Below are 57,477 nucleotides of genomic sequence, written 5' to 3' on the forward strand. Positions count from 1 at the left end.
GGCGCCAGGGCTCTTCGTCCTGGCACTCATCGCGCTGCTGGTCGTACCCGTCGGAAGCGCAGCGCGGCTGACCCAGCACCAGACGTCCGCAGGCCCGACCCAGTCGAAGGTTGCGGTCCCGGCCACACGCTCGCACCAGGCAGCGTCACACATCGACGTCTCGGACCGGTTCCAGCTCGATCCGGCGACGCTGACCGATCAGGTCGACGTGCCCCACATCGGTGCGGCCAGCACGATCGCCAGTCCGGCCCAGCCATTCGGCGACGCTCATCGAGGTGACGCGTTGGCTCGTGGACCTCCTGCTCTCTGAGCACGTTCCGCGACCTGCCACCCCGCCGTCCGGCGGCTCCTCGAAAGATCACCCATGCCCAGCCGCGCCCCTCTCTGGAGGGCGTTGGCCGCACTTGCGGTCCTCGCCATCACCCTGTTCCTCGCCCTGACCATGCCCGCCAAGCTCGGCCTCGACCTCAAGGGCGGCACGCAGATCGTCCTCGAGACCCAGGACACCGGTCGCGTGACGGCCGACGCCGAGGCGACCGACCGCGCACTCAGCGTCCTCCGCGGACGGGTCGACGCCCTCGGCGTCGCCGAACCGACCCTCGCCCGCTCCGGCGAGAAGCGCATCATCATCGAGCTGCCCGGCCTTCAGGACCCGCGGGAAGCGGCTCGCCAGATCGGCCAGACGGCGCAGCTCACCTTCCACGAGGTCATCTCCGTACCCGTCACGGAGACGACACCCGGCGAGGACGAAAAGCTCCTCGACGACGAGGACGGCAACCCGATCCTCGTGGGACCGACCCTGCTCGACGGCAACGGCGTCAGCGACGCCGAAGCCGTCACCGAGCAGCAGAACCTCGGGCAGTGGCTGGTCAACGTCTCGTTCAACGGTGAAGGTCGCAGCGGCTGGAAGCAGCTCGTCGCAGATGCCTGCGCCAACCCCAACGCCGGCAACCGGGTGGCGATCGTCCTCGACACCAAGGTGATCTCCTCGCCCGGCGTCGTCCCCGAGCTGTGCCGGTCCGGCGGCGGCACCTCGACCAGCATCAGCGGCGACTTCACGCAGCGCACCGCCAAGGACCTCGCCGTGCTGATCAAGGGCGGCGCCCTTCCCGTCGACGTCGAGATCATCGAGCAGCGCACGGTCGGACCGACGCTGGGCAAGGTCGCGATCGACGCATCCGTCGAGGCCGCCATCATCGGCGTGGTCCTCACCGGACTGTTCATCATGTTCGTCTACCGCCTGGTCGGCCTGCTGGCGACGGTCGCGCTCGGCACGTACGCGCTGATCTCCTACGGACTGCTCGTCTGGCTGGGCGCGACGCTGACGCTTCCGGGCCTGGCCGGATTCGTCCTCGCGATCGGCCTGGCGATTGACGCGAACGTCCTGGTGTTCGAACGGGCACGCGAGGAGTATGCGGCCCGCCAAGCCGCCGGCCTGTCGCCCGCGCTCAACACCGGCTTCAACAAGGCGTGGTCGGCGATCATCGACTCCAACGTCACGACCCTGCTGGCCGCCGCCCTGCTGTTCTTCTTCGCGTCCGGTCCGGTCAAGGGGTTCGGGGTCACGCTGTCGATCGGTGTGATCGCCTCCATGGTGTCCGCGTTGGTGATCGCCCGGGTGCTCACCGAGTGGGCGATGCGACGGTCGTTCGTCCGCGGCCGTCCGGCCCTCAGCGGGTTGTCGGGGGTCGGGCGCGTACGTACCTGGCTCAGCGAGAGCGGACCCAACCTCATGAGGCGCAGCGGCACCTGGATCGCCATCACGGCTGCCGTCGCCGTGGTGTCGATCGGCGGCATCGCCATGCGCGGCCTCAACCTCGGGGTCGAGTTCACGGGTGGCCGCCTGCTGGAGTACTCGACCTCCAGCTCGCTCGACGTCGAGGACGCACGAGTCGCCGTGAGCGACGCGGGATTCCCCACGGCCGTCGTCCAGGCCTCGTCCGGTGATGCCGGTGCCGAGAACATCAGCGTCCGTGTCGACGACATCAGCAACGACGAGGCCGTGCAGATCGAGGACGCGCTCGCATCCATCGCGGGCGACGTCGAGAAGGAACGCGACGAGCTGATCGGCCCGAGTCTCGGCAAGGAGCTGCGCGACAAGGCGCTGATCGCCTTCGCGATCGCGATCGCCGCCCAGATGATCTATCTCGCCTGGCGGTTCCGCTGGACGTACGCGGCCTCCGCCGTGCTGTCGATGGCGTCGGTCGTGCTCACCGTGGTCGGCGTGTTCGCGTGGTGGGGCAAGCCGATCGACGGCGTGTTCCTCGCCGCCGTGCTGTCGATCATCGGGCTCGCGGTCAACGACACGATCGTGGTGTTCGACCGCATCCGCGAGCACAATGCCGCCGAAGCTCGCGGCGACAACCGCAAGCGGCCACTGCGAGACGTCGTCAACGAGGCGATCCTGCAGACGATCCCGCGAACCATCAACACCGGCCTCGGGGCAATGTTCATCCTGGCGGCGCTCGCCGTGCTGGGCGGCGACTCACTCACGGACTTCGCTATCGCCCTCCTGATCGGGCTCTCGGTCGGCATCCTGTCGACCATCTTCACCGCCTCGGCGCTGGCGGTGGTCCTCGAGGAACGGTGGCCGTACGATTCCACGGCGCCGACCCGCAGGGTGATCGACCCGTACGCCAACGTCGACGACGGGAAGTCGACCGGAGGCGCTGTCCTGTGAAGCGGCGACCACGCATCGGTGCGAGGCTGGGCCCATGAGAGCGATCACCGACCGGTGGACCCAGGCCATCCCCCTGCTCGGCCTCGTCGTGTTCGCCGCCGCGTGGCAGCGGGACCTGTCCTGGTTCGGGGTCATCGCAGTCGCGGCGTTCCTCGCCGGAGCCGTCCTGGCGGCGGTGCACCACGCCGAGGTGATCGCCCACCGCGTCGGTGAACCGTACGGCTCGCTGGTCCTGGCCGTCGCGGTCACCGTCATCGAGGTCGCCCTCATCGTCACGCTGGTCACCAGCGGTGCGAAGGGCAGCGAGAGCCTCGCCCGCGACACCGTGTTCGCCGCGATCATGATCACCTGCAACGGGATCGTCGGGTTGTCCCTGCTCGCCGCCACACGCAACCGGCAGGTCGCGCACTTCAATGCCGAGGGCACCGGCAGCGCGCTGGCCGCCGTGGGCACCGTCGCCACCCTCTGCCTCGTCCTGCCGTCCTTCACCACGGGCGCATCGGGACCGGAGTTCACCCCGGGCCAGCTGGCGTTCGCGGCAGTCGCGGCGCTCGGCCTGTACTCACTGTTCGTCGCGATGCAGACCGTACGACACCGCGACTACTTCCTGCCGGCACCCACGACCGGCGGCACTGCGTCGGACGACGACCACGCCGCACCACCGACTGACGCTGCGGCGCTCGTCAGTCTCGGATTCCTCCTCATCGCACTCATCGCCGTCGTGGGCAACGCCAAGAACGTGTCCAAGCCGGTCGAAGAGGGTGTCTCCGCGGCCGGAATGCCACACGCCGTCGTCGGCGTCATCATCGCGCTGCTGATCCTGGCTCCCGAGTCGATCGCCGCAGTACGTGCCGCCCGTCGCCGACAGGTGCAGATCAGCCTCAACCTCGCGTACGGCTCGGCCATGGCGAGCATCGGACTGACGATCCCGGTCATCGCGATCGCGCAGATCTGGCTGGACGGTCCACTGGTGCTCGGCCTCGGCGAGACCGAGATCGTCCTGCTCGTGCTGACGCTGATCACCAGCGTGCTGACCGTGGTGCCCGGCCGCGCGACTCTCCTGCAGGGCGGCATCCACCTGTCGATCCTCGGCGCCTTCCTGTTCCTCGCGGCAAGCCCCTGATCCCCAGGGCTAGTCGGCGAAGCGACCCGACAGCACCCGCTTGGCGTTCTCGAGGATCTCTGGCGGCGCGGTTGACGTCGAGCCTGAGTTGTAGGGCGGCTCGGGCGCGTACTCAATGATGAGCTGGACGGTCTGGGCCACGTCGTCGCCCATCATCGTGCCGGCCAAGGTGAGCGCCAGGTCGATCCCGGCAGAGACGCCGGCCGCCGTCGCGTACTTGCCATCGATCACGACGCGGTCGTGCGATGGCGTGACCCCGAGCGCCGGCAGCTGCGAGAGAGCGCCCCAGTGAGTTGTCGCCGGCCTGCCCTTCAGCAGTCCCGTCGCCGCAAGGATCAGGGTGCCGGTGCACACCGATGTCGTCCACGTGCTCGTCTGATCGACCGCGCGCAGCCACTCGTGGAGCCTGCCGTCTTCCATGTTGTCCGACTGCCCCGGGCCGCCGCCGATGAGCACGACGTCCGGGCTGGTCACGTCGTCCAGGCTGGCCACGACGTTGATCGAGACGCTCTTCAGGTCATTGGTGACGAGACCGGGATTCTCGGCGACGAAGACCACTTCGGTGTCGGGAAGGCGTGCGAAGACCTCGTACGGGCCCATGACGTCGAGCGCCGTGAAGTTGGGATAGAGCACGATGGCAACCTGCATGGTGAAGCTCCGTTCGATGGAAGATGTACGTGGGTGGACGCGTTCAGCGCTTGCGGAAGATCCGCTCGCGACGCACGTGGTCGACGGCTACTGCGCTGACCAGGATCGCGCCGATGACGATGCTGTTGTACTGCGGCGGGATCTCGGTCAGGACGAGTGCGTTGTCGATCAGCGACAACAGCACTGCCCCGATCGCGACGCCCTGGATCGATCCCATGCCGCCCATGAGGCTGACGCCGCCGATGAGTACCGCCGTGATGACGATCAGCGTCGTGCCCGTGCCTCCTGCCGTCACCTGGCCGGCTCCGACACGCGCCGAGTAGATGATCCCCGCCAGGCCGGCAGTGACGGCAGCCAACATATACAGCGCGAGGTCGATCCGGGTGACTCTCAGGCCGTTGGCGACTGCCGCCTCACGATTGCCGCCAAGCGCTCGCACGTTGATGCCGAACCTGGTCCATTCGAGGAGGAACCAGAAGATGACTCCCACCGCGATCGCGATCAGCACGACATTCGGGATGCCGAGAATGCTCCCCTGGCCGATGTCCTGGACCACCTGCGGGAGGGGAAGGACGTCGTTGCCGTCGGTCACGAGATTGTCCACGCCGGTCAACATGTAGAACACGCCGAGCGTCGCGATGATGGGAGGTACGTGCCAGTACGTGATGACGAGATGGTTCAGCACCCCGATCGCACCCGCCAGGGCAAGTCCACCCAGCACCGCGGCAGGCCAGGGCACCGAGGACACCAGCATCTTGCTGGTCATCAGCGCCGACAACGTGAACACGGCTCCGGCTGAGAAGTCCAGGCCACCGCCGATGATCAGCAGCGCCGCACCGCAGCCCATCACGAAGTAGATGACCGAGCTGCGGAAGATCTCGGCGATGTTGTCCTCACTGAGGAACAGGCTCGATCGCATGGCAGCCGCTGTCCCGATCGCGAGGATGACGAGAATCAGCGTGGTCTCCTGCCGGGCGATCACCCCGCGGAACCAGTCCCCACGAGTTCTCTGGTCATCGGGGTCCGGCGCCTGCTTGGGTTCGTTGCCCGGTTTCGTCGTACGTCGAGATGCCACCGTGCTCATCACGCCACCTCCGTCGTCGGGGTGTCCCCCGGATTGGCTCCCGTGATCATGCCGACGATCTCGTCTCGCGACACGTCCGCGATTCGACGAGTGCCGACGGTGTTGCCAAGCCTCAGCACGGTGACCCGATCGGCGTGCTTGAACACGAAGTCGAGGTCGTGACTCACGCAGATCACGGCCTTGCCTGCCGTCCTGAGCTCGTCGATGATCCCGCCCACGTGAGCAGTCTCCTGGACTCCCAGCGCAGCAGTGGGCTCGTCGAGCAGGATGATCGGCTTGTCCATGCGTACGGCTCGGGCAATCGCCACGACCTGGCGCTGCCCGCCGGAGAGCAGTCCGACCGGGGTGCGGACGTTGCCCACGCGGACCTTGAGCTCGCGCAGGACCTGCGCGGCGTCCCGTTCCATCCGCTTGCGATCAAGCACCACGCCCAGCTTGCGGGGGAGGTTGCCGAGCGCCATGTTCTGCGCGATGTCGAGGCACTCCACGAGTGCGAGGTCCTGATAGACCACTGACACACCGTGCTGCTGGATGTCGGCTGCCGACCTGCGTTGAGACATCCTCTCGCCCTGCACGAGGACATCTCCACCGTCGGCCTCATGAATTCCGGTGATGATCTTGATTGCCGTCGACTTCCCGGCACCGTTGTCGCCGACCACTGCGTGGACCTCCCCCGCGTACGCCTCGAGCGAGACGTTCTCGAGGGCTGCGACCGACCCGAAGAACTTGCGGACGCCGCGAAGGCGAAGCGCGGGAACCTCGTCGGAAGACATCAGTGCCACCTCACAGCGATCGGGTTGTCGGAACAGACGCGAGCCCGCGTGCGATGCCGGATGACGATGGTGGGTGACATGGCTTCCTCCTGTGTGGACCTCGGCCGGCGAGCCGAGCATCGTGAATTCTCTTGAGTCCGGAGATCTCCGTGCTGGGGCAGCGTCACAGCTGCCCCAGCACGGCATTCAGCTCCAGCCCTTGTCCAGGTAGTCCTGCAGCTCGTCCTTTTTCGCCACGGCGACGTTGATCGGGATCGTCTTGGGCTCCTTGCCCTCAGCCTTGTCGACGACCGCGTTGGCGACGTCCTTGCCGAGGGTGCAGATGTCCTGCAGGAAGATCTGGCTGACGGTTCCTTCGTTGAGACCTTGGGAGCCGCCGTTGTCGACGCCAACCGCAGTGAGGAACGTCTTGCCCTTGAGCTTCTTGGCCTTGATCGCCGCGACCGCACCCGGCGTGGTGGTGCCCATGTGCGTCGCGATGTCGGTGATCTCCGGATGAGCGGTCAGCAGCGCATTGACCTGGGGCAAGGCCTTGGCTGCGTCGTCGCCGGTGTAGACCTCGCCGACGATCGTCACGTTGTCGGTCTTCTTGGCGGCGGCCTTGACGCCGTCGAGCCACGACTTTCCCAGACCGGTGTCGGCAGCTGCAACCAGGCCCACGACGTGCTTGCCGGGCCGCTTCGAGATCCCGTTGATCGAGGTCGCTCCGATCACTCCCCAGTCAGGACCGGCATTGACGTCCGCTCCGCTGTCCGCACCGCCAGGACCGTAGATCGTGCCTGTCACGATCCCCTTCTGCTGCGCCTGCTGGAGGACGGGCGCGAAGCCCTCACTTGCGGGGAACGTCACGATCGCACCGACCTTGGCCGAGATGGCCTGCTGGACCAGCTGCACCATCGCGGTCGCGTCGAGAGCTGACCCGCTCGGGCCGCTCGTCTTGAAGTCGACACCACGGTCCTCTGTCGCGTCCTTCATGCAGTCGCCCAACGTCTTCCACGTCGGATAGTTCGGCAGCGGGTTGACGAACTGGAGCGAGCTCAGCTTGCCGTCCTTGGGGGCCGACGAGTCACCGTCACTCGAGTTGGAACAGGCCGAGGTCACCGCTGCGATCATCGCGAGTGCGGGGACAACGACGGCCATGCGTGACCGGGTCTGACGCCGGGTTGATGGGTGGGTCATGATTTCTCCTAGTGTGAACCTCGGCGTCAAGCCGTGGTGATTCCCCGATGGATGAGGTCGTTGACGCTGTCTGTCAAGCGGGTGAACGCCCGGTCGGCTGCCGGAACGCGTGGAGCGAAGTCGAACCACGCGTGCACGAGCTCGGGATCGAGCTGGATCGTCACGGGGACACCCGCTTCCTGCAACCGTCTGGCGAAGTTCTCCTCCGAGGACCGCAGCCGGTCGTGCCCGGCGATCGCGATCACCACGGGCGGCAGTCCCTCCAGGGACGAGGCCCATCCCGGCAACGCATACGGCGAGCCCTGGGCTGGTTCGTGGCCGACGTACTGCGCCAGCAGGAACCGCAGGTCCTCGCGCGAGATCGGGACCTCGTCGCCCATCTCAACCATGCTGGGTGCGTCGATGTCATCGTCGATGCCGGGGTAGATGAGCACCTGGCCGTCGATGCGCGGGCCGTTCTCGTCGCGGGCCCGCAGGGCGGCGCACGCCGAGAGCGTGCCGCCCGCACTGTCGCCGGCAACCAGGAGTGGCAGCTCGGAGTACACGTTGCGAGCCCAGCTGATCGCGTCGTACGTGTCGTCGATCCCTGCCGGGAAGGGGTGCTCCGGAATCAGGCGGTAGTCGACCGACACGACCACACTGGTGGTGTCATGGCTGAGCCGACGCATGGCGAAGTCGGACATGTCGAGGTCACCCGTCATCCACGCGCCGCCGTGCATGAAGACGATGACCGCGGTGGGACTCTCGGGACTGTAGATCCGTACGGGAATGTCACCACCGCGGCCAGGCACCGTCTCGTCCGACACGTGATGGACTGCGACCGGGATCGCATCCTGGGTGAAGTACGCCATCGCATCACGTCCACCTTGACGGTGCTGCTCAGCGGTGAGGTCGGCGGCGACCACCTGCTCGGGTGGGCCAACCCACGCCAGCAGGTCGACGACATCGGGGTCGATGGGTGTCTCGTTCATGCCAGTCCTCCGGGTCGAATTGCGATCTTCAGTCCTGCGCCATCACGGAAGGTGCGGATCGCCTCCGCGTAGTCGTCGAGTGCGTAACCATGGGTGACGAGTGGGGCCAGCTTCTCGTCCCCCCACACCTGAGCCAGCCGATGTGCACGGTCGAAGCTGTTGTGAACCGCCATGCTGCCGATGACCGTGATCTCGTTGCGATAGATGTCGAACGGACGCAGCTTGACCATCGCGTCGGTCTCAGTGACACCGAAGCACTGGAAGACGCCGCCTCGGCGAACACGCCCGAGACCGTCCTCGATGGCCTCGACCACACCGGTGCAGTCGATGACCGACTCCCAGCGCTCGTCCGGGTCGACCTCCTCCGGCGATGACACGGCACGCATGCCGAAGCTCTCGGCGAGAGCGCGGCGAGAGGGGTTGGGCTCGATCACCGTGACGGGCTCGCTCGTCATGTCAGCCGCGAGGAGGCCCATCATCAGACCCATCGTCCCAGCTCCGTACACGAGGTAGCGGTCCTGCGGACGCCTCGGCAGTCCGTCGAACCCGTGGATCGCGCAGGCCAGGGGTTCCGTCAGCACGGCGCCGACATCGGAGACGTCTGCCGGCAGGTCATAGGCAAGGCCGGCGGGGACGCGTACGAGCTCGGCTGCGGCGCCGTCCGTCGTGACTCCCAGGGCCTCATAGCGCTCGCACAGGTTCGCCCTCCCGCGGCGGCACTCGGCGCAGGCGCCGCAGGGCATGTTGGGGTCAACCGTCACCAGGCGACCGATGCGAGCCCGGTCGATGTCGCCAGCGACGTCGACGACCTCGCCGTAGAACTCGTGGCCCGGCACGATCGGGTAGCGATCGTATGGCAGCTCGCCGTCGAGCAGATGGATGTCAGTGCCGCAGATTCCCGCACCGCGCACGGCCACCACCAGATCGCCTGGTCCGGGAATCGGGTCGGGCACGTCCTGCACCGATACGGTGCCGGGCTGCTCGATCACCACTGCGCGCATGAGGGCTCCTGTCCTGCCTGGCGTCTGCCGGGTGACATCATCGTGAGCCAGGCCACACTGACGGGCAATACACAGACGGGCCCTTTTGGTGCCTGATTGGTGACCGTTCTGGGCACCTTTCCTTGCTGGCAATCCCGAATCGACGCCCGGATCATGCCCGTATGGGGCCACGCGGGCGCCCGTACGCATGACCGGTCAGTGCGTCAAACTCGAACGACGGTCGGCCCGAGAGCGGCATAGCGGTCCGCCTCCGACTGTGACAGCTTGCGGTCGCTGACCACGACGTCGAGGTCGGCCACATCGGCGAAGTGGCAGAAGCTCGAGACGGCGAACTTGGCGCTGACACCCGTGAAGACCCGTCGCCGCGAGACCCTGACGGCTGTCTTCTTCACCTCGGCCACGGCTGGGTCGGGCGTGGTCAGCCCTCGCTCGCGAGAGATCGCGTTCGCGCCGATGAACGCGACGTCGATGACGAAGTTGCTCAGCATCTCGACGGCCCAGTGGTCGACGGTTCCCAGGGTGTTGCCTCGTACGCGCCCGCCCAGCAGGTAGACGGAGAACGCCTCACGGTCGGCCAGCATCGAGGCGATCGGCAGCGACGCCGTCACGACACGCATCCGTCGGTCCGGAAGGCCGCGCGCGATCATCTGCGGCGTGAACCCCTCGTCGATGAACAACGTCTCCGCATCGTCGAGATGGCGCACGGCCTCGGCGGCGATGCGACGCTTCTCGTCGACGTGCGAGACCTCCCGCGTCTCCAGGTTGGACTCGTACGCAGCGGTCTCGACCGGGAACGCCTGCCCGTACGCGCGTCGGATCAAGCCGTGCGTCTCCAGCACCGTGAGGTCTCGCCGAATCGTCTCGACCGACACGTCGAGCGCCTCGACGAGGTCCGCGACGGCGACCGACCCACGAGCACGCGCGATCTCCAGGACCTGTCGCTGTCGCTCTTTGGGGATCACAGGACGACCGTAGCCGCCAGATCTCATCAACTGTGACACTTTGCGTCCTTCTCGTCCGCTCAGCGATCTGCGACGAGCTCCGCCGGCGCGTCAGCCACCGCAACGCCGCGGACGTCCAGCGCGGCGTACAACGTCGCGTCGACCACGTCCACGAGTCCTTCCAGCGTCCTCAGGACCGTCTCCGCCTGACGGGCCGTGGACCGGAAGGTCGCACTGAAGACCCGACGATCATGACCCGGCCGCGAGAGCTCGGCCTCGACGACATCGACACCACGCCGATGCAGCACTGAGGCCATCGAGAGCAGGTTTGCCCGTGCGCCGCCCGGCACCATGGCAACTGTCACGACGAACAGTGATTCACACGGGCTGTTCATGCCGCACCTGCCTTCGCATTGGCGCCAAGCAAGTCCTGGAGGACGGCCGCCAACGCCGCCGCACCCAGCTCCGCATCCGACTCCTCGATCTGCTCCTCAGGAGAGTGGGAGATCCCCGTCGGGTTCCTCGTGAAGAGCATCGCGGTGGGAACGACCTCAGCCAGCACGCCAGCGTCATGCCCGGCGCCGCTGCTGAGCGTCGGCGCATCGGGCAGGACGCCGGCGATCCGCTCTCTCAGCCGGTGATCGAAGTCAACCGATGGACCGTACGACTCCTCGACGATCGCGACCGTGCACCCTTCGGCTGCCGCAGCCACCTGTGCCCGCTCGACGATCGTCGCGACCAGCTCGGCAGCCACCCCGTCGACCGGATGACGCAGGTCGAGCCACATGTCGACGCGCGATGCGATGACGTTGGTCCCGCCCGGCACCGCCTTGATCCGGCCCACGGTGGCACGAGCGCCGTCGACGGTACGTGCGACATCGCGTACTGCCGCGACGATGGCGCCAGCCGCGACGATGGGATCCCGGCGATCCGACATCGACGTGGCGCCGGCATGGTTTCCCTGCCCCGCCACGGTGAGCCGCCACAGCCCATGCCCGATGATCGAGGATCCGATCGCGACCGGCTGGCCGAGATCGATGAGGCCCCTCCCCTGCTCGACGTGAAGCTCGACGAACGCACCGATTCGACCAAGCGTCTCCTCGTCTCGGCCGAGGTGGGCGGGATCGATCCCGACGGCGGTCAACGCCTCACCGAAGGTCATCCCATCTGCGTCCCGCAGGCCGAGTGCGCGATCGGGCGAGATGGCGCCCGTCATCAGCTGGGATCCCAGGCATGCCTGGCCGAAGCGCCCGCCTTCCTCCTCCGGAATCGCCACAACTGCCAGGGCGCGGTCGAAGGTCAGACCGGCGGCCTCGAGCAGATCGACTGCCACAAAGGCCGACGCGATGCCCAACGGCCCATCGAACTCACCGCCACCGGGAACCGAGTCGAGATGACTCCCCGTGACGACGGCCCGCTCGAGTGACGCTCCCGGATCGGAGCGCCACGCCCAGAGGGCGCCATTTCGGTCGGTCTCCACGTCCATCGACCTTCGCGAAGCCTCCCCGACAAACCACTCCCGCAGCTCCAGATCGGCCGCCGAGTAGGTGAATCGTGAGTATCCGCCACGGCGGGCGTCACGCCCGACGTCGCGAACGTCGTCGAGGAGCTGGCTGACCGTCGCAGGTGCTCGGGTCACAGGTCAGCCCCACTCATCTGCCCGAATCGTGACGGCGAGACACGATCGGGTTGCAGTCCGAGCGTCAGCACGTCCTTGGGCTGTTCGTCGCCCACGATCGCGGCCGCCGCGAACCTGGCCAGTGCCGGCGAGGTCTGGACGCCATAGCCCGCTTGACCGGCCAGCCAGAAGAAGCCGGCCACGTCGGGGTCGGCGCCCACCACAAGGTTCTCGTCGGGACTGAAGGTTCGCAGTCCCGCCCAGGACGTTCGGACCGAGCGCGCGGGGATCGTCGTCACCTCGCGGATCTCGTCGAGGGAACGCGCGATCTCGAGGGTGTCCGGCCGCGCATCGACAGGCTTGCTGATCGTCTTGTCCGCGGGCGAGCACAGCATCTGATCGCCTTCGGGTTTGACGTAGAAGGATTCGTCGACGTCGTACAGCATCGGTAGGCGCTCGAGCGCGACGTCCTCCGGTGCAGCCGTGGTGAACGCGGTGCGCCTTCTCGGCACGAAACCGAGAGGTCGTACACCTGCCACTGCGGCGACGTGGTCGGCCCACGCGCCAGCCGCATTGACGACCGTGGTTGCGCTCACCCAGCTGCCGTCACCCAGGCTGACGGTCCACCGGTCGCCGACCCGTTCGATCTGCTCGACCCGGCAGCCCCGCCGCACACTGCCTCCGCGGCCACGGAAACCGCGCACGAAGCCCTGGTGGAGCGCGTCAACGTCCATCTCCATCGCGGACGGCTCGTACAGCCCGGCCTCGATCACGCCAGACCTGACGATGGGGCAGAGGTCCCGCGCTCTGGCCTCGTCGACGAGCTCGACATCGCCGACGATTCCGCTGACGTCGGCGAAGACCTCCTTGACGACGTGTCCACGCCCCATCCGGGCGACCTGCATCAGCGGACGGCTTCTCAGCAGCTGGGACTCGAACTCAGCCGGTGGAGACTCAAGGAACTCCCGACTTGCCATGGTGAACGCCCGGACATCAGCTCCTCCGTACGTCTCGAGGAACATCGCCGCCGACCTGCCGGTCGCGTGGTGGCCGAGCGTCGACTCCATGTCCACGAGGAGCACGTCAGCCACGCCGGCCAGCTCATAGGCAACCGAGGCGCCGGCAATCCCCCCGCCGATCACGAGGACGTCCCACTGCTTGTCCGTGGTCATGGTTCCGCCCACACAGGTCGTCCCGGGAACGCCTCGTGGTCCAGCTGCCCTTCGCGAACCACCGACTCTCCGTTCACGATGACGTGCACGATCCCTTCAGACGGGCGTACCGAGTCGTGGTACGTGGCTGCGTCCGTGACTCGGTCCAGGTCGAAGATCACCAGGTCCGCGTCGCACCCCGGCTGGATCCTGCCCTTGCGCCGCATCGCCGGGACCATGCCCTCGACGACGCGCGCCGGGGCAAGGCTGCACTTCGCAATCGCCTCCGCGAGCGTGAGCATTCCGGTCTCGCGAACGGCGACCCGCAGGGTGCGGGCGAAGGTACCCGCGCTGCGCGGATGGGTGCGGACGAATGCGGGTGGTGGCCACTGCATCGGGTCGTAGGCATGGCCTGGCTCGATGACGAACGGCACGGCATCAGAGGCAATCACGGCGCCGGGGAGGCCGACGAGCTGAGCGAGTCGTTCCGGCTGGCTCTCCTCGTCGAAGGACTTGATGAAGGCCAAGCCGGACGGGTCGGTCGCCCGGAGGTCGAGCAACCGGGCAACCGATGCCACCGTCTCCCCGGTGGCTGCATAGATCACATCCTGCGGCGTGCCCGTCGCGCCGAGGACGTGCAACCGGTCGGGGTGGAAGTAGTCGGCGCCGATCGCGGTCATGCCCGAGCCGTACGGATAGACCTCGCTGGTCACCCTCGCGCCCTCGGTGCGGACGGCCTCGACCAGACGGTGGACGCGGTCGAGGTGCCGGGTCGACGTGGAGTTGACGTGGCAGAAATGCATGTGGACGCCAGTCTCCGCCGCAACCCCGGTCAGCTCCTCAGCGCCATCGACGACGACCTCCGCGTCCTGCTCGACCAGCGGCCGCGCATGGGTGAAGGTCGGGACTCCAGCCGTTGCCGCGAGCCCGGCAACGGCGAGGAACTCAGCGGGGTCGGTCTCGGGCGCGTACCCGAGCAGCACGCCGATCCCGAGCGCGCCGTCAGCCAGCTCCTTCTCCAGCAGGTCCAGCATCGTGCCGACCTGACGGGGAGTGGCAGCAGAGCGCCAGGCGGCAGAGCCGAGCCCGTGCTGGAATCCGTGGGCTCCGCCGCTGAGCGCTTCGCCCGCGACGACGTGTCCGCGAATCGACGCCCATGAGGCTGAGTATCCGTAGTTGATGGGACGACCTTCCTGGGCCGCCCGCTTGTACGCGACTGACACCGGAGCGACCCCGGCTTCGAGCTCGAGCGCCGTCGTGACACCGTCGAGCGCCTGCAGCCGGCACTCGCCAATGGCCTGACCGTGGCTGTGCAGGTCGACGAACCCGGGAGCGACGACCAGCCCGTGCGCGTCGATCCGTTGGCGACCGATCAGCGGCTCGACCGACACGGCAACGACGCGGTCCCCGGTGATACCGACATGGCGAACGCCATCGAGCCCGCTCTCAGGATCGACGACACGTCCGCCCTCGATCACGAGGTCGTACTCGGCACCGTCCTGTGCTTGCTCGGCCATGACATGTGGGGCTTCCGACGAGGTATGAGATGGGCTTGCGCCTGATCATCATCTGGATCAGCTGCGGCGACAATGCCACGCGACCGCGTTTTCGTGACCGGTTCATGGAGACCGAGTGTCGCGTTCCAGTCACGAACCGGTCACGCACGGGCGCCACACCGACCGCACCCACGGCCACGGTCGCCCGTTTCGATGGCCGGTTGGAGCCACCATGCCCGTTCATGGACCTACTGGAGCGCTGCCGCCAAGTCACTTCCGGGTGCAGTCGGGAACATCAGCCTTGTGCCGGACGAGCCGCCGATGCTCACGGTGTTGAGCGACGGGAGCGTCGGCAGGGAGAGTGCCGACTGGCCGACGATCGAGAGCTGGATCCGGTGGCCGGCCTCGAACCTGTTGCCGATCGGCCAGAACTCGACGTGGTAGTCCCTGGCGACGAGCGGCAGCGCGGGCTTGAGCGTGGAGTAGTCGCCGTACGGCTGGACCAGCTCTCCACCGGAGTGGAGCGACTTCGAGGCGATGACGTCAGGGAACGCGGTGTTCAGGCGTCCGACCGCCATCGGGTGCGCCTTCCCGTCCGGAGACACGTCGGAGATCACCGCCCAGATACTCGTCGTTGGCGTCAACGAGCTGAGCCGTACGTCCAACGTTGCCGGGCCAGCCGCCGTGACCGGTTGGCTCAACGGCTTGGACGTGTAGGTCAGTCCGGTCAGGTTGGAGACGTCCATCTCGGTCAAAGCCGGAACGAAACCGAAGAAGTTGTTGAGCGGTCCGCCGAATCCGCCACCTGTCGTGGCGATCGTGTTGGGGTCCGTGTTCGTCGGCACGGAGGTGACTGCCGGATAGATCTGACGGGACACGGCAGCATCAGGCCCGCTGATCGAGAGGCTGCCGTCATTCAGTGATTTCGCGACCCCGGCCTTCGTCCTCGACAGGCTCAGCTCCGACCACGTCGTGCCGGGGAGGGGCCAGTCGTCCCCATCGACCGTGACGTACTTCCCTGCGAGCATGTCCTCGCGGTCACCGTTGGCCAGCAGCAGCTGCACGGCAGGGTGCGACTCGACACCGTTGTCGACCCCGCGTACGTAATGGTCGAACCATTTCTCGATCTCGGCGACGCCGTTGTCGGTGCCCTTCGGCGCCCCGTCGTGTCCACCGACCACCAGCAGGTGGGTGTCGACACCGTCCGCCCGGAGCTGCTGGAACGCTTGGTAGTCGCCGCGGGGCTCGACGTCGAAGACACCGTCGACCAGCAGGGTCGGGATGTTGTTGGCGTTGCCGCGGAACCCACGCTCGCGCCAGAACGTGTCGAGCGTGGGGTGAAGCAGCCCGGCGCCGAGGCCGGAGCTGAGCAGACCTGTGACGACATCGAGCGCCGACGACGGATTGCGAGCCAGGCGCTGCGGACCCTGGGCAAGGGCGAGCCCACCGATCCCAGCGAGCACTGCCAGGCCCGGCACCGAGTTCGGCACACCTCCAGGCATCAGCAGGTCGCGGTACAGCTCGAACGTGCCTGACCGCAGTACAGCTGCCTTCACGCACGGCAGCGTCTGGTGCAGGGAGTTGAAGACGATGATCGCGCTGGCGGAGAAGCCCGCGAGCGCCAGCTCGCCATTGCTCCACGGCTGGCTGCAGGCCCAGGCCAATGCGTCGACCACGTCCTTCTGCGACTTCGGTCCGAGCACGTCGAACGAGCCGTCGCTGTCACCCGTCCCGCGGACCTGCACTGCGAGATAGTTGTATGCGGGTCCGGCGGTGAACGACGCGCCGGACTCTCCGTACGGCGTGAACTCCACGATCGTCGGGCGAGGAGTCGTCGCGTCGTTGCCCGAGAGGGTGGCGGCCAGACTCGTACCGTCCGACGTCACGATCCGTAGTGCCTGCGACGCCGCGTGCGCGCTGCTGACGGGAAGCGCAGCTCCAACCACCACCAGGAGGGATGCCACTGCGGCGCTGATCGACACGCGTACACGACTCATGGCGGACTCCTGGGGTGAGCGGGTCTGACCACGCGAGTATTTCCCAGCGCCCCGGAAATGTAAATGGCAGTTACACCTACCGCCGGTGCCGGAAGGGCAACCTCAGGCGCGACGGTCGGGCAGGCCCTCGTACGCCGGCAGCTCCGGGCCGTTGACGGCGCGGTTGATGAGATCCATCATCGCGTCCATGTCGGGCTCCGGGGCGGGCTCGGCGCCCGGGTCCGCGGTCAGCATCTCGACGTGCATCCGGCCGATCTCCTGGTTGGCCAAGACGTACGCGCGCATCCGCTCCTCGTACCGGGCGAACCCGACCGCGGGGTCCCAGTCAGCGGCAGCGAGCTCACCGGCCAGCATGTAGGCACCCACCAGCGCCAGCCCGGTGCCGGCGCCAGACATCGGCGACGCGCTGTAGGCGGCATCACCCAGCAGCCCCACCCGGCCGCTCGACCACGTGTCCATCACGACCTGGGCGACCTGGTCGAGGTAGAAGTCCGGCGCGACGTCGAGATGCGCGAGGATCTGCGGCGTCAGCCAGCCGACTCCCGCCATCTGCTCGCGGAGCAGCCGCTTCTGGGCGTCGACGTCGCGGTAGTCGATGTCGAAGTCCTGCGCCGGGAACGACAGCATCGCGATCGCCTGGGCCGCGTCATGGATGGGGCGCAGGCCGGCTGACCGGCCGCCCTCGTGGTAGTCGAGCATCCAGCGGTCGAGCCCGAACTCGTTGGGGACGCTGTAGAACGCCAGCACCAGTCCAAGGTGTCGGACGAACTGCTCGCGCGGACCGAAGACCATCGCCCTCAGTGCCGAGTGCAGTCCGTCGGCCCCGATCACGAGCTCGAAGCGTCGCCGGTCGCCGCTCTCGAAGGTGATGTCCACACTGTCGGCGTCCTGGGTGAGCTGGGCGATCCGGTCGCCGAAGACGTACTCCACGTCATCGCGTGTGTCGTCGTACAGGACCTGGGCGAAGTCGCCGCGCAGCACCTCGATCTCCGAGATGTAGCCGTCGCCGTCGTTCTCCGCCGCATCGAAGGTCTCGAGCACCGTGCCGTCTGCGTCGACGGTGTAGGCGCCTGCCGTGTCGGTGCACACCGCCCGGACAGCGTCGTCCAGGCCCATCCGGCGGATCGCCTCCTTGGCCACCCCGCGCGCGTCGACGGCCTGTCCACCGGGTCGCAGTCGGGGCGACTGCTCGACGACCGTGACGTCAGCGCCTCGCCGGTGGAGCCAGTGCGCCAGCGCGGGTCCCGCAATGCTCGCACCTGAAATCAGCACTCTGTTGCCAGCCATGATGTCCCCTTCTCGCCCGTCCACCGACGGGTCCTGAGCGTACGAGACAGCCGACCGACCGCCTCTCACCTGTGCGACGAACGGGTGACCCGGGATACGACAGCCGCTGCAAAACATTCTGGAACCGCCGCTCGCGCGCTCCTCCCCCACCGTCGTACGGCGTCAGCCCATCACCCTCATCTGGTAGAAGCCACGGGTGCGCGCAACGACCGTGCCGGCCTCGTCGGTGACCTCGGCGACCAGCTCGTAGTTCGACTTGCCGGTCGCGATGGCCTCGGCCTGGACCCGGTCGAACTCCGCCTCCGACAGCGTGGTTCGTGCCGTCACGGCGGTCGTCGCGGGCCGGGAGAAGTCGATCTCGAGTCGCTTGACGAGCGGGACGCCACCGGGCACGTCCATGAAGCCAGCCATCAGACCGCCGAGCACCTCGGCCACTGTGAACAGGCATCCGGCATACATCGCCCCGAAGTGGTTGACGTTCGGCTCGGCCGGTATGCGCGCGGTGGCGCTGTGCGGCGTCACCTCGAGCACCTCGAGGCCCATCGCGTCCAGGATCGGGATCATGGTTCGTGCCAGGGCAGTCAGCTCGGCCGGGGTCGCTGGTTCGGTCATGCTCGAAAACTAGACCCTTCGCCGCCGACGGGCGAACACGCCCGTTCAGCCGAAGGCCGGTGGGGAACCCTCGAGGGCACGACGGGTGGCGTCGTCGTCGCCGAAGAAGTTGGGCACGAGGTCCTCGGTGTCGTAGTAGCGGTGGAACACCGGGGTCTGCGATCCGGACATCGGTGGCACGATCCAGCTCCAGTCGGCGGGGCACCGGCGGCCTGCCCGCTCTTCCTTGCCCAGGTGGGTGAGGAACCTGCTGGACTCGGTGTGGTGGTCGCTGATGGTCACGCCGTTCACCTGGAACGAGTGGAGCACCGCACGGTTGATCTCCACGAGGGCCCGGTCGCGCCACAGGGTCGCCTCGTTCGAGGTGTCCAGCCCCATCCGTTCAGCCACGGTCGGGACTAGGTCATATCGGTTGCTGTCGCCCAGGTTGCGGGCACCGATCTCGGTGCCCATGTACCAGCCGTTGAACGGTGCGGCTGGATAGGACACTCCCCCGATCTCCAACCGGTTGTTGCTGATGACCGGTACGGCGTGCCACCGCATGCCCAGCTCGGCAAACCAGGAGAACTCGGGATGCTCGAGCGGGACCTCGTGCACCGCGTCGCTCGGGAGGTCGAACATCTGCGGCCCCTCCTCGACGGTCTCCACCACGAGCGGGAGCACATCGAAGGCCCCCCGACGCTCGGGTGATCGCCATCCGCGCCGGATCAGCTTGCTCGTGAACGTGTGATAGCGGGGATCACCGAGCACGCGCCCATTGCGCTGGCCGTAGCCGGCGTAGCGGATGAGCTGCTCGTTCCAGATCCTGGGCGCCGGAAGCGAAGGACCTTCCGGCGCGAACACGCTGATCATCGGCCGGATCTTGCCACCGCTGTTGGCGGCTCGCAGGTGGTCGAAGCAGTGTTCGGCAACGCCGGCAGCGTCCGACACGCCACGCAGGTCGCGTACCTGCAGGCTGTTCCAATAGAGCCGGCCAATGCACCGGGCGTTGTTGCGCCAGGCGACGCGGGCGCCGAAGGCCAGCTCCTCCGGGGTGTGCCAGTAGGTGCCCGTCGAGTCGATCTCGCGCATGACCGACGCCATGCGCCGCGCCACTGGCCCTGCTCGGCGGTTCTCGGCATGGAACATCTCGAGGAACTCAGCCGCCGCAGCCCGATCCGTCTCGGCCCCGCCCCTGCGGGCCGTCGACTGCTCGACAGGTCCGGACGCGTCAGTCGCCCCACTCGTCGTTGTCGCGCCTGCGACCTGTCCCCCGAGAGTCGTCATGTCTCAGGCAGTGCCCTGCGAGCCCGGGCGGCTCCCGTTCTGGAAGCGAACCTGCCAGTCACTCATGCCATCGGGTGACTGACCGTTCGTACGAGGTGGCACTGTCGTTGCGTCAGACAGTGGAGTGATCCCGAGTCGGTCGACATCCTTGGCGAACGTCTCCATGATCGTCTGCATCTGGGCCTGGGCCGCACGGGCATACGAACGAACCTGCTCACCTGCGGTGTTCAGGGCATCCTGGACGATCTCGCGCTCGCGCGCGCGTGCCTGTTCGACACGCTCGCGCGCGTCGCGACCCACGTCCTCGGCCATCTCCTCGGCAACAAGCTGCGCCTGGCTGAACATCTGGACGACCTGGTCGCTCACCCGGTCCCCCACGTGCTCGTAGTCGTAGATCTCGGCCTGGGCGCGCTGGAGCTCGGCCCGGGTGTCCCGGAGATCGCTCTCCATCGCCTTGACCTGGTCGGCCACGCGATCGAGAAACGCGTAGACCTGGTCGGGGTCGAGGCCCCGGATCCCGCGATCGAACGACGCGGCTCGGATCGAGGCGGGTGTCTGATAGCGCGAATTGGCCCAGTCGTTGCTGTTCGTCATCTCGTGTCTCCTGACCTGGTCAACGGTGCCGCCACGGTCTGTTGATCCGCTGCCGCGTAGTAGAAGTGCTCGTACGTGATGTGCTCCGGGTGCATGCCCGCGGAGGTGAGCTCCCGGAGCGTGTGCCCGACCATCTCCGGGCCACCGCACACCATTGCCTTGCGGCCGTGCAGCGCCTGCCTGGCCGCAACCGTTCCGACCTTGCCGCGGGTGCCGGGATAGGACGCGTCGTCCGAGACGACCTCGGTGTAGTCGAACCACGGACGGGAGTCGGCCAGCTCGCGCAGTCGCGGGCGGTCGTACAGGTGCCACGGCATCCGTACGCCGTGCAGGAGGTGCACGCGCGGTCCAGAGCCAGAACGTGCCCATGCCTGGCTGATCTGCTCGATCACGGCGCGGAGCGGAGCCAACCCGGTTCCACCCGCGATCATCAGGAGGTCGCTCGGGTCGTCAGCGCGCCAGGTGAGCCGCTCGCCAACGGGCGCTCCCAGCTTGACGGTGTCGCCCACCTCCAGCGATCGCACGACCGCCATGCTGACCTGACCGCCGTCGATCTGCTGGACGTGCAGGTCGATCGATCCGTCCTGACGGGGAGCGTTCGCGGGGCTGTAGTAGCGCCACTGGCGTGGGCGTTGCGGGATCTCCATCGACAACGACTGCCCGGGCAGATAGGCGAACGCGATCCTGGGCCGGACCGTCAGCAACGTCAGGTCGACGGTTCGCCGCTCGAGCGAGACGACGTCGGCATCCCACCAGTCGGGAGTTGATTCAGAGGAGGTCTCCGCCGCCTCGACCATGATCCGGGCGATCACCTGGTAGGCGGCCGTCCACTGCGCAGCGAGGTCCTCGTCCCAAGCAGGCCCCAGGAAGTGCTTCAGGGTCGCGCACAGGGACGCGCCGACCGCGTCATAGTGCTCCGCGACGACGGCGAACTTGCGATGGTCGCGGCCGAGATGTCGCAGGAAGTCCGCATCGTCCTCGATCCGGTCGGCGTGGCTCACGATCCGGCCGAGCGCGCTGACGAACTTGTCGCGCTGGCTCGCCATGGAGAGCGGGAACATCGACCGCACCTCGGGGTGTGACACGAAGATGTAGGAATAGAAGTAGAGCGGCACCTTCTCGCCGTGCCGTGTCACCCGGTCCCAGCTGTCCTGCAGGTCGCGTGCCGTCATGCGGCTTCGCCCATCGGTGTCGACTCGACGGACGATTCGCCGGGCTCACCGAACGACATGCGGCGTCGGTCGTCGGCCTCGTGAGCCGATGAATGTTGCGTCGACAAGGGTTCCCTCCCCGGTCTATCTCAATTCAGCCCTTCTCCCTGTCCATCCGGCCGAAACCGGCGGGACAGAGTCGTCTCCCAACGATTGCCGTCCAGCGGGTCTCTCCGTCGGACAGCCAAGAAAGGCACTCCCACCCGCAACCCTACCGGTGTGCCGGTCAACCTCACTCGAGCTCATCTTCGCCATGGACGGTCGTCCCCCTGTGCTGACGAGCTCGTACCGGCGGCCAGCACGCTCCGTCTGTAGCATTTATGCTACGTTTTGTTCCATGGCTTTTGAGCGACCCGAGTCGGATCCCGTGATCTCCGTGCGCGACCTCCGCATGAGCTACGGCGACCACGTCGTGCTCGACGGAGTCACGTTCGACGCCCAGCCCGGCGAGGTCCTCGCACTGCTGGGACCCAACGGCGCCGGCAAGAGCACGACCATCGAGATCCTCGAAGGTTTCCGCAACCGGTCCGACGGCGAGGTCTCGGTCCTCGGCCTCGACCCGGCCGTCGCGGACGAGACGTGGCGGGCACGGCTCGGCATCGTCCAGCAGTCCTGGCGCGATCACGGGCGGTGGGGCGTACGCCAGCTGCTCACCCACCTCGGCGCCTACTACGCACCCTTCTCCACCCCCGCTCGGCCGCGCCCCATGGACGTCGACGAGCTGCTGGCGACCGTCGGCCTCACCGAGCACTCCGGCCAGAAGGCCGGCTCGCTGTCAGGCGGGCAGCGCCGCCGCCTCGACGTCGCGATCGGCATCGTGGGCAAGCCCGACCTGCTGTTCCTCGACGAGCCGACCACGGGCTTCGACCCTCAGGCCCGGCGGGACTTCCACGACGTGGTGCACCGACTCGCTGATCTCGAGGGCACCACGATCCTGCTGACGACCCACGACCTGGACGAGGCCGAGAAGCTCGCCGATCGCATCCTGATCCTCGCCGGTGGACGCATCGTCGCCAACGGCAGCGCCGCCGAGCTGTCACGCGAGGTCGAGGGACGTACCGAAGTGCGGTGGAGCCAGGACGGCGAGCATTTCGTACACGCCGCGGACGATGCCACTCGCTTCGTACGCGAGCTCTTCGAACAGCACGGCGACGCCATCGGCGAGCTCGAGGTCCGCCGCAGCACACTGGAGGACAGCTACATGACCCTGGTCCACCGTTTCGAGACCGACCCCACGGCAGAAGTGCAGCCCTTGGAGGTAGTCCGATGAGCACCACGAGCCTGGGGCCGTCAAACCCCATCCTTCATTCCATGCGTCTCGGCATGCGACGCGGCGGCATCGAGATGATGCACAGCCTGACGAATCGCGCCGACCAGATCTGGATCGTCGTGATGAATGGCATCTTCGTCGGCGTGCTCATCCTGCAGCGCAACTCCGACCTCGGCGGCACCGGCTACTCGCTCGCGGTTGCCACGCTTCCCGGACTCATCGGCATGAACGTCGTCATGGGCGGCTGGATGGGCACCGCACAGATGCTCGCCGTCGAGCGCGAGGACGGCACGCTCTTGCGCGCCAAGTCGACACCGCACGGGATGCTCGCCTACCTCGTGGCCCGCGTGACCCTGGCGGTCCTCAACACCGCTCTGGGCCTGGTGGTCTTCCTGATCGCCGGGTTGTTCCTGCTGCCGGGACTCACCGACGTCCCGCTCACGGGCTGGCTGATGCTGCTCGGCGTCTTCCTGCTGGGCATGCTCGCCACGATGCCCTGGGGTGCCGTCGTCGGCGCTTCCGTGAAGTCAGCGGGCGCGGGATTCGGGTTGACCTTCCTGCCGATGATCGTGCTGATCGCGATCTCCGGGATCTTCTACCCGATCACCGGTATGCCCGACTGGCTCCACCCGATCGCCCAGGTCTTTCCGGTCTATTGGCTGGGCGCGGGCATGCGTGACGCCCTGCTTCCGGAGGCCGCCGCGGCGGCCGAGCTGGGTGGACAGTTCCACACGATGACGACGTTCGGCGTCCTCGGCGCCTACGCCATCCTCGGCCTGCTGGTCGCGCCCCGGGTGCTGCGAGCCATGGCCCGCAAGGAGTCTGGTTCCGCCGTCGAGAGCCGCAAGGCCAAGGCGATGCAGGGGTGGGGTTGACATGGCACCCAGCAGCGAGTTCGTGCACCAGCGCATCGCGATGCTGCGCGCCGAGCGGGGCATCTCGCGCCGCGACCTGGCCGATGGCGTCGGTGTGCACTACCAGACGATCGGCTACCTCGAACGCGGAGAGTTCAGCCCCAGCCTGCACCTTGCGCTCAGCATCGCGGCCTTCTTCGAAGTGCCGGTCGAGGTCATCTTCTCGCTTGAGCAGTTCCCCCGTCTCGGTGAGCGAACTGCCTGAGGCGGCAACGCCAGTCGGTCCAGACCGACCTCGGGTCACGAACCGGAGCGCTGGACTGAGCGCTCGCCTGCATGCACGGCGAATGGCAGTCGGTTCGCGGCTGGCGGGATCGGACAGAGGTAGTGGTCGCTGAACGCACACGGCGGAAGGTAGGCCCTGTTCAGGTCGATCGTCACCGCACCGTCGACGTCGGGTCGCGGCAGGTTCAGGAAGCGGAACTGTTGGGTCGTGTCGCCGTTCGACGTATCTGCGAAGGTGACCTGCAGCTCGCCGCCTTCGCGCGGGAACGCCACAAGCTCGACCTCGTGCCCCAGGATCTGCGCCGTGACTGTGCCCGCGAGGGCGTCGTCGCTGCGTCGTCCGCCGACATGATCGATGGCGATCGTCGACTCCGGCGCTGCCTCGGTGAACCGCCCTGTGACAATCCACTCATCCCGGAGATCAAAGACGTCGATCCCGGCGAAGGTGGTGCGGCCGGGAGCCGCTGGGTCGAAGACACGAAGTGCGATGTCACCCGCATTGACGATGGCCCGCAACAGCTTGCCGTCGAGGACGACCTCCTGGCTCGGGGAAAGTGACACATCGGCCTGTGCGCCGACCACCAGGCCATCGACTACGCGCCAGCTGCCGGGAAGTCCGTCGATCTCGACCGGCGACTCATCCAGCCAGTGCGTTCCTGTGAGCGACGCCGTGCCATGTTCTGACGCCGCCAGGGATTCGCGGGCCGCGTGCCATTCGCGCCACTCGGCACGCCTGCGCTCGCTTGTCACTGTGGTTGTCATTGGACTCCTTCTCGGCGATGTGGCACTGAGGCGATGAGCTCCCGGGTGTATTCGGCCGACGGGTTGCCGAGCACGTCGGCGGCGTGTCCCGACTCGACGACCCGGCCGCGGTTGAGGACGACGACGGTGTCGGCCAGCTCGCTGACGACCGCGAGATTGTGCGAGATGAACAGGTAGCTCACGCCGGTCTCCTTCTGAAGGCCGAGGAGCAGCTCGATGATGCGCGCCTGCACCGTGACATCCAACGCCGAGGTCGGCTCGTCGCACACGACGAGTCGGGGGTTGAGGCTGATCGCGCGGGCGATCGCGACCCGCTGCTGCTGGCCACCGGAGAGCTCAAGGGCTCCCTTGTTCGCGAACGACGACGGCAGACCCACCTGGTCCAGGAGCTCCGCCACCCGCACGCCGACGGCGCTGCGGTCGAGTCCGTCATGGATGAGCGGCTCGGCAATCACCTGGGCGACCGAGTAGCGCGGATCGAACGAGCTCGCCGGGTTCTGGGGGATCAGCTGGGTCTTGCGGCGCAGGGCGCGACGGGCCTCCCGTCCGATCTGGTGCACGTCGGCGCCTTCGAAGATGACCCTCCCGGAGTCGGGCTTGTCGAGACCGAGCACGAGACGCGCGATCGACGTCTTGCCGGCGCCTGATTCGCCCACGACGGCCACGGTGCTCGCCCGAGGCACTCGAAACGTCACTCCGTCGACCGGGGTGAACAGCTCGCCCTTGCCCCACCAGCTGTCGCTGCGAAGCCGGATCGAGCGTCTGATGTCGTCCACCTCGAGCACGACGGGCCTGTCGTCGAGGGACTGGTCGATCGGGCGGGGTTGGAGTGTGGGTGAGGAGCGCAGCAGGGCGCGGGTGTAGTCGGTGATGGGGCCGGCGAAGAAGTCCCCCGTCGAGCGACGCTCGACGACGCGGCCACCACGCAGCACGATCGTCGCGTCGGAGTAGCGGGCTGCGAGCTCCAGATCGTGGGTCACGAGCAGGATCGAGACGCCGTCGTCGGCCACGATGTCGACCAGCAGCGACAGCACCTGCTTCTGGATCGTGACGTCCAAAGCGCTGGTCGGCTCGTCGGCGATGATGAGCGCCGGCTTGGCGGCGATCGCGATGGCGATCAGCACCCGCTGCAGCATCCCGCCCGAGAACTCATGAGGGTACTGGCGGGCGCGTACGTCGGGCTGGTCGATGCCGACCCGATCGATCAGATCGATGACGTGGGCGTCCACCTCGTCCTTCGTGCACACGTCGTGCTCGAGCAGCACCTCGGCTATCTGCGCCCCGATGCGCTTGAGCGGGTGAAGGCTACGACGCGGGTCCTGCGGCACGAAGCTGACCACCGCACCGCGGAGAGCCCTGAGCATGGCCTCGGAGGCGCCGACCACGTCCACGCCGTTGACGACGATCTGGCTCTCCGGTGCGAGCTCAGCGGTTGACGGCAGCAGACCGACGATCGCCTTGGCGACACTGGTCTTGCCCGAGCCCGACTCGCCGACGACGGCGACGACCTGTCCCGCCTCCACCGTGAGGTCAAGGTCGGAGACGGCCACCTCACGGTAGTGGTGCGTGACGTAGTCGATGCCCAGGCCACGGATCTTGAGGACGCTCACTGCGATGACCTGCCGCTCGACTGGAAGTACAGGAACACGCCATTGGCGGCGACGACGACCGCGGTCACCACGAGGCCGGGGATCGTCGTGAGCCACCAGGCCGTCGCGAGGAACGACCGCCCGTCTGCCACCAGCGCTCCCCACTCAGGATTCGGCGGCTTGACGCCAAGTCCGAGGAAGCTCAAGGACGAGATCGCGATGATGCTCGCGCCGAAGTCGAGCGCGATGTAGGCAGCGACGGGTGCGAACGAGTTGGGCAACACGTGCTTGCGCAGGATCGTCGGCCAGCCGACGCCGCTGAGCACGGCTGCCTCGACGTACGCCGAGCGTGCCACCACCAGCACGCTGGATCGCATCAGCCGGGTGATCGCAGCGATACCGGCGACCCCTACCGCGATGGCCACGTTGATCGTGCCGAAGCCCAGCGCCGCGACGATCGCGAGGGACATCATGAGGCTCGGGATCGACATCATCAGGTCGGTCACACGCATGATCACGCCGTCGACGAACCCGCCAGCTGAGCCGGCGACCAGCCCGAGCAGCGTGCCGCCCGTGAACGAGATCGCGAGGGCCAGCAGGCTCGCGGTGAGCGAGACATGTGCCCCGTGGACGACCCGCGAGTAGAGGTCGCGGCTGAGGTTGTCGGTGCCGAACGGATGCTCCCACGACGGCGGCTTGAGGTGCTGCCCGTAGAAGATCTTGTACGGGTCGGTGTGCGTGAACCAGCCGGGGAAGGCTGCTGCCAGCACGGCGACACCGATGATCGCCAGGCACAGGCCCAGTCCGATGCGGGCTCCGAGCGTGCGTCGCGGACGTAGCCGCTTGTCGGGGGTGACGCCGACCTCGAGGCCGACGATCGGGTCGACGATGACGCTGGGGGCTGTCGTCATGATGAGACCTTCGCGCGAGGATCGATCAGCGGATAGACCGCGTCGGTGAGCAGGTTGACGATGACGAAGACGATCGCGGTCGTGACGATCGTGCCCTGGACCAGCGGCAGGTCACGCTGCACGACGGCTTGCTGCATCAGCGAGCCGATGCCCTGTCGCGAGTAGACCGTCTCGGAGATGACGGCGCCGGCGAGCAGCGTGCCGAAGTGCAGCCCGATGATGCTGACCGTGGGAAGCAGGGACGCCGGCAGCACGTGACGGGTGTGGACGTCGAGGGGTCGAAGGCCCTTCGACACGGCAGTCGTGACGTACAGCTCGGCGCGTGCCCGCAGGATCCCGTCGAGGGTCACCTGGGCGATCATCGAGCCGTACGGGATCGCGATCGTCAGGGCCGGCAGCACGACGGAGTACCACTGGGCGTCTCCGCTCGACGGGAAGATGTGGATCTGGAAGCTGAACACCTGCAGCAGGATCAGGGCGATCCAGAAGGTCGGCACGGCGTTGCCGAACGCGGGGAGGATCCGCAGGGTACGCGCGATACGTCCGTCGGGCCGAAACGAGATGGCAACGGCAAATGCGATGCCGAACACGATCGACAGCACCATGGCTGACAGCGTCAGGACGATCGTGGAGGGAAGGGCGTTCTTCAGCAGGTCGGTGACCCTCGCGCCGTAGAGGACGGAGTTGCCGAAGTCGAGGTGGAGATACTGCCACGCCAGGTGCACGTACCTCTCGAAGAAGCCCTGGTCGAGACCGAGGGACGAGCGCAAGGCGGCCTCCTGCTCGGGGCTGACAGCCGTTCCGCCATCAGCTCCGAGCAGGACGCTCACGCTGTCGCCCGGGATCAGGTACAGGATCACGAACGACACCGTGAAGGCACCCCAGACGACGAGCGCAGCCTGACCGAACCGTAGAGCGAGGCGCTTCATCGGATCTCCTTGCCGTGCTGTCGTCGGGGTGTCTTCACGAGTGCCTGCCTGCTACTTGCTGAGCGAGATGTCCGCGTACAGCGGGCCGGGGCCCGAGAGGTAGGCGAGCTTCGCGCCCTGGACCTTGGACGACACCGCGAACGACTGCGCCCAGTCATAGATCGGGATGAGGTATCCCTCGTCGATGACGGTCTTCTGGATCTCGGCGAGGATGCCGTTCCGCTTGGTGACGTCCACCGCCTGCAGCTGGTCGGACAGCAGGTCATCGAGCTTTTCCCGGCCAGCGCGTTCCAACCAGTTGTTGGCGTCGATGCTCAAGATGGCGCGGAGCGTGTCGGGCTCGGGCGTGTAGCCGTTGACCCAGCGCGCCGAGAACTTCCCGCTGTCGTAGACGCTCGCCGCCTGACCGGTGGGAAGCAGGTTGATCGTCAGCTCGACACCGATCTCCTTGAGCTGCTCCTTGACGATCGCGAGCACGCTCGACGTGGCATTCCAGTCGGAGTCCCACGTGACGTCGAAGCTCAGCTTCTTGCCGTCCTTCTCCCGGATGCCGCCGGCGCCGACCTTCCAGCCTGCGTCGTCGAGCAGCGTCCTGGCCTTGTCCGGCTGGTACGACAGCGCATCGCCCTGGCTCTTGAAGCCGACCGTCGAGGTGCTCAGTGCCGACTCCGACGCATGGAACCAGTCGCCGATGACACCGTCGATCGCGGCCTTGCGGTCGAAGCCGATCTGCACCGCCTGACGGACGGCCGGGTCGGAGAACACGGTGCCCTTGACGTTCGGCACGAGCGCGACGGGATAGCCGGCGTTCGTCGTCGTCAGCACCTTGCCGCCGGCGCCTTCGATGCGTGAGGCATCTTGCGGCAGCACCACGGAGTAGGCGTCGATCTGGCCGCTCAGCAGGGAGCCGGCCAGGACGGCGGTGTCCTTGATGTTGACGATCTCGAGACCGTCGAGATGCGCTGCGCCCTGGTTCTTCGCGAGCGGGTTGCCCCAGGCGTAGTCCTTGCGCTTCTTGTACGTCAGCGTCTCGGACGGGACGTACTTCGTCACGACGAAGGGACCTGAACCGATGGCGCCCTTCGCGCACCGCTCCTCGGCGGTCTGTGCCGACGTCTTGGGTGCGACGATCGCCAGGTTGCCCGTCGCGGTGCCCTGCAGGAACGCGATGTTGGGCTTGGAGAAGTGCACGACGACCTTGTCGGGGCTGACGACCTCGGAGCGCTGGTAGTCGTTCAGGTAGCCGATGGCCAGCGAGGCGGCAGCGCCGAGCTTCTTGATCCCGTCGAAGTTGTCGGCAACGGCCTGGGCGTCGAGCTTCTCGCCGTCGCTGAACGTGACGTCGTCACGCAGGGTGAAGGTGAAGTCCTTGGCGTCGGCGCTGACCTCGTACTTGGTCGCCAACCACGGCAGGTACTCGCCGGTCTTGAGGTTCTGCGCGAGCAGCGAGTCGGCCAACGGCTTCAGCGCATAGCTGTTGGGGTTGTTGCCGCGCTGATGGGGATCCGCGCAGTCAGGAACCGTGCCGCCGAACTTCAGGGTGCCTCCGGCTTGGGCGGCGGCACCGTCGCTGCCGCTGCCGCACGCGGTGAGAAGCGCGGCAGTCAGTGCGATGGGTATGACGGCTGTCAGTTTCTTGAGTCTCATTGACTTTCTCTTCTTTAGGGGGTCAGCGGTGTGCTGACCTCGTCTGGTCAGACGAGCTGTTGGGCCCGTCGTGCTCGGTGGGTCTCGGGGAGGTGCGGGCCGGCGCCGAACAGTCGTTCGCGCAGGGTCGTTCCGGGCGGGTCGTAGCGGGCGCGCATGAGCCCGCGCTCAGTGAGGATCGGCGTGAGGTGGTCGGCGAAGTCCTCCCACGAGCCCGGCTGGGTCAGGTAGTGGACGTTGAGCCCGTCGATGCCGACATCGGACCAGCTCTCGATCGCGTCGGCGATCTGTTCGGGGGTGCCGACGGCATGCTGCGCACCGGACCACCGGACGTACTGCTCGAGCGTCCAGTCCTTGTCGGGCGCGTTCTCAAGCCGGGTCCTGAACGAGCCGATGTCGTCCGCGGTCGCACGCTCGAGGATGTCGGAGACCTTCTCCTGCAGGCCGAGGATCGAGAGGTCCTTCTTGGCTCCTTCGGCGAGCTTGATCAGCAAGGACTCGACTGACCGGGTCTCAGCCAGGTCGGCGTTGATGCGCTGCGCCTCCTCCTCGGTGCTGCCGAGGACATACGCGAACTTGCTGATGATCTTGAGGTCGTACGGATCGCGTCCGGCATCGGCGGCGGCCTTGCGGAGCTTCGCGATGTTGGCGATGGGGTCGCCGACCTCGATCGACGAGAACACCGCTTCGGCGTGATCGGCAGCGAACTGGGCGAAGCGATCGGACGCGCCGGCATTGAACAGCACGGGGGTCCGCTGCGGCGATGGCTCGGACGCATGGGCGCCGGGCACGTCGTAGAAGTGCCCCTTGTGGTGGATGTCGTGGATCTTGCCGGCGTCGGTGTAGTGGCCGGTGGCCTTGTCGCGCAGGAGCGCGCCGTCCTCCCAGCTCTGCTCCCACAGCTTGTAGACGACCTCGAGGAACTCCTCGGCGCGGGCGTAGCGATCGGAGTGCTCCGGCAGCCCCCCGTATCCGAGGTTGCGTCCGGTACCCGGGATCGAGCCCGTCACGATGTTCCAGCCCAGGCGGCCACCCGTCAGGTGATCGAGGGTCGAGGCGCGGCGGGCGAACGAGTACGGCGGCTCCTGCAGGACGTTCTCGGTGAACGCGAACCCGAGGTTCTCGGTGGTGTACGCGAGGAGGGCAACGATGCTGGCCGCGTCGAGGACCGGCGCCTGCAGGCCCGTGCGCAGGGCCGCGTCGCGGTTGCCGCCGAGGGTCTCGTACGGCGCCAGCACGTCGGCGAAGAAGAGGATGTCGAACCGGGCGCGCTCCAGCGTCCGGGCGACATCGACCCAGTACTGGGGCGTCGTGTACTCGAGCTGACGGCTGTCGTCGCGGCGCCACTGACCGTGGTCGTGGTGCGACGGAGCAAGCATGTTGAATGCGCTGAAGATCAGCGGCTTGCGCTCTGCCATGTCGGCCTCTTCCTGTTGTGCCATGGATCCTGCGACGGGCACTGGTCTGCCCGGCGGTTCACGTTAGAAGCGATCGTCGGGGGGCGTCCAACAGTGATGCGAGATGGGTTGCCATAAGTGCCTCTGATCGATTTTTTGCCTGTTATTTCCGCGTATTCCAAGGCCAGAGTGCGCGCTCTCCGGACGCATTTCCGCCACGTCCCGTGATGTGGACGATGGCCATCGGCTGCGTCGACGGTGATACGGGGCGGCACTCCAGAGGTGGACACGACGACCGCCCCGTACGCCGTCTCGAGCACGAGATCGGACATCGTCCACGATGCGAACCTCGCCGGATCCACCCACCGCTCGGTGCTGCACTGGGGTGGTCATCGTGCTTCGTGATCGATTCACATCGACATTCGCACTTGGACACCCCCGCCGGCCGCTGCCTACGGTCGGTACGACCACAAGCAGGCCCCATGCAGGAGCGAGCAATGTCCCAGAACAAGCCAGTACGCCTGGTCTTCAACCTGACCCCGTCGGGCATCCACGACGCTGCATGGAAGCAGCAGGAGTCGCCCGCGACGCTGTCCACGGACATCGACCAGCTGGTGGAAAGCGCGAAGATCGCCGAGCGCGGAAAGCTCGACGCCATCTTCATGCCCGACAGCTACGGCGGACTCAACAAGGACGACCCGCCACGACGCCCGTGGCGCTCGCTCGACCCGACGGTCGTCTTCGCCGCGATCGCCGTCGCCACCGACAACATCGGCCTGATCGCCACGGTCAACTCGCTCTACAACGCGCCCTACCAGGTCGCTCGCGACATCGCATCACTCGATCACCTGAGTCGCGGCCGTGCCGGATGGAACGTCATCACCAGCCAGAACGCCAACTCGCTCGACATCCTCGGCATCGACGAGGTCTACGAGCGCGACGAGAAGTACGAGCGGGCCGAGGAGTTCCTGACGATCGTCCACCTGCTGTGGGAGTCGTTGCCGCAAGAGGCGATCCTGGCCGACGCCGCGTCGCACACGTACATCGACCTCGACCGGGCCCGCGAGGTGGACTTCACCGGCAAGCACTTCTCGAGCAAGGGCATCAGTCCGGTGCCGCCGTTCGAGGGCAACAAGCCCGTCATCGTCCAGGCCGGCGCATCTCAGCAGAGCAAGGAGTTCGGGGCCCGCTGGGCTGACGCGCTCTTCACGAAGCACCGCACGATCGAGTCGGGCCAGACGTTCACTCGTGACGCCCGCGCCTTCGCCGAGAAGGCCGGACGATCGGCCGACGACATCCTGGTGCTGCCGGGCCTCCTCCCGATCCTCGGGTCCACCGAGGCCGAGGCCAAGGCGATCAAGCGCGAGCTCGACGAGCAGCTCGACATCGAGTACCTCAAGGCGGCGCTGGCCGAACGGCTCGGCATCGAGCCGTCACAGCTCGATCCCGCCAAGGAGCTGCCGTACGACGCGATCGAGATCGAGAACGCCACCCCGTACGACCGTCAGCAGCGTGGCAACCTCGTGCAGGAGGCCAAGGATCGCGGCTTCACGACCCTCGACGTGCTCTACAACAACATCACCGCGGGTCACCGTGTCGTGGTCGGTACGCCCGAGCAGCTCGCCGATGACTTCGTGGCGTGGATCGACGCCGACGCCTCGGACGGCTTCGCGTTCAACGTCGAGTCCAACCCGCGCGGCATCGAGGCCATCGTCGACGGACTCGTTCCCGAGCTGCAGAAGCGGGGCCGGTTCCGCACCGACTACGACGGCACGACGTTCCGCTCCAACCTGGGCGTCGGCTCCGGCACGAAGGCTCCACGATGACGATTGCCATCGAACGCGCCGACGTCGACAGCGTCGAGTGGCTGGCCTCGATCACCGCGATCGCCGCCGCCGACGCCGAGCGCGTCGACCGGGAGGGCGCCTTCCCGGCGGAGACGTTGCGTCAGCTCTATGACGCCGGCGTCTATGACCTGATCTACGCAGGAGGCGACGATCGTCTCGATCTCGTCGGGTTGTCGCGGCTCGTCCAGGCGGTGTCGCAGGGCGACCCGTCAGCCGGGCTGATCCTGGTCAACACGATCCAGGCCGTCGAGAAGCAGAAGGCGCAAAACGTCTGGCCCGAGACGGTCTATTCGGAGTTCGTCCGCAGGACGTCCGAGGGTCCGGTCAACATCAACTCAGCTCGGGCCGAGCCCGATCTCGGTGCCCCGGCTCGCGGCGGCCTGCCCGCGACCACGGCATCGCGCACGGCGACGGGTTGGGCGATCAACGGTCGCAAGGCATATGTGACCGGCAGCCGGTATCTCGACTGGCAGTCCGTGTGGGTCAAGACGGATGAGAGCGACGTACGGGTGGGCCACCTGTTGGTGCCGCGCGACACCCCGGGCATCGAGACGATCGAGACCTGGGACCACCTCGGCCTGCGCGGCAGCGCGACGCACGACGTCGTCTACACCAACGTCGAGGTGCCCGACGAGAACTTCCTCGAGATCCCGTTCACCAACGGTCAGTACATCGACCCGGTCGGGCGTGGCGGACCGTCGAGCCTGCTGCACGCAATCATCTACCTCGGCGTCGCCCGGGCGGCCCAGGCGGCGTTCGCCACGTTCGCCCGCGAGCGGGTGCCCAGCGCGCTGGGACGGCCCATCGCCGAGACTGAGCGCATCCAGACCATCGCGGGCGAGATCGAGGGCCTCATCGTCCAGGCCGAGGAGCTCGCGTACGGACTCACGTCGCGAGCGCAGCTCGGCGACGAGGAGGCGATCCGGCGTACCCAGATCGCCAAGCCCCTCGTCGCCAAGGGCGCGATCGAGGCCGTTCACGTCGCGGTCGCAGCGCTCGGCAACCCCGCGTTGTCCAGGTCGAACCCCCTCGAGCGCCATCTGCGCGACGTCCTCTGCGCCCGAGTCCACCCACCCCAGGAGGATGCCGCCCGACTCGCCGTCGGCCGCCGCGTCCTCGCCGTCTGACCAGGAGACCACCATGACCCGCTATGTCATCATCGGTGCCGGAGCGCTCGGTGCCACGCTTGCCGCGCAGCTGCACGAGAGCTCGGTGCCGTACGTGCTCGTGGCTCGCGAGCGCCAGGTCGGACTCGTACGCCAACAGGGCCTGACGTACGTACGGCCGTCGGGCGAGGTCACCCTGCCGATCGAGATCACGACAGCCGACGACCTCGGCGATCTGCAGCCCGACGACGTGCTCGTGTTCACCCCCAAGACCCAGGACCTCGACGGCACTCTGGCCACGTGGGCCTGGCATCCCGTCGCAGGCGGTGGAGTGGGCGCGGATCTGCCGGCCATCACGGTGCAGAACGGCCTCGAGGCCGAGCGCCAGGCGCTGCGTCGCTTCGCCACGGTGCTCAGCGCCTCGTTCAACCTTCCGGCGCGCTACGTCGAGCCCGGAGTCGTCGAGGTGCGGTCGGCGCCGCTCACCGGAGTCGTGACGATCGGACGGTTCCCGTCCGGCGCGTCCGCGGTGGCCGAGCAGGCAGCGGCAGACTGGGGACGTTCGGGCTACGCCGTCGAGGCGACCGACGACATCCAGCGCTGGAAGGCCGCCAAGCTCCTCTTCAACGTGCACAACGCCGTCGACGTGTTCTCGGGCGACGCTGAGACGGTGGCCGAGCTGAACGAGGGCCTCGTGACCGAAGCCCGTGCTGCGCTCCTCGCAGCGGGCTACTCGATCGCCGAGAAGTCCGAGCACACGATCGACACGAGCGGCTTCGTGGTCCACGACCATCCAGAGGGTCGAGCCGGCGGCAAGTCGACGTGGCAGAGCTTCGCCCGCGCCGATGCGTCGGGTCACGAGGTCGACTTCCTCAACGGCGAGGTCGTCCTGCTCGGTCGCCTGCATGGCGTACCCACTCCGTTGAACGAGGCGGTGCAGCGCATCCTCGGCCAGTCCTTCGCCTCGGGTGAGGCGCCGGGCGCGCACGACGCGCGCGAGGTGCTCGACGCCGTCGCGGTGCCCGCCTAGACCGACCCACCCTGGGCGGCGGGCAGCTGTCCGGCTTGGGAGATCGTCCTCGCATCCAACACCGCCCAGATCAGTGCCGCGCAGATGCCAACGGCGGACAAGCTGCCGCCTGCCACGAGCGTCCATCGTGCTCCCCATGCCTCACCGACATGACCGATGAGCGGTGCTCCGAACGTCGTGCCGCCCATGAACAGCATCATGTAGATCGCCGCGACGCGGCCGCGCATGGACGGCGTGGTCGTCAGCTGGATCAGGGCGTTGGCCGTCGTGATCATCGTGAGAGTCGCAAACCCCAGGACCGGCATGATCGCCGCGTACGCGACGTACGACGGCATGACTCCCGCGGCGATCTCGACGAGTCCCACACTGATGCCGGAGAGGACGACGATGCGTACCGATGGGCGACCCCGATGGGCAGCGACCAGTGCCCCGACGATGGACCCGACCGCGATGTAGGAGCCCAGCGCGCCGAACTCCTGGGCGCCGAGCCCGAACGTCTCGGTCGTCATGAGCGCGCTCATCATCTCGAAGTTCAGCCCGAACGTGCCGACCGACGCGACACACATCAGCAGAAGGATCAGGTCGCGGCGGGTTCTCACGTACCGCCAGCCATCGGCGATGCCGTGAGCCTGGTGGGTGACGACAACGGGCATGAGCAGCTCTCGGTCGAGCCGGTTGAGCGATACGAACACGGCGACGTAGCTGACGGCGTTCGCCAGGATGACCCAGCCGGCGGCCTCGGCGCCCGAGCCCAGTGCGCCGATCGCGACTCCGGCGACGGCCGGGCCGATCAGCCGAGCCGTGTTGAACGAGGCCGAGCCAAGCCCCACAGCATTGGCCGCGAGGTCACGATCGACCAGCTCCATCACGAACGACTGCCGGGCCGGTGCGTCGAACGCCGTCGCCGTCCCGAACACGAAGGCGATGACATAGATGTGCCACGCCTCGACGTTGCCGGTGACCGCGAGGAGTCCCAGCACGGCCGATGGGGCCGCCATCGCGACCTGCGTACATCGCAGCACCACGCGCTTGGGGAAGCGGTCGGCGACGGATCCGGCGAACGGCACCATCAGCAGGGTCGGCAGGAACTGCAGGCCAGCCGTGATGCCGAGAGCCGTGCCGCTGCCGGTCACGACGAGCACGAGCCAGTCCTGTGCCACGCGCTGCATCCAGGTACCGATGTTCGACACGATGGAGCCGGCCAGATAGATGCGGAAGTTGCGTACCGACAGCGCGCGAAAGGTCGGCCTCACCACGGGTCTCGGGTGAAGTGCGTACGCGGTGTCACGTGCCGGTGGCGACGGGCAGGTCGTTGTTGCTCCACTGCGACCACGAGCCCGGGAACAGCACACCGTCGAATCCGGCGATCGCGAGCGCCGCGAGCTGGTGAGCAGCCGTGACTCCCGACCCGCAGTACGTGCCGACTGGCGCGCCTGCCGTGACACCAAGGGAGACGAAACGCTCGCGCAGCACGTCGGCCGGCAGGAATCGACCATCCGCGTCGAGGTTCTCGCCGGTGGGCGCGCTGACGGCGCCGGGTACGTGGCCGGCCTTCGGGTCGATCGGCTCCGTCTCGCCACGAAAGCGCTCCCCGGCGCGGGCGTCGAGCAGGACGTGGCTCTCGGCAAACGTCAGGACGTCGTCGAGCCCGAGTGTCGGCAGGGCGTCGTGCGCCAGCTCGATGGTTCCGGGTTCGGGGGTCACGTCATCGACGTCCAGGGGCAGGCCAGCTGATCTCCATGCCGCCAGGGCCCCGTCAAGGATGCGGACGTCGTCGAGTCCTGCCCACCGCAGCAGCCACCAGGCGCGCGCAGCTGCCAGGTTGCCCGCGTCGTCGTGGACGACGACACTGTCGCCGGCGCTGATGCCCCAGCGACGGGCCGCGCTCTGGAGCTCGTCGATGTCGGGGAGCGGGTGGCGACCCTCTGACGGCTCGCCGTGACGGGCGAGCTCGTCGTCGAGTGCGACGTACACCGAGCCGGGGATGTGCCCCTTCAGGTACTCGCCATGGCCGGGAGGGCCGCCCAGCGTCCAGCGGACGTCGAGCACGATGGGTGGATGCGGGCTGTCGAGGGCAGCGGAGAGCTCCTCGGCACTGATGAGTACGGGCACGTGATCACGCTAGGAACTGCTGGCCACGGCGTCCAATACGGATCGCTCATGCGTCCGGATCAGAACTGGTGATGGGTCAGGCCGGGATGTCGACGATCTGGAGCGTGCGCCGAGTGAAGAAGGCCTCGCCCGCTGCGATCGCGGTCGCCTCGATGTCGGCATCGAGACCGCGGCGGGTGATGAGGTTGAGCCCGGCCTCGCCGACCTCGGGAAGGTCGTCGCGACGTACGAGCCCGTCGGGCGTACCGCCGAAGTTGGGCAGCAGGGCAACGCCGAGACCGGCTCGCACCCCTGCGAGCACCCCCTCGAGCGTCGTCGACTGGCCCGCAACCGTGACGCGATGGCCCGCGTCACCGAGGCTGGCCATGGCCCGTTCACGCAAGGCACACGGCTCCTCGAAGGCCACGAGCGGGATCGCGTCGCGCTCGAGCCTCGGCGTCCATGACGGCGCCGAGTACCAGTGCAGCGGCGTACGGCCGATCTCACGGCCACCCTCGTTGCCCCGCGAGGCGAGGATGAAGGCGAAGTCGACAGCTCCCTTGGTGACACCCTCGATCAGGGTGGTCGAGCGGGCGATCTCGAACCGGGTGGTGACGTCGGGGAACGCCTGGTGGAGCGCGCGGATCATCTCTGGCAGGACTTGGTCGGCGGAGTGCTCGCTGGAGCCCACCACGACGACCTGCTCGGTCTGGACCTGCAGTCGAGCAAGCGCGCTGTCGTGCGCCGCGAGGATCTGGCGGGCCTCGGCGAGCACCTGCTCGCCGTCGACCGTGAACTTCATGTTGCGCCCGTCCTTGACGAAGAGCTTGCGCTTGAGACCGCGCTCGAGCAGGCGGATGTGCTGGCTGAGCGCAGGCTGGCTGATGTGCAGCGTGACGGCAGCCTTGCCGAATCCGCCGCACTCGGAGATCGCGACGAGGGTTCGCAGGTGATCCAGGTCAAGGGAAGTTGCCATGTTTCGACGGTAGGTTTGCCCACCGGGTGCGGACGACACGTCTCATTCGCTGATACGGCGTGCCAACAACCGGCTGAGTGTGCCAGACATCGATCACGGTCGCGCATCGATCCCGATCAGTGATCGTTGTTGGACGCCCAGGGTTTGCGTCCCACAGGCTGGAGGGGTGCTTCGCCATGCTCTCGACCAGGTCCGACGATGACTGCTGCGTCAACCCTTCCCCCGCGCGCTCTCACCGATCCTGAGCTGCTCACGGTGCTGTCGGTCGACCGCTCGGGGGCTCTCCCGGGACGGCCCCTGGCGGTCGTACGTCCGACGTCGGTCGACGAGGTGCAGGACGTGATGAGGTGGGCGACAACGACGCGTACGCCAGTTGTCCCGCGCGGCGCCGGCAGCGGACTCGCCGGTGGCGCGACCGCTGCAGATGGCGCCGTGATCCTCGACCTGCAGGCACTCGACCGCATCATCGACATCGATCCGCTCGACGAGACCGCGACAGTCGAGCCGGGTGTGATCACCTCCCACCTCGACCGAACGGCTCGCGAGCACGGGCTGTTCTACGCGCCCGACCCCGCCAGCGCCGACCTGTCGACACTCGGGGGCAACATCGCCACCAACGCGGGAGGTATGCGGTGCATCAAGTACGGCGTCACTGCCGACGCGGTGCTCGGGCTCGACATCGTGCTGTCCGATGGTCGCCTGCTCCACACCGGCGGAGCGACGCTCAAGGGAGTGACGGGCTACGACCTGACATCGCTCTTCGTGGGTTCTGAGGGGACGCTCGGAGTCGTGGTCGGTGCGCGGCTGCGGCTCAGGCCGGTGCCCTCGACGGTGGCGACGGCAACGGCTGCGTTCGACGATGTCGCCGGTGCGGCGGATGCCTGCACCGACCTGGCGTCCGCCCGGCTGACACCGAGCCTGCTCGAGCTGCTCGACGCTCGTACGCTCGAGACGATCGACCGGGTGCAGGGCACCGACCTTCGCTCACGCGGTGCCGCCCTCGTCATCTGCCAGGCCGACGGCGACGATGCGCGCAGCCAGATCGAGGCGATCGCCGCGGTGCTCGCCAAGCGGGCGACGAGGGTCGAGCACACGACCGACGATCAGCAGGCCGACGAGCTGCTCCGGGCCCGCCGGCTCGCACTGCCCTCCATCGAGGCCCTCGGGCGTCCACTCATCGAGGACATCTGTGTGCCCCGCTCGCGACTGGCCCACGCCATCGCCGGGATCGAGCGCATCGGCACCGCCACTGGAGTCTCGGTCCACACGTTCGCGCACGCCGGCGACGGCAACGTGCACCCGATCCTGTCGTACGACAGGAGCCTCACCGAGCCTCCGGCGGTGGTCCACGACGCGGCTCGACAGATCTTCGCGCTGGCGCTTGAGCTGGGCGGCACACTCACCGGTGAACACGGCATCGGCCTGCTCAAGCGCGAGTTCATCGGCAGTGAGATCGGTGCGATCGGACTCGATGTCCACGCATCCATCAAGCAAGCCCTCGACCCCTTGGGCTTGCTCAACGCAGGCAAGGCCTTTTGAACAGGAATGCACCCATGAACTCCGCGGCCGCAGCCATCACACCCGTCCCCGGCAGCCAGGAGGTGCTCCAACGCGCCTTCCGCGCCGCGATGGGCAACGTCGCGTCGGCGGTGTCCGTGGTGACGACGTTCATCGACGGCAAGCCCCACGGCGCCACCGTGAGCGCCTTCATGTCGCTGTCAATGGATCCGCCCATGGTCGTGGCGTCGCTGGACCGGTCATCGACGTTGTTGAGCAAGCTCACGATCGGCGCCCCGGTGGGGCTGAACGTGCTCGCCGCTCACCAGGATCAGGTCGGCCTGCGCTTCGCCGGCAAGGGTGACGCCAAGTTCACCGACATCCCCTGGCAGCTCGAGCAGGGCGCTCCGGCGCTGGTCGATCGGCACGCATGGCTGGTGGGGCGGGTGGCCGAGCTGGTCGCCGGCGGCGATCACATCCTCGTCCTCGTCGACATCCTTCACGCGGAGACGGGCCATCAAGCACCCCTGACGTACTGGCAGCGCACCTTCGGCACACACCACGCGTTCTGATCGCCGTACCGTCAGCTCGCTGCGGCGCGCACGACCGTGGCCCAGCGGTCGACCCATGCCTGCTCGGCGGGATCCGGGGCCTCTCCGTCGAGGAGGTAGAGCGCTGGCGCCGGGATCGTGGCCCCCAGCTCAACCAGGACCGGCTTGAGGTGGAGCTCCGGTGAGAGCGAGTGCGTCGCGCTGCCACCCAGCTGCAGCGGGACCGCCACGACTCCCTGCAACCCGACGCCCCCCTCGAACTTGTCGAGGAATGTCTTGAGCACTCCGGTGTAGGCGGACTTGTACGTCGGGGACGCGAACACCGCCAGGTCGCTGGCAGCGACGCGTGCGACGGCGTCCTTGATCCCGTCGTCGCCCCAGCCGAGGAGACCTGCACCGAGGTCGATGACGTCGATCGAGGTCGTGACCTCGCCGAGGTGTCCGGCGATCCGATGGGCTGCATCCCACGTCCGCCCACGGGGCTTGGGATTGCCCACGACGACCGCGATGTCAAGACTCATGGCTCGACGCTAGGCGACCTTGATCCCCGATCTGGACCGGTCCGAAACCTGAGACCGTGCGACACACAGCGGTGGCCAGGTGCTGCGCGACGCGCGCCCTTCGAAGCAGCTCACCGGGCAACCAGGTCGTCGCGCGACAGGTCTCGCGCATCAACGCCGAGCGGCGAGCAAGTCAAACGCGTTTGATCGATCTGGCCTCGTGAGTTCGAGGTGTGCAACGTTCGCGTCGAGTGTTAAACGGACGGCATCCATCTCTTGTCTCTCGTCTCGAATCCGACTTCTAGATAGTCACTATCGTTTGACAGTCGCATGCACTAGTCTATCCAGGTGGTTCCGCACTCAGTTCTCGACGTGTGTCCCGTGTGGCATGGCACAACCCCCGCGAGCGCGTTGAGGGAGTGCATCACGCTCGCGCAACATGTGGAAGAACTCGGATATCACCGCATATGGGTCGCGGAACATCATGGCTTGGAGAGTCTCGCGACCTCTTCACCTGGCGTACTTTCGGCCGCCATGGCTGGGCAGACGTCGCAAATTCGAGTTGGCGCTGGCGGTGTCATGCTTCCAAATCACTCACCAGTTGCCGTGGCAGAACAATTCGGCACGCTTGAAGCGCTCTTCCCCGGACGGATCGACCTGGGCCTTGGGCGCGCTTCAGGAAGCGACCCAGCGCTCATCCAGAGGCTCCACCACGGACGGGATGACGTGCCGTTTGAATCGCAGATCGAAGAGCTAGAGTCCTATTTCGACGATCCAGCCGGCAGACCAGTCGTTGTGCCTGCTGCCGGCAACCGTCCAGCTTCGTACTTGCTCGGAGCAAGCCCTGACAGCGGCCGCATCGCGGGCAAGCTCGGACTGCCATACGCCTTTGCGCACCACATTGCACCAGATGCGGCGTCAGACTCCATTGCCGCCTACCGTGCGTCCTTTGTCCCCGGACGACGTGAGCTACCCTGGGCGATTCTGGCCACGAGAGTGGTCATCGCCGACACCTTGGAGGCAGCCCGCGACGCCGCGCTTCCGTCGGTCCTGGGCCAGGTCATGGCTCGGCTCAATGGCCGATCGGATCCGTTCCCCCGCGACGAGGACGTTCCGCCGCTCGCATCGTTGCCTCGCAACGTACGCGCATTCATTGAGGATCGTCTGGCTGCTCATGTACTGGGCGATCCTGCATCCGCACGGGCTCAGGTCCAGCACTTGATGACAAATGCCGGCGCAGACGAGCTGATGGCTTTAACCATGATCCCTGACATGAGGAAACGGCACCGTTCCTTTGAACTGCTCGCCGCTGCACTCCAGAACTAGTCGAGTGCGCGACGAAGCGCTTCGACCGCTGCCTGCGTTGACGCTCGTGCGACGACATTGTCCGACTGCTTGATCTCGAAACCGTGGGGCATGCCGTCCCACATGTGGAACTCGACTGGAACGCCCAACTCGGCCAGACGCCCGGAGAATGCCAGAGTCTCTGGCACCGTCACCTCGCGGGAGCCAACCGACATATAGACGGGGGGCAGTCTTCGAAGGTCTTCCAGCTCGGCGGGCACAGCCGCGGAGCGTGTCCCGCCTGGGCCGAGGTAAGCCTTCCAAGCACCTCGCGCGGCTTTGGCCGACCAGATTGGGTCGCGTCCGTCGTCTAGGCCAGTCGCATGCGGTCGATCGTCGAGAAGCGGTGACTGCATCAAGACCAGGCGAACGGGCAAGGCTGTCGCGTATGCGAGGGACACCGCAATCGCGCCCCCAGCACTGACCCCTGCCATTGCGATCCGCGTGGAGTCGCAGGCAAGGTCTGACTCCATCGCAACGATCCCGTCCAAAACCGTCGCACAGTCATTCACAGCTGCCGGATGCGGGTAGTCGGGCGCCAACCGGTAGCGCGGCGAGATCACGACGGCGCCGGTCTCACGCGCGAGATGGTCACAAGCTTGATCGAACAATTCGGGCGCTCCAGCAGTGAAACCACCACCATGTACGTACAGGATGACCGGACGCTGGGTCGATCCGTGGGCGGTCTCGTAGAGACGAGCGTCCACATCGCCGATTCGAGTCCAGCGCCGCAACACCTCCACAGCTCAGACCGGCGACGAGGGGTGCAGGCCCAGTCCCGACGAGATCCTGTTGGTGTAGTTGAACAAGGCCACAAGCTCGACAACGTGCGAGATCGCGATGTCGTCGAGGCCGACTTCTCGCAGATCCTCAACCCCAGCGGCACCCGACGTGTGGGGTTCGGCCGTGAGCCTCGCTGCGAAGTCGGCGAGGGCCATTTCGCGAGACGACAAACCGACCGATCGGTAGTTCACGGCGATCCGCTGGGCTCGAAGCACGTCGCCGCTCAAGTCTGCGAGAGCCCGCGTGTGATTGACCAAGCATGTGGGGCATCGATTCTCGGCCGAAACAACGACTGCGATCAGTTCGCGTTCCTCGAGCGTGAGCGAGCCGTCATCAGGGTCCATCAGCCTTCCTGCCAAGCCCACAAAGGCGAGAAAATGCCCCGGGCTCAATGACGATGCCCTCATCGCCCGTTCCTCTGGGTTGCCGTCCAGTATCGCCTGGAGCTCGTCCGGCAGTTGGTCGGCACTGGGGATGCGCAGGTAGGACCCACGCTCCTCGATATGGATTGGTGGATTGCTCATTCGGTTTCTCCTTGGTAGCGCTCACGCATCAAGAGACGCACAATCGGTGGGCGGGGATGGATACGTCGGGGCGAGCTCATACGCTGCGATCTCGCGATTGGGACCGGGCAGGTGCGAGCGACCACGGACGAGAATCAGAGACAGGTTTCGCAGAGCGGCGATGTCATCTCTCGGGTCGCCTTTCACTGCGATGACGTCGGCATCGAGGCCGACCTTCAGCCGTCCGGTGGTCCCACTGATCCCCAGAGCGTCAGCCGCAGCGGAAGTTGCGGCGACCAGCACGTCGGCAGGAGGGACTCCATACCAAACAAGCGCTTCGAGGCCGCCGACGTAGCCGCGGTGGACAACCTGCCCGATGCCGGCATCCGTGCCCGCGACAAGAGGCACACCGCGAGCCCAGAGAAGGCCGATCGGCGGCATTCGCTCAGGCCCTAGAATCGCTGCCAGCTCCGGATGCCTCACATTCACGGTCGGGCACACCACCGTGCCTGCCTTGACGATTAGCCCAATGACCTCAAGATCAGGTTCGCAAGCCGCGCCTTCGGTCGCGAACGAGCAGTGTTCGACCGTATCCACACCAGCTCGGACGGCATCGGCAATCGCGACGGATCCGTGAGCGTGTGCGGCGACCCGCAACCCTTGCTCATGTGCGGCGCGAACGACGGCGACAAGGTCATCAGTTCCAATCTGCGACTCGTGCGGGGACCGTCCAGGAGTCATGAACCCCCCACTCACCATGACCTTGATCAAGTCGACGCCGCGCGCCGCATGAGTTCTGACTAGGCCCAACATCTCGGTCCGAGAGGCGCATTCGCCACCGAGGAACCAGCAATGCCCGCGCACGGTTGTCAGCGGCGGCCCGGAGACCACGAGCCGAGGGCCGATCTCCGAGCCCGCCAGGATTGCGTTGCGCACTTCGACTGACACGTAGCCACGGGATCCCAGGTCACGTGCTGTTGTGACACCCACACGGAGGAGCTCTGCCGCGTTGTCCACTATCCGTTGGCGGTGTGTGTCGTCGGTGTCTGCCAACAACGAGCGAACAGGATCCAAGGACGCATCAAAGCCCAGATGGACGTGTGCGTCGATGAGTCCGGGCAGCAAAGTCACGTCCGGGAGCGTCACGATCTCGGCACCATCCACAAGCGAGCCGGGCAGCTCGGCGGTGGGCCCGACCCATACGATCGTGTTCCCCTCGACTGCAACGGCGCCGTCGTCTATGACCGCGCCGCGGTCACCCGTCAGGACTCGATCGGCAGTCCACACGCGTACGGTCACGACCGCGACCTGACGGTTGGTACCGACGCGAGGAGCAGGCGGGTGTATTCGTGCTCTGGCGCGAGGAACACCTGATCAGTAGGGCCGTGCTCAATGATCCGCCCCGTCTGCATCACGGCCACTTCGTCACTCAACTCCCGGACAACTGCCAAGTCGTGCGAAATGAACAGGTAAGCAAGGTCGAGCCGTTCTTGAAGCTCCCCAAGTAGATCGAGAACCTGCCGCTGAACTGACACGTCAAGGGACGAGACGGCTTCGTCGCAGACCAGCAGCCTCGGCTCAAGAGCCAGCGCTCTGGCAATCGCGACTCGCTGCCGCTGACCTCCCGACAATTCGCGCGGGCGCCGACGAGCATGTTCGGGAGTTAGTCCAACGAGACGAAGGAGCTCCGCCACCCGGTCACGGCGATCTGGCGTGCTGCCGATCCTGTGCGCGACCAGTGGTTCGGCAATGACTTGGCCTACGTCAAACAGTGGGTCGAGCGATGCGTACGGGTCTTGGAACACCATCTGCATGTCGCGTCGAGCAGCGCGAAGTTCTGTGGGCGAAAGGTCGAGCAGCTCGACCCCATCGATCGAGACCGAGCCGGAGCTCGGTTCGAGAAGTCTGAGTACCAGTCTCGCCGTCGTGGACTTGCCCGAACCTGACTCACCCACCAGCCCGAGAGTCCTGCCCACGTCGATGGAGAAGGACACGTTGTCGACCGCGCAAACCTCCTTCTTGGCCCATCCTCTGCCCACCTTGAAGGTCTTCGAGACCTCGCTCACCTCAAGCAGAGGAACGCGTTCCGCGTCAGATCTGACAGGCGGATCGCCACCGGGAACCGCTTCCAGCAATTTCCTCGTGTAGTTGGCGGACGGCCGTTCAAGCACGCCGCCAACCGCGCCCTGCTCGACAATCACCCCCTCGCGCATGACCGCGACCCGATCAGCCCGCTCCGCCACCACCGCCAAGTCGTGAGTGACCAAGAGCATCGCGGTGCCTGTCTCACGAGCGAGGGTCTCCATCAGGTCGAGGACCTGCCGTTGCACTGTGACATCGAGAGCTGTCGTTGGCTCATCGGCAATCAGGAGGGCAGGCTCGCATGCAATCGCCATCGCGATGACCACGCGCTGCCGCATTCCGCCTGAGAGGACGTGCGGGTACGACCGAGCCACTCGGACGGGATCTGAGAGTCCAACACTCTCTAGGAGATCCAGCACGCGGTTGTTCGCGGCCTCCCGAGAAAACCGACGGTGAAGACGCAATGGCTCAGCAACCTGGGCGCCTACGGTCATCAAAGGGTTGAGCGAGGTCATGGGCTCTTGGAACACCATCGCGATCCGATTGCCGCGAATAGCCCGCAGCTCACGGTCGGACGCAGCTATGAGGTCGACGTTTTCGAAATGACAGCTGCCTGAGGAGATGCGACCAGGCGGATCGACCAAGCCTAGAATTGATAAGGAGGTCATGGTCTTGCCAGATCCTGATTCACCGACCAGTGCGACAACCTCTCCCTCACGGATGTCAAGGCTTACTCCATCCACCGCCGTGACGGGGCCATCCCGACCGTCGAATACCACTGACAGGTCACGTAGGGAGAGCAGCGGTGCGCTCATCGATTGTCCGTCCGTTCGCGGAGCCACTGGCCGACGATGTTGACGGAGAGCACCGTTAGGAGCAGCGCCATCCCGGGGAAGAGTGGGATCCACCAGGCGCGCCCGATGAACCGGCGGCCATCAGCCAGCATCGCTCCCCATTCCGGGCTCGGTGGTGCAGCACCCAGCCCAAGGAAGCTCAGCGATGAGGCCGCAAGGAGGACCGTGCCAAGACTGACCGTGGCGAGCACAACAACCGGACCCGCAGCGTTGGGGAGGACATGCCGCCAAAGGATCGAAGCATTCGAACTGCCCGACGCCCTGGCTGCCTCGACATAGGGCCTCTCGCGAATGCTCAGGACCTCTGCTCGGGCGACTCGCGCGTAGACAGGGATGAGGGCGATGCCGACGGCCAGGACAACCTTGCTGGTGCCACTGCCAAGGGCCGCCACGATGGTCAGAGCCAGCGTGAAAGCCGGGAACGAGAGCATAACGTCGACGAGCCACATCGCTGACGAGTCGACGAATCTGCCGACGAACCCGGCAACCAGTCCGATCGTCGTCCCAATCACACCCGCAAGGAGCGTGGCCGCGATCGCAATGAGCAACGACACACGCGCGCCTTGCACAACCCTCCGAAGAATGTCGCGGCCAAACTGATCCGTCCCAAGAAGGTGGTGGCTGTCAGGGGACGAGAGCGCATCCGGGAGGGAGACCGTCGTGGGATCTCCTGGCGCAACGATCCCCGGAATGGCAGTACAGATGACCAGTAGCCCGAGGATCGCCATAGAGGCGACCACGAGAGGCTGACTGCGCAGAAGTCCGTGTGCTGATCGGCCTCCGCGACCAGGCCGCTTTGGGGCAAGCACAACCACGTCGACCCCGTCAGCGCGCGCAGTGACATCGTTCATCCGGAATACCCTTCTCGAATTCGTGGGTCGATCACGGCATATAAGAGGTCGACCAAGAGATTGATCACCACGAAGGTCAACGCGATCAGCAGGACGACGGCTTGAACGATCGGCAGATCGCGATCCCGTACGGCTCCAAGCAGAAGTCGACCGACGCCCTGACGTGCAAACACCTCCTCGACCACGACCGCCGATGTGATCAGAGCGCCGAACAAGAGACCCGTGATGGTGAGCGCGGGGATCAACGCGTTACGCAGGGCGTGCCGTGTCACAACCTGCGAACGTCGCAAACCCTTCGCGCGTGCGGTCACGATGAATGGCTCTCGCTCCACCCGTTTGAGCGCGTCGCGAGTAACTTGCGCGATGATTGCAGCTGGCCCCATCGCCAAGGTGAATGTCGGCAGGATGAGACTCTCCGCAGATCCGTTGCCAGTCGCCGGGAGCCAACCAAGGCTGAACGAGACCGTTGTAATCAGCACGAGGCCCAGCCAGAACGTTGGCATTGACAACACTGTCAGCCAAGCCGCCGACATTGCCTGATCCAACCCAGGTCTTCGCGCAAGAGCAGCGCTCAGTCCGCCTGCCAGTCCCAAGAGGAGTGCGAGTCCCGCCGCAGCGCTGGTCAGTTGAAGGGTCGCCGGTAGCTGGTCGCCGATACGCTCGTCTACTGGCTGAGCCGTCTTGAGCGATACGCCCAGATCTCCAGTGGCGAGGTCGCCGAGGTAGTCCCGATAGCGCACAATCAACGGTTCATCCAGGCCGAGCTCGTGACGCTGCACAGCTCGTTGCTCGGGCGTTACCTGCCGCCCGCCGACGAACGTCGAGACAGCGTCGCCGGGCAGCAGGTTGAGAACGAAAAATGAGAGTGTCACCGCACCGAGAAGCACCGGGACGGCTGCGAGCAGTCGTCGCAGCGCGAACCGGACCACTGTGGTCAGCCCTTCCTGTAGGCCGAGTAGAACCGAACGTCACTCTGTGGACCGAACGTGACCCCTCCGATTTCCGAGCTGGATGCCAGGAAGTAGGTCGGCACGTAGATCGGTAGTGCGTACGCCTGGTCGACCACTCGCTTTTGAATCTTGCCGTACGCGTCGGCTCGCTTCGCGGCATCGATCGATCCGATGCCGACGGCGAGCTGTGCATCGATTTCGTCATCCTTGACGGCCGACATGTTTGATCCCGGCTCGCCATCCTTCCCAACGTTTGCCGAGCTGAACAGCGTGCTCAGGATGTCCGGATCCCCGCTTACAAAGCTGAATTCGCCGGCATCGTAGGTGTTGGCGCCGAGCGCCTCTGCCGCCTCGGTTTCTGGGAGGAGCTTGAGGTCGATTCCGGCATCCTTGAGCTGCGCCTGGAGCAAGGTGACGACCTCGTTGCGCTGCTCCCTGTCTCCTGAGAAGAACGCCAGCTCGAGCGTCAGAGGCTTGCCGTTGAGCTCGCGAATGCCCGAGTCTCCTGACCGGGTGTAGCCCAGATCGTCGAGCAGTTTGGCGGCCTCGCCCGGCTTGTTGCCCCAGGTCCCTTCCACGCTCTTTTCGTAACCAGGAGTGCCGGGTGCCAATGGACCCCAGGCACGCGGGTAGCGACCGTCATAGACCGATTTGAGAATTCCATCGATGTCCACAGCGGCCTGCACGGCGCGCCGTGCGCGCACGTCGTCGAATGGTGCGCGGCTTGAATTGATGTACACGACGTACGGCGCTCCGGGATTCTCCGACTCGATGACATCGAAGCCTTCGTCCTTGAGCGACCCGATCTCGAGCGGAGGTATTACGCCGAGCGCGTCGATCTCGTTGCTGCGGAGCAGACCGACCCGCACCTCGTCTTCAGGCACGACCTTGAACGTGACTTCGTCGAGGTAAGCCGGACCGTCGTGGGACTCACCCTTGGGCGCCCAGTCGTACTCAGGTCGCTGACTGAGCACAACACTGTCCTGAGGCGTGAACTTCTTCAGCACGAACGGACCGCTGCCGATCGGGTCGGTGCAGGGGTTCTTGCCCTTCTCGAACGAGGACGGGGCGATGATCCCGAGGAAGCCCTGGGTGACACCCTGCAGGAATGGGGCGAAGCTTTTGGTGAACTCCACCCTCACGTGTAATGCGTCAACAACAGTGGTCCCCTTGTAAGGCCCGAGCAGACCCACGGCGTACTGAGATCCGGTCTTGGGATCCGCGATGCGGTCGAAGGTCGCCTTGACTGCTCCTGCATCTAGAGGCGTCCCGTCACTAAAGGTGACACCTTTGCGTAGCGTGAAGTCGAATGCGGTGGCGTCGTCCGAGACCTTGTACGAAGTGGCGAGGCCGGGCTCGATGGATCCGTCTGGCGCCTGCCACAGCAGCGTGTCGAATAGGTGTCGGCCGACGACTGCGGTGATGTCATACGCACTTGTTCCGGGATCAAGGCAGTCGGGCTCGACGTTGCTCGCAAAGACCAGGCTTCCACCCTTGACGATGTCGTCACCTTTGGACCCACCTCCCGACGAGCAGCTGGCGAGCGCCGTGGCGATGGTCGCGACCAACAGAGGGCCGAGGTAACGAGTTTTCATGGCGTTCCTCAAGATTGAAGTGACAGTGACTTGGAGATTAGAGTAGCCTCCATTTCCTGTCAACAACTGTTTGATTGCTTCAACCATTTGTAGAGATTGCTTGGGAGGACGTGTGATCGACACGCTGGGTCTCATGCGCGACCTCGCGCCTGCGATCGCCGCATCACTCGGTGACCATGCCGAGGTTGTGATTCACGACCTGTCTCTGATACCCGCTTCAGTCGTCGCCGTGAGCGGAAACGTGACAGGACGAACCCCGGGCGCCCCGGCAACAAACGTCTTGCTCGAGCATCTGGCGCGCGGCGAGACAAGCAACATCATCGGATACGACAGTCGACTGCCCGACGGTAGGCGTATCCGATCTTCGACGATTCTGGTGGTCGACACAGGTACGCCGGTCGCTGCGCTGTGCATCAATGTCGATCTGACGATGTGGGAGTCAGTCCACTCCCTTGCCGAGTCCACCCTCGGGCAACCGACTCTGCCGACCCCGGTTGCGGAGTCCTTCGTCCTTTCAGTCGGCGAGCTCAAGAACGAACTTCTCCAAGGGGCAATCTCCCAAGTCGGAGTCCCGGTCGAGCTCATGCGCAAGGAGCACAAGATCCAAGTTGTCCGCCAGTTGCGCCACCTCGGCATGTTCCTGCTCCGCGACGGTGTCGACACCGTCGCGGACGCGCTGGGTGTCACGCGCTACACGATCTACAACTACATGCGCGAGATCGAAGATGGACGATGACCCTGGCCTACAGACTCGACAACATCACTGCCGATGACCTTCGCCATCGGAGAGGTCGCAAGTGGCTGCACGAAGATCCAAGCGCGCTGGGTGCCGCGATCGCTGAATCCGATCTCGGTACCTCCCCGGTCGTCCTCGATGCACTTCACGAAGCAGTGACACGGCAAACATTCGGGTACCAGACCGCGGACATGCGCCGTGATCTGGCTGAGGCCACCGCTGGCTGGCTCACGCGCCGATACGGTTGGACACTCGATCCCGGCCGAATCCATCCCGTCGCTGACGTCGTGCGAGCCCTCGACCTCGCCATCGCGCATTTCTCACGCCCTGGCAGCGCCGTGATCCTGCCGACCCCGACCTACATGCCCTTCCTCGATCTCGCCTCTCGCCACGGCCGACCGACAATTCGTGTGCCAATGCGAGAACACAACGGGCGGCCGGTTCTCGACCTCGACATGCTCGATGCTGCGTTTCGAGCCGGCGGAAACCTGTTGGTGCTGTGCAATCCTCACAACCCGACTGGCGTGGTTCACACGGTCGCCGAGCTCGCCGCTATCGGCGAGGTCGTGGCCCGGCACGGCGGCCGAGTCTTCGCCGACGAGATCCATGCCCCAATCACGTTCGGACGCGCCACGCACATTCCGTACGCATCGGTCAGTGACGAGACGGCGAGTCACACACTGACCGCTGTCTCAGCTTCCAAAGCGTGGAACTTGCCGGGTCTCAAATGCGCTCAGCTCGTCCTGACCAGCGATGAGGACGTCACGACCTGGGAGCCGTTGGCCATCGAAGCTCACGGCGCAAGCAACCTTGGCCTCATCGCAGCCATCGCGGCCTACGGCGATCGCGGGTCGTGGCTCGAACAGATATTGGACTACTTGAAGGTCAACCGTGACGTTCTGCACAAAGGGCTGATGGAGCGAGTGCCCGCCCTAAAAGTCCGCCCACCCGACGGGACCTACCTAGCCTGGTTGGACTTCCGAGCTCTGGGGATCGAGCGCCCCGGCGCCCTGCTCGCCTCCAAAGGTCTACATGTCGTCGAAGGCATTGACTGCGGCCCTCCTGGCGCAGGCCACGCACGGATCAACTTCGCAACACCACGTCCCGTACTACTACAGATGCTCGAACGCGTTGCCGAAGCCTCGTCGACCCGCTCGTAATTGGAAGTCCATGTCAACTGCATGGCGACCCAAGTTGACGATCACCAGCGTGTATCGTGACGACCAAGATCGGGTCCTGACCCGGCCACAAAGCTGGAGGTGACATGGCAGAGCCCACACTCGGACTTCGCGAGCGCAAGAAGGTAAAGACCCGACTGGCAATCAAGGCCGAGGCATTCCAGCTCTTCCAGAAGCACGGCTACGAGGCCACGACAGTCGAACAAATTGCTGAGGCCACCGAGATCTCACCGAGTACCTTTTTCCGCTACTTTCCGACGAAAGAGTCGGTGCTCATCGAGAACCAGTACCCGATCGAGATAGTCGAGCGATTCGACCAGCAGCCCGAGAAACTTGGGCTCGTCGATGCCATGCACGCGGCCGTCACCGAGATATTCGCCGAGCTGCCGAGCGACGAGCTCGCGGCACTGCGCAAGCGCAACCAGCTCATCATGTCGACCCCCGACCTTCGAGCCGCCTACATGGAGCATCTCTTCGGCCTGATGACGATGATCGCGAGCAAAGCGGCCCGACGCAGCAACGGTTCGGAGGACAGTCTCGAAATCCGCACGTTCGCTTGGGTCATGCAGGGTGTCCTCACAGCTGCATCAACTCAATGGACTGAGAATTCAGACATCACGATCATCGAGGCATTTGATCGAGCATTCGCCGTGATCGCGGAGATCTCGGTCCGCAAATAGCAACTTGCTGTCAACGCAGGATGAGGCCACCGTCGACGCCTATGACCTGCCCGTTGATCCATTCCGCTTCTGGCGACAGCAAGAAGGCCACCAGCGAAGCGACGTCCTCTGGCGTGCCGAGTCGTGGACTTCTTGTCTGGGCGAGCACCTGATCCTTGGCGGTGACGAACCCCGGGGTGTCCTCGCGCGGATTTCCGCTGAGGATCATTCCCGGCGCCACAGCGTTGGCTCTGATCCCAGACTTGCCCCAACGGGAGGCGACATGGCGGGTGAACGCCTGCAACGCTGCCTTCGACATGGCATAGGCCGGATTGACCGGATCCCCCATCTCAGCTGCTCCCGAGCTCGTGTAGACAATCGCACCGCCCGCGCCCTCGAGCATCCTGGGAACCGCGTGGCGAGTGCAGTACACGTGACCCAGAACATTGGCTTCCATCGATCGGTTGAACACCTCGTCGGGCAGGTCGAATGCATCGATATCGCGGGAAATGAGCCTGTGCGACAGATCGGCAACGTTGACGTGGAGAGCATCTAAGCGCCCATACAGATCGACAGCATTGCTCATGAGGTCTTGGACCGAATCCTCGTCGGTGATGTCAAAACGCGTGGCGACGGCCGAGCCACCAGACGCGACAATCTCATCGGCCACCTCGCGAGCCCTTGCCTCATCTATGTCAGCAACCACGACGCTGGCACCGGCGACGGCCAACCGCCGGGATACGGCCGCACCGATGCCCATGGCACCTCCTGCAACTACAGCGACCCGGTCAGGCGCGTTCAATGATCGTGGCATTTGCCATACCTCCGGCTTCACACATCGTCTGCAGGCCATATCGACCACCGGTCTGCTCGAGCCCGTTCAGCATGGTCGTCATGATCCGTGCCCCTGATGCGCCGAGTGGATGACCCAGCGCAATTGCACCTCCGCGAGGATTGAGTCGTTCACGGTCGACTCCAAAATGCGACGCCCAAGCAAGCGGCACAGAGGCGAATGCCTCGTTGACCTCAATGTGATTGATGTCATCGATCGACAGTCCGGACCTGGCGAGAATCTTCTCCGTCGCCGGTACCGGGCCCATCAGCATCGTGATCGGATCGTCGCTGGCAATCGCAAAGGAGTGAAATCGTGCTCTTGCACGCACTCCTAGACGCCGAGCGAGGTCTTCGCTCATCACGAGGAGCGCGCTCGCACCGTCGCTGATTTGTGAGGAGTTGCCAGCCGTAAGGTGCCAGGACAGGTCGGGGAACCGTTGCTCCCACTCGTCGGTGCGGAACGACGAAGGCAAACTCTCGAGCGCCTCTACGGTGGTGCCTGGCCGAATGGTCTCGTCCTCGGTAAAAGGCGTCAGGCATCCAGGGATGTTGATTGGAACGATCTCTCCGTCAAATCCTCCGGATGCAGTGAAGTGCGCTGCAAGCTCGTGCGAGCGTGCGGAGCACTCATCCAGCTCTGCACGGCCCAGACCCCATCTGTGAGCAATGAGCTCGGCCGAGACTCCTTGAGGTACCAAGCCCGGTGCATATCGTTCCTGCACCGAAGGGCCGAATGGATCGCGTCCCAACCGGGCAGATCCCATCGGCACTCGACTCATCGACTCGAGTCCAGCAACGACCACCACGTCACAGGCACCCGACATCACTGCCTGCGCACCGAAATGGGCTGCCTGCTGGCTCGACCCACACCGCCGATCGACGGTCGTTGACGGAACGTGCTCGGGCAGGCCAGCGGCGAGCCATGCCCATCGGCCTGGAGTGCCTGATTGATCCGCCACTTGACTCACACATCCGACGATCACGTCCTCGACCAGGCCGGGATCAATCCCCGAACGCTCCATGAGCTGGCCGATGACCTGTGCCAATAGCTCGACACCGTGAAGCCCGGAGAGCGCACCTCCGGGTCGAGTCTCGGTTGCCGCTCGCCCCTTTCCAAGCGGCGAGCGGACCGCGTCGACAATCACCGCAGCCGGCACATCAGGCTCCCACCGCTCTGACAGGGAACTGTGGATTCCCTCCTTCAAGGATCGCCAGAAGATCGCGCGTCGCTCGCTCTCGCAGATCCGCCACCGACTCACGCGAGCTGAACGCCACGTGCGGGGTGAGTATCACCTGGCGTATCGCGCGAAGCCAGTCTGGAACCTTCGGCTCGGACGGCAGAACGTCGAGGGCGGCCGCAAGTCGTCCGGACTCGAGCTCCGGCCGCAAAGCGTCGAGGTCGATCACACCGCCTCGACTCGTGTTCACCAGAAGAGCGCCGGACTTCATGCGGGCGAGCTCGTTCGTCGAGACGATGCCTTCCGTACCAGCGGTGAGCGGGAGGTGGATCGAGACGACGTCGCTCCTGGCGAGCAGCTGATCGACCGCGACAGGCGTTACTCGTTCACTGGCCGATTCGGCGCCGTGCCGATCATCTATCAAGACTTCGCACCCGAGTGCGGCCAACTTCGCCGCCGTGCGCCGCCCGTTCAGACCTGAGCCCCAGACTCCGATGACCAAGCTGCTCAGACGCCGTTGCTCCCGCACACCAGGTGTCCACACACCGCGGTGAACCTCGGCGTTGTATTCCGTCAGACCCCTCGCCCAGGCCAACGTCATCGCAAGCACGTGGTCAGAGACCTCTTCCAGGCAGTAGTCAGCGATGCGTGCAACTACCACTCCACGTTCACCAGCCGAAACGAGGTCGATGTTGTCAACACCCACTCCCAAACGGCAAATCCCGCGAAGATTCGGCGCAGCCGCGATGACATCTGCGTCCACGACCGCCCAGTTGGTCAGGATCCCCACGGCATTTCCCGCAGCACGCATGAGCTCGGCACGACTAGATCCGTTGGCGTCGACCAGCTCGTAGCCGGCAGAAGAGCAGATCGATCGCTCGATCTCGGCGTCTGGCCATGCGCGGTCTGTCAGAAGGATGTGGCCTGCAGTGCTCACGGGTTGCTCCTTCTCAGAAATAGGTGCGGACCCACCTTACGGCATTCAATCCCATTTGCAAGTGACACTCAGTTTGTTCAGATGTGCTCCGACGGCCTCCGCTATGCATCGCTGTGTGTCCGCGTACGCTCGCTCCGACCCGAACGACGAGGTGAGATCGACGTACTCGACGTTCCGCGGGAGGGTCATCGCCTGCACCCGATCGTCTACGGCGCCTGCAACGACCAAGGTCGGCGTCTGGCGCGTTTCCGTCATCGCAACAAGACCGCCAACCACCTTGCCGTCGAAAGATGATGGGTCCAACCGGCCCTCCCCCGTGACGACAAGGTCTGCCGTGGCAACCAGGCCGCCCAGTCCCACCGACGCACCGATGACCTCCAATCCGGGAGCGAGGTCGCCGCCCAGTGCTGCCAATCCACCGGCCAGACCACCGGCCGCACCTGAACCACGGACCGAATTGACGTCGATCCCGAACTCGGTCTTGTACTGCGCAGACAACCTCTCGAGTCGTACGGTCAGCAGCCGCACAGCAGCTTGATCTGCGCCCTTCTGTGGACCGAATACCTTGGCAGCGTCGACGAATCTCGTCGCCACGTCGCAGCACGCCGTCACTGGGACTGGGAAAACGTCACCGATGCGCTCCTGGACCGCGTCCATCATTCCGCGGCCGCCGTCGGTCGAAGCAGTTCCGCCCAGCCCGACCACGATACGTCCGGCCCCGCGATCGACAGCTTCGGCGATCAGCTGGCCGACGCCATAAGTCGAAGCCCGCAAAGCATCGTTCCCTTCGGCGCCACCAGCCTGAAGAAGGCCGCACGCCTGCGCAGCCTCGATAACCGCAATTCCGTCCTGGAGCCGCCAGCGTGCTGCCACCTGTCGGTTCAGAGGCCCCTGAACCATCGTCACCTGGTTGGCACCTCCGAGCGCCTCGACAGTTCCCTCCCCACCATCGGCTAGCGGCTGCTCGACGCATATGTAGCCGGCATCGCGTACGGCTCCAGAGATGGCGCGGCACGCCTCTAGCGCTGTGGCTGTTCCTCGAAACTTGTCCGGCGCAGCAAGCACCTGGATGGTCATGGCAACCGCTCGAGAATCAGCCCGTTGGCCATACCACCGGCTTCGCACATCGTCTGCAGTCCGAATCTTCCTCCGGTCTGTTCAAGGGTTGTCAGCAGCGTTGTCAGTAGCCGCGCTCCCGAGGCTCCAAGGGGGTGGCCCAGGGCAATCGCTCCGCCAAGCTGATTCACTCGATCCAGCGAAACACCGAGATCTTTTGCCCAGGCGAGCACCACGGAGGCGAACGCCTCGTTGACCTCGAAGGCATCAATGTCATCAAGCCGGAGCCCGGCGCGGTCAAGAACGTTCCTCGTTGCGGGCATGACACCTGTGAGCATGATGTGCGGATCCGAGCCCACGACCTTCTGGGCAACGACCCGAGCACGGGGTCGCAATCCCATCCTGTCGGCCGCCTCTCTCGACGCGATCAAGACTGCAGCTGCGCCATCGGTCAACGGGGAAGAATTTCCGGCGGTGACACGCCACTCGATATCCGGGTGCGCCTTCTCAGTCTCGGGAGTGCGGAACGCGGCAGGGAGAGCCGCTAGTGCCTGACGCGTCGTTCCGGCACGGACCGTCTCGTCCGTGGCCACCATCGCTCCATCGGCCTTGGTGACTTGTACGACCTCATCGACAAAACGACCTTCGGACCACGCCGCGGCTGCGCGTTCATGACTGAGTGCGGAGAAATCGTCCAGCTCGATTCTGGACAAATTCCAGCGCTCGGCCACGAGCTCCGCACTGATGCCCTGAGGGACAAGTCCCGGGTAGCGCGCTGCCACAAGCGGACCGTGTGGGTCGCCGCCAATCGTCTGACTGCCAATGGGTACGCGGCTCATCATTTCGACGCCCGAGGCGATCACGAGGTCTGCCTCCCCAGCAGTAACAGCCTGCGCTGCGAAGTGAATCGCTTGCTGGCTGCTTCCGCACTGCCGATCGATCGTCACGCCCGGCACAGTCTCGGGCAAGCCGGCGGCCAGCGCTGCCCACCGCGCACCGTTCGAGCTCTGCTCACCAACCTGACCGACAACACCACTGATGACGTCGTCTATGAGGGCTGGGT

The 57,477-nt window shown here is 66.0% G+C and carries 54 protein-coding genes (1 of these 54 cut by a window edge); 15 read left to right on the top strand and 39 right to left on the bottom strand.

Going from position 1 to position 57,477, the window contains the following annotated elements; translation table 11 throughout:
• From ABD683_RS02275 to ABD683_RS02285, 3 genes are all read left to right on the top strand, one after another.
• On the top strand, positions 1-310 hold a 310-nt coding region (locus tag ABD683_RS02275), incomplete at its 5' end, for a hypothetical protein (protein ID WP_344766935.1).
• A gap of 54 nt (positions 311-364) precedes the next feature.
• Positions 365-2,680, top strand: a complete 2,316-nt coding sequence (gene secD, locus ABD683_RS02280; protein WP_344766936.1) for a protein translocase subunit SecD — start codon at positions 365-367, stop codon at positions 2,678-2,680.
• Between the two features lie 34 nt (positions 2,681-2,714).
• Positions 2,715-3,803, top strand: a complete 1,089-nt coding sequence (locus tag ABD683_RS02285; protein ID WP_344766938.1) for a calcium:cation antiporter — start codon at positions 2,715-2,717, stop codon at positions 3,801-3,803.
• A gap of 9 nt (positions 3,804-3,812) precedes the next feature.
• On the opposite strand, the gene ABD683_RS02290 is transcribed toward ABD683_RS02285, so the two are convergent.
• From ABD683_RS02290 to ABD683_RS02370, 17 genes are all read right to left on the bottom strand, one after another.
• Complete coding sequence (locus tag ABD683_RS02290; RefSeq protein WP_344766939.1) at positions 3,813-4,451, bottom strand: DJ-1/PfpI family protein; 639 nt, start codon at positions 4,449-4,451, stop codon at positions 3,813-3,815.
• A 43-nt stretch (positions 4,452-4,494) separates the two neighbouring features.
• Positions 4,495-5,535 carry an ABC transporter permease gene (locus ABD683_RS02295; RefSeq protein ID WP_344766941.1) on the bottom strand — a complete coding sequence of 347 codons (1,041 nt, stop codon included), beginning with the start codon at positions 5,533-5,535 and terminating at the stop codon, positions 4,495-4,497.
• Positions 5,535-6,308, bottom strand: a complete 774-nt coding sequence (locus ABD683_RS02300; protein WP_344766943.1) for an ATP-binding cassette domain-containing protein — start codon at positions 6,306-6,308, stop codon at positions 5,535-5,537. Before ABD683_RS02300 ends, ABD683_RS02295 begins: the two co-directional genes overlap by 1 nt.
• A gap of 186 nt (positions 6,309-6,494) precedes the next feature.
• Positions 6,495-7,487, bottom strand: a complete 993-nt coding sequence (locus ABD683_RS02305) for a sugar ABC transporter substrate-binding protein (protein ID WP_344766945.1) — start codon at positions 7,485-7,487, stop codon at positions 6,495-6,497.
• Positions 7,488-7,513: 26 nt separating this feature from the next.
• Positions 7,514-8,458, bottom strand: coding sequence for an alpha/beta hydrolase (locus ABD683_RS02310; RefSeq protein WP_344766947.1), 945 nt, complete (start codon positions 8,456-8,458; stop codon positions 7,514-7,516).
• Positions 8,455-9,459: an alcohol dehydrogenase catalytic domain-containing protein gene (locus ABD683_RS02315; RefSeq protein WP_344766949.1), complete on the bottom strand. Its 1,005-nt coding sequence runs from the start codon at positions 9,457-9,459 to the stop codon at positions 8,455-8,457. The genes ABD683_RS02310 and ABD683_RS02315 overlap by 4 nt, the downstream gene beginning before the upstream one ends.
• Positions 9,460-9,662: 203 nt before the next feature.
• The gene (locus tag ABD683_RS02320) at positions 9,663-10,421 is read right to left on the bottom strand and encodes a DeoR/GlpR family DNA-binding transcription regulator (RefSeq protein WP_344766950.1); all 759 of its coding nucleotides are present in this window, start codon (positions 10,419-10,421) and stop codon (positions 9,663-9,665) included.
• A 59-nt stretch (positions 10,422-10,480) separates the two neighbouring features.
• The gene (locus ABD683_RS02325) at positions 10,481-10,795 is read right to left on the bottom strand and encodes a hypothetical protein (RefSeq protein WP_344766952.1); all 315 of its coding nucleotides are present in this window, start codon (positions 10,793-10,795) and stop codon (positions 10,481-10,483) included.
• Positions 10,792-12,039, bottom strand: a complete 1,248-nt coding sequence (locus ABD683_RS02330) for an allantoate amidohydrolase (protein ID WP_344766954.1) — start codon at positions 12,037-12,039, stop codon at positions 10,792-10,794. Before ABD683_RS02330 ends, ABD683_RS02325 begins: the two co-directional genes overlap by 4 nt.
• Complete coding sequence (locus ABD683_RS02335) at positions 12,036-13,190, bottom strand: NAD(P)/FAD-dependent oxidoreductase (protein WP_344766956.1); 1,155 nt, start codon at positions 13,188-13,190, stop codon at positions 12,036-12,038. The genes ABD683_RS02330 and ABD683_RS02335 overlap by 4 nt, the downstream gene beginning before the upstream one ends.
• Positions 13,187-14,686, bottom strand: a complete 1,500-nt coding sequence (locus ABD683_RS02340; RefSeq protein ID WP_344766958.1) for an amidohydrolase family protein — start codon at positions 14,684-14,686, stop codon at positions 13,187-13,189. Before ABD683_RS02340 ends, ABD683_RS02335 begins: the two co-directional genes overlap by 4 nt.
• Positions 14,687-14,913: 227 nt before the next feature.
• The gene (locus ABD683_RS02345) at positions 14,914-16,662 is read right to left on the bottom strand and encodes a CocE/NonD family hydrolase (protein WP_344766960.1); all 1,749 of its coding nucleotides are present in this window, start codon (positions 16,660-16,662) and stop codon (positions 14,914-14,916) included.
• Between the two features lie 102 nt (positions 16,663-16,764).
• Positions 16,765-17,949 (bottom strand): FAD-dependent monooxygenase, encoded by a 1,185-nt coding sequence (locus tag ABD683_RS02350; RefSeq protein ID WP_344766962.1) that lies wholly within the window; start codon positions 17,947-17,949, stop codon positions 16,765-16,767.
• Between the two features lie 162 nt (positions 17,950-18,111).
• On the bottom strand, positions 18,112-18,561 hold the full coding sequence (locus ABD683_RS02355; RefSeq protein ID WP_344766964.1) for a PaaI family thioesterase: 450 nt from the start codon (positions 18,559-18,561) through the stop codon (positions 18,112-18,114).
• 45 nt (positions 18,562-18,606) lie between these two features.
• The gene (locus ABD683_RS02360) at positions 18,607-19,827 is read right to left on the bottom strand and encodes a nitric oxide synthase oxygenase (protein WP_344766965.1); all 1,221 of its coding nucleotides are present in this window, start codon (positions 19,825-19,827) and stop codon (positions 18,607-18,609) included.
• A 3-nt stretch (positions 19,828-19,830) separates the two neighbouring features.
• Positions 19,831-20,421 carry a DivIVA domain-containing protein gene (locus tag ABD683_RS02365; protein ID WP_344766967.1) on the bottom strand — a complete coding sequence of 197 codons (591 nt, stop codon included), beginning with the start codon at positions 20,419-20,421 and terminating at the stop codon, positions 19,831-19,833.
• A complete protein-coding gene (locus tag ABD683_RS02370; RefSeq protein ID WP_344766969.1) occupies positions 20,418-21,593 on the bottom strand; it encodes a globin domain-containing protein in 1,176 nt (391 codons plus the stop codon). Before ABD683_RS02370 ends, ABD683_RS02365 begins: the two co-directional genes overlap by 4 nt.
• Positions 21,594-21,969: 376 nt before the next feature.
• On the opposite strand from ABD683_RS02370, the gene ABD683_RS02375 reads away from it, so the two are divergent.
• Genes ABD683_RS02375 through ABD683_RS02385 form a run of 3 tightly spaced genes read left to right on the top strand, consistent with a single transcriptional unit; the run spans position 21,970 to position 24,021 of the window.
• Positions 21,970-22,902 (top strand): ABC transporter ATP-binding protein, encoded by a 933-nt coding sequence (locus tag ABD683_RS02375; protein WP_344766971.1) that lies wholly within the window; start codon positions 21,970-21,972, stop codon positions 22,900-22,902.
• A 41-nt stretch (positions 22,903-22,943) separates the two neighbouring features.
• Complete coding sequence (locus ABD683_RS02380) at positions 22,944-23,777, top strand: ABC transporter permease (protein WP_344766973.1); 834 nt, start codon at positions 22,944-22,946, stop codon at positions 23,775-23,777.
• 1 nt (position 23,778) lies between these two features.
• Positions 23,779-24,021, top strand: coding sequence for a helix-turn-helix transcriptional regulator (locus ABD683_RS02385; protein ID WP_344766975.1), 243 nt, complete (start codon positions 23,779-23,781; stop codon positions 24,019-24,021).
• A 35-nt stretch (positions 24,022-24,056) separates the two neighbouring features.
• Here the strand turns inward: ABD683_RS02385 and ABD683_RS02390 are convergent, their stop codons facing one another.
• Genes ABD683_RS02390 through ABD683_RS02415 form a run of 6 tightly spaced genes read right to left on the bottom strand, consistent with a single transcriptional unit; the run spans position 24,057 to position 31,321 of the window.
• Entirely contained in the window at positions 24,057-24,803 is a 747-nt protein-coding gene (locus tag ABD683_RS02390) for a DUF1684 domain-containing protein (protein ID WP_344766976.1), read from the bottom strand.
• Positions 24,800-26,413, bottom strand: coding sequence for an ATP-binding cassette domain-containing protein (locus ABD683_RS02395; protein ID WP_344766978.1), 1,614 nt, complete (start codon positions 26,411-26,413; stop codon positions 24,800-24,802). The genes ABD683_RS02390 and ABD683_RS02395 overlap by 4 nt, the downstream gene beginning before the upstream one ends.
• On the bottom strand, positions 26,410-27,303 hold the full coding sequence (locus tag ABD683_RS02400) for an ABC transporter permease (protein ID WP_344766979.1): 894 nt from the start codon (positions 27,301-27,303) through the stop codon (positions 26,410-26,412). Before ABD683_RS02400 ends, ABD683_RS02395 begins: the two co-directional genes overlap by 4 nt.
• The gene (locus ABD683_RS02405) at positions 27,300-28,232 is read right to left on the bottom strand and encodes an ABC transporter permease (protein ID WP_344766981.1); all 933 of its coding nucleotides are present in this window, start codon (positions 28,230-28,232) and stop codon (positions 27,300-27,302) included. The genes ABD683_RS02400 and ABD683_RS02405 overlap by 4 nt, the downstream gene beginning before the upstream one ends.
• A gap of 51 nt (positions 28,233-28,283) precedes the next feature.
• Positions 28,284-29,879, bottom strand: a complete 1,596-nt coding sequence (locus ABD683_RS02410) for an ABC transporter substrate-binding protein (RefSeq protein ID WP_344766983.1) — start codon at positions 29,877-29,879, stop codon at positions 28,284-28,286.
• A gap of 47 nt (positions 29,880-29,926) precedes the next feature.
• Entirely contained in the window at positions 29,927-31,321 is a 1,395-nt protein-coding gene (locus ABD683_RS02415) for an NtaA/DmoA family FMN-dependent monooxygenase (RefSeq protein ID WP_344766984.1), read from the bottom strand.
• A 452-nt stretch (positions 31,322-31,773) separates the two neighbouring features.
• Between ABD683_RS02415 and ABD683_RS02420 the strand changes: the two genes are divergently transcribed.
• Genes ABD683_RS02420 through ABD683_RS02430 form a run of 3 tightly spaced genes read left to right on the top strand, consistent with a single transcriptional unit; the run spans position 31,774 to position 35,259 of the window.
• Positions 31,774-33,102, top strand: a complete 1,329-nt coding sequence (locus tag ABD683_RS02420) for an NtaA/DmoA family FMN-dependent monooxygenase (RefSeq protein WP_344766987.1) — start codon at positions 31,774-31,776, stop codon at positions 33,100-33,102.
• Complete coding sequence (locus tag ABD683_RS02425; protein ID WP_344766989.1) at positions 33,099-34,250, top strand: acyl-CoA dehydrogenase family protein; 1,152 nt, start codon at positions 33,099-33,101, stop codon at positions 34,248-34,250. Before ABD683_RS02420 ends, ABD683_RS02425 begins: the two co-directional genes overlap by 4 nt.
• Before the next feature lie 13 nt (positions 34,251-34,263).
• Positions 34,264-35,259 carry a ketopantoate reductase family protein gene (locus ABD683_RS02430; protein ID WP_344766991.1) on the top strand — a complete coding sequence of 332 codons (996 nt, stop codon included), beginning with the start codon at positions 34,264-34,266 and terminating at the stop codon, positions 35,257-35,259.
• Here the strand turns inward: ABD683_RS02430 and ABD683_RS02435 are convergent.
• From ABD683_RS02435 to ABD683_RS02445, 3 genes are all read right to left on the bottom strand, one after another.
• Entirely contained in the window at positions 35,256-36,515 is a 1,260-nt protein-coding gene (locus ABD683_RS02435) for an MFS transporter (RefSeq protein ID WP_344766993.1), read from the bottom strand. The two genes, ABD683_RS02430 and ABD683_RS02435, sit on opposite strands and share 4 nt — an antisense overlap.
• Positions 36,516-36,543: 28 nt before the next feature.
• Positions 36,544-37,371: a sulfurtransferase gene (locus ABD683_RS02440; RefSeq protein ID WP_344766994.1), complete on the bottom strand. Its 828-nt coding sequence runs from the start codon at positions 37,369-37,371 to the stop codon at positions 36,544-36,546.
• Positions 37,372-37,447: 76 nt separating this feature from the next.
• Positions 37,448-38,326, bottom strand: a complete 879-nt coding sequence (locus tag ABD683_RS02445; RefSeq protein ID WP_344766995.1) for a LysR substrate-binding domain-containing protein — start codon at positions 38,324-38,326, stop codon at positions 37,448-37,450.
• A 198-nt stretch (positions 38,327-38,524) separates the two neighbouring features.
• Between ABD683_RS02445 and ABD683_RS02450 the strand changes: the two genes are divergently transcribed.
• Positions 38,525-39,865: an FAD-binding oxidoreductase gene (locus ABD683_RS02450; RefSeq protein ID WP_344766996.1), complete on the top strand. Its 1,341-nt coding sequence runs from the start codon at positions 38,525-38,527 to the stop codon at positions 39,863-39,865.
• A gap of 14 nt (positions 39,866-39,879) precedes the next feature.
• Positions 39,880-40,395 (top strand): flavin reductase family protein, encoded by a 516-nt coding sequence (locus ABD683_RS02455; RefSeq protein ID WP_344766997.1) that lies wholly within the window; start codon positions 39,880-39,882, stop codon positions 40,393-40,395.
• Between the two features lie 11 nt (positions 40,396-40,406).
• Here ABD683_RS02455 and ABD683_RS02460 read toward each other — a convergent pair whose 3' ends face one another.
• Positions 40,407-40,895 carry an NADPH-dependent FMN reductase gene (locus tag ABD683_RS02460; protein ID WP_344766999.1) on the bottom strand — a complete coding sequence of 163 codons (489 nt, stop codon included), beginning with the start codon at positions 40,893-40,895 and terminating at the stop codon, positions 40,407-40,409.
• 351 nt (positions 40,896-41,246) lie between these two features.
• On the opposite strand from ABD683_RS02460, the gene ABD683_RS02465 reads away from it, so the two are divergent.
• Entirely contained in the window at positions 41,247-42,200 is a 954-nt protein-coding gene (locus ABD683_RS02465; protein WP_344771558.1) for an MsnO8 family LLM class oxidoreductase, read from the top strand.
• Here the strand turns inward: ABD683_RS02465 and ABD683_RS02470 are convergent.
• From ABD683_RS02470 to ABD683_RS02500, 7 genes are all read right to left on the bottom strand, one after another.
• Positions 42,197-42,925 carry an alpha/beta hydrolase gene (locus ABD683_RS02470; protein WP_344767001.1) on the bottom strand — a complete coding sequence of 243 codons (729 nt, stop codon included), beginning with the start codon at positions 42,923-42,925 and terminating at the stop codon, positions 42,197-42,199. The two genes, ABD683_RS02465 and ABD683_RS02470, sit on opposite strands and share 4 nt — an antisense overlap.
• A gap of 39 nt (positions 42,926-42,964) precedes the next feature.
• Positions 42,965-43,525: a peroxidase-related enzyme gene (locus ABD683_RS02475; protein WP_344767002.1), complete on the bottom strand. Its 561-nt coding sequence runs from the start codon at positions 43,523-43,525 to the stop codon at positions 42,965-42,967.
• A 21-nt stretch (positions 43,526-43,546) separates the two neighbouring features.
• The gene (locus ABD683_RS02480) at positions 43,547-44,803 is read right to left on the bottom strand and encodes an amidohydrolase family protein (protein WP_344767004.1); all 1,257 of its coding nucleotides are present in this window, start codon (positions 44,801-44,803) and stop codon (positions 43,547-43,549) included.
• Positions 44,800-46,401 (bottom strand): ABC transporter ATP-binding protein, encoded by a 1,602-nt coding sequence (locus ABD683_RS02485; protein WP_344767006.1) that lies wholly within the window; start codon positions 46,399-46,401, stop codon positions 44,800-44,802. The genes ABD683_RS02480 and ABD683_RS02485 overlap by 4 nt, the downstream gene beginning before the upstream one ends.
• A complete protein-coding gene (locus ABD683_RS02490) occupies positions 46,398-47,168 on the bottom strand; it encodes an ABC transporter permease (protein ID WP_344767007.1) in 771 nt (256 codons plus the stop codon). The genes ABD683_RS02485 and ABD683_RS02490 overlap by 4 nt, the downstream gene beginning before the upstream one ends.
• 119 nt (positions 47,169-47,287) lie before the next feature.
• Positions 47,288-48,220 (bottom strand): ABC transporter permease, encoded by a 933-nt coding sequence (locus tag ABD683_RS02495; RefSeq protein WP_344767008.1) that lies wholly within the window; start codon positions 48,218-48,220, stop codon positions 47,288-47,290.
• A gap of 5 nt (positions 48,221-48,225) precedes the next feature.
• A complete protein-coding gene (locus tag ABD683_RS02500) occupies positions 48,226-49,959 on the bottom strand; it encodes an ABC transporter substrate-binding protein (protein ID WP_344767010.1) in 1,734 nt (577 codons plus the stop codon).
• Between ABD683_RS02500 and ABD683_RS02505 the strand changes: the two genes are divergently transcribed.
• The 3 genes from ABD683_RS02505 to ABD683_RS02515 all read left to right on the top strand — a co-directional run bounded on the left by ABD683_RS02505 (position 49,949) and on the right by ABD683_RS02515 (position 52,430).
• Positions 49,949-50,572 (top strand): helix-turn-helix transcriptional regulator, encoded by a 624-nt coding sequence (locus ABD683_RS02505; RefSeq protein ID WP_344767012.1) that lies wholly within the window; start codon positions 49,949-49,951, stop codon positions 50,570-50,572. The genes ABD683_RS02500 and ABD683_RS02505 overlap by 11 nt on opposite strands.
• Positions 50,569-51,732 carry a MalY/PatB family protein gene (locus ABD683_RS02510; RefSeq protein ID WP_344767014.1) on the top strand — a complete coding sequence of 388 codons (1,164 nt, stop codon included), beginning with the start codon at positions 50,569-50,571 and terminating at the stop codon, positions 51,730-51,732. The genes ABD683_RS02505 and ABD683_RS02510 overlap by 4 nt, the downstream gene beginning before the upstream one ends.
• Before the next feature lie 104 nt (positions 51,733-51,836).
• Positions 51,837-52,430: an acyl-CoA-like ligand-binding transcription factor gene (locus ABD683_RS02515; RefSeq protein WP_344767015.1), complete on the top strand. Its 594-nt coding sequence runs from the start codon at positions 51,837-51,839 to the stop codon at positions 52,428-52,430.
• Positions 52,431-52,440: 10 nt separating this feature from the next.
• Here the strand turns inward: ABD683_RS02515 and ABD683_RS02520 are convergent, their stop codons facing one another.
• The 5 genes in view from ABD683_RS02520 to ABD683_RS02540 are tightly spaced (at most 45 nt apart) and all read right to left on the bottom strand, a layout consistent with a single transcriptional unit that may run on beyond the window.
• Entirely contained in the window at positions 52,441-53,262 is an 822-nt protein-coding gene (locus tag ABD683_RS02520; protein WP_344771559.1) for an SDR family NAD(P)-dependent oxidoreductase, read from the bottom strand.
• Positions 53,198-54,400 carry a thiolase family protein gene (locus ABD683_RS02525; protein ID WP_344767016.1) on the bottom strand — a complete coding sequence of 401 codons (1,203 nt, stop codon included), beginning with the start codon at positions 54,398-54,400 and terminating at the stop codon, positions 53,198-53,200. Before ABD683_RS02525 ends, ABD683_RS02520 begins: the two co-directional genes overlap by 65 nt.
• Before the next feature lies 1 nt (position 54,401).
• A complete protein-coding gene (locus ABD683_RS02530; protein WP_344767018.1) occupies positions 54,402-55,358 on the bottom strand; it encodes a C-terminal binding protein in 957 nt (318 codons plus the stop codon).
• Positions 55,359-55,403: 45 nt separating this feature from the next.
• The gene (locus ABD683_RS02535) at positions 55,404-56,435 is read right to left on the bottom strand and encodes a glycerate kinase (protein ID WP_344767020.1); all 1,032 of its coding nucleotides are present in this window, start codon (positions 56,433-56,435) and stop codon (positions 55,404-55,406) included.
• Positions 56,432-57,477: the 3' portion of a thiolase family protein gene (locus ABD683_RS02540; RefSeq protein ID WP_344767022.1), read on the bottom strand. 136 nt of this gene lie beyond the right edge of the window; only the last 1,046 of its 1,182 coding nucleotides appear in the window; the start codon falls outside the window, past its right edge — the gene reads right to left on this strand; the stop codon is at positions 56,432-56,434. Before ABD683_RS02540 ends, ABD683_RS02535 begins: the two co-directional genes overlap by 4 nt.

Origin of the sequence: Aeromicrobium panaciterrae, assembly GCF_039537165.1 — a bacterium.
Classification (GTDB): Bacteria; Actinomycetota; Actinomycetes; order Propionibacteriales; family Nocardioidaceae; genus Aeromicrobium; species Aeromicrobium panaciterrae.

Excerpts from the sequence above, each read along its gene's own strand:
- secD (WP_344766936.1), top strand. The coding sequence starts at position 365 with ATGCCCAGCCGCGCCCCTCTCTGGAGGGCGTTGGCCGCACTTGCGGTC.
- ABD683_RS02285 (WP_344766938.1), top strand. The coding sequence starts at position 2,715 with ATGAGAGCGATCACCGACCGGTGGACCCAGGCCATCCCCCTGCTCGGC.
- ABD683_RS02290 (WP_344766939.1), bottom strand. The coding sequence starts at position 4,451 with ATGCAGGTTGCCATCGTGCTCTATCCCAACTTCACGGCGCTCGACGTC.
- ABD683_RS02295 (WP_344766941.1), bottom strand. The coding sequence starts at position 5,535 with ATGAGCACGGTGGCATCTCGACGTACGACGAAACCGGGCAACGAACCC.
- ABD683_RS02300 (WP_344766943.1), bottom strand. The coding sequence starts at position 6,308 with ATGTCTTCCGACGAGGTTCCCGCGCTTCGCCTTCGCGGCGTCCGCAAG.
- ABD683_RS02305 (WP_344766945.1), bottom strand. The coding sequence starts at position 7,487 with ATGACCCACCCATCAACCCGGCGTCAGACCCGGTCACGCATGGCCGTC.
- ABD683_RS02310 (WP_344766947.1), bottom strand. The coding sequence starts at position 8,458 with ATGAACGAGACACCCATCGACCCCGATGTCGTCGACCTGCTGGCGTGG.
- ABD683_RS02315 (WP_344766949.1), bottom strand. The coding sequence starts at position 9,459 with ATGCGCGCAGTGGTGATCGAGCAGCCCGGCACCGTATCGGTGCAGGAC.
- ABD683_RS02325 (WP_344766952.1), bottom strand. The coding sequence starts at position 10,795 with ATGAACAGCCCGTGTGAATCACTGTTCGTCGTGACAGTTGCCATGGTG.
- ABD683_RS02335 (WP_344766956.1), bottom strand. The coding sequence starts at position 13,190 with ATGACCACGGACAAGCAGTGGGACGTCCTCGTGATCGGCGGGGGGATT.
- ABD683_RS02340 (WP_344766958.1), bottom strand. The coding sequence starts at position 14,686 with ATGGCCGAGCAAGCACAGGACGGTGCCGAGTACGACCTCGTGATCGAG.
- ABD683_RS02345 (WP_344766960.1), bottom strand. The coding sequence starts at position 16,662 with ATGAGTCGTGTACGCGTGTCGATCAGCGCCGCAGTGGCATCCCTCCTG.
- ABD683_RS02350 (WP_344766962.1), bottom strand. The coding sequence starts at position 17,949 with ATGGCTGGCAACAGAGTGCTGATTTCAGGTGCGAGCATTGCGGGACCC.
- ABD683_RS02355 (WP_344766964.1), bottom strand. The coding sequence starts at position 18,561 with ATGACCGAACCAGCGACCCCGGCCGAGCTGACTGCCCTGGCACGAACC.
- ABD683_RS02360 (WP_344766965.1), bottom strand. The coding sequence starts at position 19,827 with ATGACGACTCTCGGGGGACAGGTCGCAGGCGCGACAACGACGAGTGGG.
- ABD683_RS02365 (WP_344766967.1), bottom strand. The coding sequence starts at position 20,421 with ATGACGAACAGCAACGACTGGGCCAATTCGCGCTATCAGACACCCGCC.
- ABD683_RS02370 (WP_344766969.1), bottom strand. The coding sequence starts at position 21,593 with ATGACGGCACGCGACCTGCAGGACAGCTGGGACCGGGTGACACGGCAC.
- ABD683_RS02375 (WP_344766971.1), top strand. The coding sequence starts at position 21,970 with ATGGCTTTTGAGCGACCCGAGTCGGATCCCGTGATCTCCGTGCGCGAC.
- ABD683_RS02380 (WP_344766973.1), top strand. The coding sequence starts at position 22,944 with ATGCGTCTCGGCATGCGACGCGGCGGCATCGAGATGATGCACAGCCTG.
- ABD683_RS02385 (WP_344766975.1), top strand. The coding sequence starts at position 23,779 with ATGGCACCCAGCAGCGAGTTCGTGCACCAGCGCATCGCGATGCTGCGC.
- ABD683_RS02390 (WP_344766976.1), bottom strand. The coding sequence starts at position 24,803 with ATGACAACCACAGTGACAAGCGAGCGCAGGCGTGCCGAGTGGCGCGAA.
- ABD683_RS02400 (WP_344766979.1), bottom strand. The coding sequence starts at position 27,303 with ATGACGACAGCCCCCAGCGTCATCGTCGACCCGATCGTCGGCCTCGAG.
- ABD683_RS02405 (WP_344766981.1), bottom strand. The coding sequence starts at position 28,232 with ATGAAGCGCCTCGCTCTACGGTTCGGTCAGGCTGCGCTCGTCGTCTGG.
- ABD683_RS02410 (WP_344766983.1), bottom strand. The coding sequence starts at position 29,879 with ATGAGACTCAAGAAACTGACAGCCGTCATACCCATCGCACTGACTGCC.
- ABD683_RS02415 (WP_344766984.1), bottom strand. The coding sequence starts at position 31,321 with ATGGCACAACAGGAAGAGGCCGACATGGCAGAGCGCAAGCCGCTGATC.
- ABD683_RS02420 (WP_344766987.1), top strand. The coding sequence starts at position 31,774 with ATGTCCCAGAACAAGCCAGTACGCCTGGTCTTCAACCTGACCCCGTCG.
- ABD683_RS02425 (WP_344766989.1), top strand. The coding sequence starts at position 33,099 with ATGACGATTGCCATCGAACGCGCCGACGTCGACAGCGTCGAGTGGCTG.
- ABD683_RS02430 (WP_344766991.1), top strand. The coding sequence starts at position 34,264 with ATGACCCGCTATGTCATCATCGGTGCCGGAGCGCTCGGTGCCACGCTT.
- ABD683_RS02445 (WP_344766995.1), bottom strand. The coding sequence starts at position 38,326 with ATGGCAACTTCCCTTGACCTGGATCACCTGCGAACCCTCGTCGCGATC.
- ABD683_RS02450 (WP_344766996.1), top strand. The coding sequence starts at position 38,525 with ATGACTGCTGCGTCAACCCTTCCCCCGCGCGCTCTCACCGATCCTGAG.
- ABD683_RS02455 (WP_344766997.1), top strand. The coding sequence starts at position 39,880 with ATGAACTCCGCGGCCGCAGCCATCACACCCGTCCCCGGCAGCCAGGAG.
- ABD683_RS02460 (WP_344766999.1), bottom strand. The coding sequence starts at position 40,895 with ATGAGTCTTGACATCGCGGTCGTCGTGGGCAATCCCAAGCCCCGTGGG.
- ABD683_RS02475 (WP_344767002.1), bottom strand. The coding sequence starts at position 43,525 with ATGAGCAATCCACCAATCCATATCGAGGAGCGTGGGTCCTACCTGCGC.
- ABD683_RS02485 (WP_344767006.1), bottom strand. The coding sequence starts at position 46,401 with ATGAGCGCACCGCTGCTCTCCCTACGTGACCTGTCAGTGGTATTCGAC.
- ABD683_RS02490 (WP_344767007.1), bottom strand. The coding sequence starts at position 47,168 with ATGGCGATCCTCGGGCTACTGGTCATCTGTACTGCCATTCCGGGGATC.
- ABD683_RS02510 (WP_344767014.1), top strand. The coding sequence starts at position 50,569 with ATGACCCTGGCCTACAGACTCGACAACATCACTGCCGATGACCTTCGC.
- ABD683_RS02515 (WP_344767015.1), top strand. The coding sequence starts at position 51,837 with ATGGCAGAGCCCACACTCGGACTTCGCGAGCGCAAGAAGGTAAAGACC.
- ABD683_RS02520 (WP_344771559.1), bottom strand. The coding sequence starts at position 53,262 with ATGGCCTGCAGACGATGTGTGAAGCCGGAGGTATGGCAAATGCCACGA.
- ABD683_RS02535 (WP_344767020.1), bottom strand. The coding sequence starts at position 56,435 with ATGACCATCCAGGTGCTTGCTGCGCCGGACAAGTTTCGAGGAACAGCC.